This is a genomic window from Chryseobacterium indologenes (assembly GCF_001295265.1).
Classification (GTDB): Bacteria; Bacteroidota; Bacteroidia; order Flavobacteriales; family Weeksellaceae; genus Chryseobacterium; species Chryseobacterium indologenes_A.
On the sequence record NZ_LJOD01000015.1, the window covers coordinates 1 to 57164 of the forward strand.

Sequence of the window (57164 nt, forward strand, 5' to 3'; positions counted from 1 at the left end):
CGACAAGCGGGAGAGTAGGCCGCCGCCAGTTTTTATATTATTAGAAAGTCTCATACAGCAATGTGTGAGACTTTTTTTTTGATTTATACACCAATGATGAATTAAGGTATTGTTTTTAATAATAGCCTTGAAATGATCTTTGAATACAGAAAGTTTTAATGAGGATGCCCTATCTTCACTTATACCGTCAAAGGTAAGAATTGGATCAAGTCTCTGGCTGGTAAGATTGTTTTCCGCTAAAGAATGCTTTATATTTTTCCTATTTTCATTAGGAAGGCTTGAAAAAACCGTGAAATTTTTTGGTTTTCCTGAAACTGTTTCTTGAACCTTTGATAGTCAAAAGAGAACACTCTGCCAGGCAATGACGCTTCTTTTAGATCCTGAAAACTATTAATAGAACTAGAGTTAAATCATATTTCATAATAAAATGGTTGGGTTATAAGATTAATAAAAAAATAGCATTATGAATTATTTATCGTAATGCTATTGTTTTTTATTAAAAATATAAACAATTTATTCTATTAAAACGAATATTTTTATACTTGTATAACTCCTAGATTAAATTTTTCCGTAATTGGGGCGTGGTTAGCTGCTTCAATACCCATAGAAATCCATTTTCTGGTATCTGTAGGGTTGATAATAGCATCTGTCCAAAGTCTGGCTGCTGCATAGGTTGCTTCAGTCTGTTTTTGATATTTTTTTGTAATAGTCTCCAGAATTTCCTGATGCTCCTCTTCTGATATTTCTTTGCCTTGTTTTTTTAGTGTTGATTCCTGTATCTGAGCCAAAACCTTTGCAGCCTGAGCCCCTCCCATTACAGCAAGATCAGCCCATGGCCATGCAACAATAAGCCTTGGGTCATAAGCTTTGCCGCACATGGCATAATTTCCGGCTCCATAAGAGTTGCCTGTAATGATTGTGAATTTAGGTACCACTGAATTGGAAACAGCATTTACCATTTTTGCTCCGTCTTTGATAATACCCCCGTGTTCAGATTTTGAACCTACCATAAACCCTGTAACATCCTGTAAGAAGATTAGTGGTATTTTTCTCTGATTGCAGTTGGCTATAAACCGGGTTGCTTTATCTGCAGAATCAGAGTAAATAACACCTCCGAACTGCATTTCGCCTTTACCGCTTTTTACCAGTTTTCTCTGGTTGGCAACAATGCCTACAGACCAGCCATCCACTCGGGCTGTTGCACAGATAATACTTTTTCCGTAATCTGGCTTATATTCTTCATATTCCGAGTTGTCAACAAGACATTTTATAATGTCATAAGTGTCATATTGCTCTGCTCTGGATACAGGAATGATCCCAAAAATATGATCCGGATTTTCTTTTGGCGGGAAACTTTCTATTCTGTCAAAACCTGCCTTTTCAGTACTTCCAACAGATTTCATTATATTTTTAATCCTGTCTAAGGCATCTTTATCGTCTTTTGCCTTATAATCTGTTACTCCGGAAATCGAACAATGGGTAGTAGCCCCGCCAAGGGTTTCATTGTCAATACTTTCTCCGATAGCTGCTTTTACGAGGTAGCTTCCTGCAAGGAAAATAGAACCGGTTTTATCAACAATCATTGCTTCATCGCTCATAATAGGCAGATATGCACCGCCTGCAACACAGCTTCCCATTACTGCGGAGATCTGGATAATTCCCATAGAGCTCATTTTCGCATTATTTCTGAAAATACGTCCAAAGTGTTCCTTATCCGGAAAGATCTCATCCTGCATTGGCAGATAAACTCCTGCAGAGTCTACCAGATAAATAATAGGAAGTCTGTTTTCCATAGCAATTTCCTGAGCTCTCAGATTTTTTTTCCCGGTAATAGGAAACCATGCACCTGCCTTTACAGAAGCATCATTGGCTACAACAAGGCACTGTCTGCCGGAAACATATCCCATTACTACTACAACACCGCCGCTAGGACATCCTCCATGCTCTTTATACATTTCATAGCCGGCAAATGCGCCTATTTCTATGGAATCTGAACCTTTGTCAAGAAGATACTCAATTCTCTCTCTTGCTGTCATTTTTCCTTCCTCACGAAGCTTCTGGAGTCTTTTTTCTCCACCTCCTTTTTTTATTTCAGCGAGTAATTGATTGATCTCAGATAATTTTAATCTATTTTGATCTTCCCGTTTGTTAAATTCAATGTCCATAAACTTCAATTTTTTACGCCTAAAGATACATTTTTTTATAAAGAATATAAATTGAAGTAAACGTGTGTTTAATATATTGGTTCTCAGAAAATTGTGAATTTTTTAACAAAAAAACATTTTTAAATGACTTATATTTTTTCTAACTTTACATCAGAGTAAAAGGGAAGATCTTCCCTGTTAAATACTCTAAGTTCCTAGTTTATTTTTTTAATAGTTTATTATTTGAAGGCCCTGAAAGTTGAACAAATTTTCAGGGTTTTTTTGTTACATGCAATTAGGTAAAAATGAACTTATTTTTACATTCTATACTTTTTCTCTGACTTTAATTTACCTTTTTGCTAATTATTGTGAAAGCTATTTGTAAATTTGTATGTTAAAAATTTATAAGAAGTATAAAATGCATAAATTAGCACTTTTCAGATTGCATTTGATTGTTTTTTTGTGGGGGTTCACTGCAATTCTAGGAAAACTGATTCATGCCAATGCTCAGGTTCTGGTATTTTACCGGATGCTGTTTGCCGCTGTTTTTCTATTTGTCTTCATCAGGTTTTTTAAAAAGGAAAGCATCAGGGTCTCTAAAAAAATATTTTTTCAGCTGGCTGCTATTGGCTTTGCGATGGCTTTGCATTGGTATTGCTTTTTTTATTCTATTAAAATTTCCAATGTATCTATAGCTTTGAGCTGCCTCTCCTTATCAACTCTCTTTGCTTCTGTACTGGAGCCTATTATTTTTAAAAGAAAGGTTGATGTATCCGAAGTGATTATGGGAATTGTGATTGTAGCCTGTATATTGCTTATTTTTAAGACAGAGTTTCAGTATAAGGAAGGCATTTTCTATGGTATTCTTTGTGCGGTTTTTGGAACTGTCTTTTCTGTTTTTAACGGGAAAATGTTTGGAAAAACAAGTTCGGATAACATTATATTTTATGAAATATTTTGCGGATGGTTTATTTTAATGTTATTCTATTTAGCCACAGGACAGATTTTTGAAATCAATGAAATAAATTACCGCGATTTGGCGTTAATATGCTTGTTGGCCAGTGTTTTTACGGCTTTTCCGATGCTTGAATCTGTGAAGCTGATGAAGTATATATCGCCTTTTACACTAATTTTAACAGTTAATTTGGAACCTGTCTACGGAATTATACTAGCTTTTTTTATCTTTGGAGAATCAGAACAAATGAGTTCTGTGTTTTACATAGCTTCAGCAGTTATGATTCTGGCTATCATTGCCAATGGGGTTATAAAAAGCTATAAAACAAAAAAACTTTAACTAGCATCAAATTTATATGATGAAAAAATATTTTTTACTTGCATTTTCACTGCTGTTTGGGCTGTCTCAATCTCAGATTATCAGAAAATATTCCAATGAATTTTTAAATATCGGAGCTGGTGCCAGAGGACTGGCAATGGGAGGAGCTGTTATTTCCAATCAGGATGATGTGTATTCTCCTATGTGGAATCCCGCAGGTTTAATGGCTATAGAAAAAGACTGGCAGGGAGCAGCAATGCACGCAGAATATTTTGAATCTATCGCAAAATATGATTACCTGGCCTATGCAAAAGTACTTGAAGAAGGTGTTTTCGGAGTTTCTGTAGTAAGGCTTGGAGTAGATAATATCCTGAATACAACGCAGATGATTGATTCAGAAGGGAATATTGATTATGATAAAATTACAAAGTTCTCTCAGTCTGATTATGCTGCAATTCTTTCCTATGCATTTAATCCGGGAGGAAATACCAAGCTGGATGTAGGGGTGAATGCTAAAATTGTCTATAGAAATGTAGGTAAATTTGCAAATGGCTACGGGTTTGGTTTTGATATCGGAGCTATTTACAAAGCAGATAACGGCTGGAGATTCGGAGGAATGCTTCGGGATGGAACCACTACAGTGAACTTTTGGAGCATCAATCAGGAGAAACTTTCAACCGTGGTGAATGGTGAGGAATTTAACCCGGCACCAAAAGATAAGATGGAGCTTACCATGCCTAAGCTTAATGTGGGAGCAAGTAAGATGTTCAATATCAACAGCAGTGTATATGTTCTGCCGGAAGCCGGTATTAATGTAGATTTTGCTAAAACGGCAGCTCTTGTTTCTACAGATTTTGCGAGTATTACACCTTATGCCGGAGCTGAATTGGGCTATCAGAAAATGATCTTTGTCCGGTTAGGAGTTAACAGATTTCAGTCGATCACAGATATTGAAGATCTTAAAAGAAAAGTATCTTTCCAGCCAAGTGCGGGTATCGGGATCAGATACAGAGGTCTTACTCTGGATTACGCCATTACCAATTCAGGAATAGGAGGGTCTAATTTTTATTCTAATTTCTTCTCGCTGAAATTAGATATGGGAGAATTCAGAAATGATTAACTTTGAAATACAATTAAAGAATCAATGAAAAAAATATCACTACTGGTATCCGTTTTTTTGGTAACTGCTGTTTTCGGACAGAAGGTTTCCGATTATAAATATATTTCCATTCCAAGTAAATTTAAAGATTTTGAAAAAGAATCTTACGGTTTAGATGCCGCTTTAATTAACGCTCTGAAAAGTAAGAAATATGTTATCATTCAAGGTGACAAAGAGCAATGGCCATCAGAAATTAAAGGAAAGTCCTGCAATGCAGTTTTCGCCAATCTTATTAATGATAGTAATTTTCTCAGAAATAGAATAAAGCTGGAATTTAAAGATTGTAATGATAAAATTATATTCACCTCTAAAGGAAGCTCAAATATAAAAGAATTTGAAGAAGGATTTCAGGATGCTTTAAAACAGGCACTCGTGAATATTCCGGCATCAATGCCTACAGATAACAAACCTGAGCCTAAAAATAATACAGGTGAAGTGAAAGAAAACTCACAGAGTACCGAAAACAGAGTGAAAAAATATGTAAATGGCAAGATGAACCTTCAGAAGATACAGATTGATACCAATCAGTTTATTCTGGTTGATGCTGCGGGTACAGCGCCATATGCAACTTTTGGACTTACCTCTAAAAAAGATGTCTTCAGAGTAAAACTGGCTGATGGAAAGTTTACCATCGGATATTTTGAGAATGGAGATATAGTGATTGATATTCCTCAATCTGACGGATCATTTTCTAAAGAAATTTTTTCAGGAAAAGAATAAATCCTATTTACCCCAAAAAATAAGGTTTCCCATTTGAGGAAACCTTTATTTTTTGTTATTGATTCAGAAAAGAAACGAGTTTAACCAGGCTTTCTTCCTTATTGAATTTTATTCTGTTAATATCAAAAAACTTGTCGAGCTCATTAACCTTGTCAGGATATAAATCCAGAACATCTTTTTTGCTTTTAATAGCTTTATAAAGGTTTTTCTCTGTTTTGATATAATAAACAGGATCATTTTTGATAAAGCTTGACTTATCATCCTTTTCCACAAAAGATGCAGGCTTCTTGGTCGTTTGAAGAGGCTTTTGAATTTTTGATGACACCTTTTTTAACAGCTGGTTTTTTCCATCTGCTGATAAAATGAAGTATTCTGGGGTATTATTAACGGTTTCAAGAACAATGGTCTGCTTAGAATCTGAAAATTGAATTTTAGAGTAAGGCAGCCCCTTTTGTAGAATATACACCATTCCATCTTTTTTATACTCAATTTCATCAGCGTAAGTATTATAGCGCATAGGTAATGTTTCATTACAGCACGTTGCTTTGGCAAGCTTAAAATCAGCATCTAAATAAGGTGAACCGTTGATTTCAGAATATTTTAAAAATTCTTCCTTTGTTGACGTTGTTGTCATTTGATATGAAGTTTCCTGTGAATAAACACTAATTGAGGAAAGAGCACACAGCAGAATTGTTGTAAGATTTTTCATGAAAATTATTTGCATAAAAGTAATAAAAATCTCACAACTAATTTAGCCCTATTTTATAAAAAATAGAGTCTGGTAAATTATTCTTTTCTTTAAGATTTATGGTTTACGTTTTTATTAACTTTTGTTAATGAAATTGACAACTTTAACCAAGTCTTCTTCTTTGTTAAACTTAATTTTATTCGAATTAATAAATGTTGTTAATTCAGCAGATTTTTCAGGATACAGACTGAGAATATCACTTTTACCTTTGATGAGCTGATATACATCCTTTTCTGTTTTGATGAAATATCTTGGGACATTTTCTTTAAAGACACTAGTACTTGTAGGCTTTTTCTCAAAGATTACCTTTTTACCGGCAACCGTTTCTATTTTTTTTGAAACCTTTTTCAATAAAGAATTTTTGCCGTCAGCCAGCTCAATAAAATATTCCGGCTTATCATCAACGGTACCCAGAACAAGGGTAAATTTAGAGTCTAAAAATTCAATTTTTGAGTAAGGCAGCCCTTTTTCCAGAATATAAACGGTTCCGTCTTTCTGATACTCAATCTGATCAGCATATTCATCATATCTCATCGGAGTTTTTTCGCTGCAGCAGGTTGCTTTTGCAATTGAAAAGTCTTGATTGTAATATGGACTTCCCGTGATTTCCGAATAATTTAAAAATTCATCAGCACTGGCTGTTTTCGTGAACTGAAGTGAAGTTTCTTTATTTCTAGTGAAATTCAATATGGCCTGAGCCTGTACAGCACCGGTAGCTGCTAATAAAATAAGAACAGTGTATTTTTTCATAGGAACTAGTTTTTTACAAATGTAATAAAATGTTTTAATTCTTATCAGTTAGAATTAAAAAATTCCCAAATCATTTTTGCTTTGCTTTTCCCCAGAATTTCTTCCAGAGTTTCCAGGCTTGATTCTTTGATTCGTTTTACTGATTTCAGCCTTGAAAGAAGAAGTTCAATGGTTTTCTCACCCACGCCAGGAATTTCTTCCAGCTCAGATTTTATTGTGGAATTTTTTCTTCGTGTTCTATGGTGTTTTACCCCAAAACGGTGAGCTTCATCACGAACCCTCTGCAAAATTTTCAGCGTTTCAGATTTTTTATCCAGATATAAAGGTATAGGATCTTCAGGAAAGAAAATCTCTTCAAGCCTTTTAGCAATCCCAACAATGGTAATCTTCCCGTAAAGGCCTAATAGCCTCAAACTTTTCACTGCAGAAGAAAGCTGGCCTTTCCCACCGTCGATAAGAATCAGCTGTGGGAGGCTTTCCCCTTCATCCAGCATTCTTTTGTAGCGGCGGTAGATCACTTCTTCCATCGTAGCGAAATCATTGGGCCCTTCTACCGTTTTGGGATGAAAGATTCTGTAATCTGCTTTGCTTGGTCTGCCATCTTTAAAAACCACACAGGCTGAAACAGGATTTGTTCCCTGAATATTGGAGTTGTCAAATCCTTCAATATGTCTTGGTTCAACAGGCATTCTCAACAACTTCTGCATTTCAGCCATAATTCTGTTCGTATGCCTTTCCGGATCTACAATTTGTACCTGCTTCAGTTTTTCCAGGCGGTATTCTTTAGCATTCTTTTCAGAAAGCTCTACAATTCTTTTTTTATCTCCAACTTTTGGAACAATAAGCTTCACATTCGGAATCTCAACAGACAGGTGAAAGGGAAGCAATACCTCCTTAGAGTCAGAACCAAACTTCTGGCGGATCTCAATCAGGGCTTCTTCCAGAATATCTTCATCTGTTTCCTCAATAATTTTCTTGATTTCTGTTGTAAAACTCTGGATGATATTTCCGTTTCTGATCTTAAAGAAATTTACGTAGGCTGCCGTTTCATCACTGGTCATTCCGAAAACATCCACGTCATCAATATTCGGATTGACTACTGTATTTTTTGCCTGATAATCCTCAAGAATATCCAGCCTTTCCTTAATAATCTGGGCTTCCTCAAATTTTAGATCAGTTGCCAGTTTCATCATCTGGTTAACCAGATAGTCTTTCGCCTTCCGGAAATCCCCTTTGATAATATCGCGGATGGCATCAATCTTTTCATCATATTCCTCTTTACTTTCAAGATCTTCACAAGGACCTTCACAGTTTTTAATGTGATATTCCAGACATACCTTATATTTTCCCTCAGCAATTTTGGCGGGAGAAAGATTCAGGTTACAGGTTCTGAGCTTATAAATATGTTTAATGGTGTCCAGTAAAATCTTTGCAGGGCGCACCTTCGCATAAGGGCCGAAATATTCCGAACCATCTTTAATGATATTCCGGGTCAGAAAAATTCTTGGAAAATCTTCATTCTTGATACAGATCCAGGGATACGTTTTATCATCCTTCAACATGACGTTATAAAAAGGCTTATGTTCCTTGATCAGGTTGTTTTCCAGTAAAAGAGCATCATACTCGCTGTTAACGATAGTCGTCTCCAGACGGACGATCTTCCCCACCATGATTTTGATGCGGTAGCCGGACAAATTCTTGTTGAAGTAGGAGAGAACCCTCTTCTTCAGGTTTTTGGCCTTTCCTACATACAGCAGCTGATCGTTTTTGTCGTAATAACGATAAACGCCGGGTTCTGAGGGTAAAGTTTTGAGCTGTAATTCTAAAGAAGGATTCATATAACAAAATTACGGAATCATTCCGGGATTTAAAAGAACAAAAAACTGCAGGGTATTTCTGCAGTTTTCATCCTTGGTTTTGAAATTTATCCGTTGCTCAGATGGGTATATTCGCTTACCAGAAAACTGAAATGGTCCCATTCAACAGATTTTTTCGGATATTTTTTCATAAATTCAGCATTGTCCCCGAAAAGAAAGTCGTAATGGTCCTCAAAATCATCCTTATGAAGCCACATTACCTTGTCTCCTTTTTTTACATAATAGGATTTGATGACCCCGCCGCCAAGCTGTGGAGAACCCATCACTGAAAAGCCTGCCGTTTCTTTAGCTCTGGGATCATGATATACAGAAATAATATCACTGAATTCAGGATTAATCAGCTGCATCAGGAATTCCTTGTCATCTTTCTTATTCTTCAGGGAAACAGTCTGATTCACAAAATGTATTCTGTCTCCGGTTGTATTCTTAGTTAGTTTCTTAGTGCCGAAATTTCGGATATTTCCCATGTATTTAGCTACTTTAGCTATTTTTTCAGCGTTGCTGGGATAAACGTACATTTCGCTGATCTGATCTGCATTGAAATTACTGCTTTTTTTAGTAATGCTGTCTTTGATGGAAACTTCATAAATCTGTCCTTTTTTGGTCTCAATTCTGCCGCAGAACCCTTTATGGGTAGTTCCGTCTTTTAAAATGAGCGTAGATGTTTTCTTGGGAGAAGGGGCATTAAAACCTTCGTTGAAAAGGTATGTCTCCATTTTTTTGATCTCCTCTTTAGAATACTTTACTTTTTGGGCAAATGTGGCTGTACCTGTCAGGCATAAAGCCAGGAGCAGAATTTTAAATTTCATAGGTTATTATTTTTATTCGGCGGTAAAAATAGCAAATTAAATGACTTATCTTCATGAAAATCTAAGACCTTGAAATTTAGCTTTTCCAATTATTGTTAAATGCGTAATTTTAAGGAAATTTTTTAGAAATGATATACGGTGTAGATGTTTTCACTTTCCATGATGTTCTGGAAATATGTAAAAAACCTAATAAAGCTAAGCTGAATAAAGCAGCAAAAGAACAGATATTAAAATCTCAGAAAAACGTTCAGAAAATTGTAGAGTCAGATCAGTGTGTATACGGAATCAACACTGGTTTCGGACCACTTTGTGATACGAAAATTTCAGCAGATGAAACTGCTCAGCTGCAGTATAACCTGATTATCTCTCACGCAGTAGGAGTAGGAAAACCAATAGAAAAGGAATATTCCAAGATCATGATGATCGCGAAAGTTCATGCGCTGTCTAAAGGATTTTCCGGAGTTTCTCTGGAGGTCATTGAAAGAATGATTCTGATGCTCGAAAAGGATATTATTCCGGTAGTTCCTGAACAGGGATCGGTAGGAGCATCCGGAGACCTTGCCCCTCTTGCTCACCTGGTGCTGCCTTTATTAGGACTTGGACAGGTTTGGGAAGGAGATAAAGTTTCAGATACCATGGAAGTTTTAGAAAAGCACGGATTAGATCCATTGGTTTTAGGCCCAAAGGAAGGACTGGGACTGATCAATGGGACACAGTTTATCCTGGCGCATGCGATTAAAGGACTTGAAAAATTTGAGTACCTATTAAACCTTGCCGATATGACAGCTGCCATGAGTATTGAAGCGTACAGAGGTTCTGCCAGCCCGTTTAAAAAAGAACTTCACGACATAAGACCTTTCGAGGGAAGTAAAAAAGTAGCTGCAAGAATGCTTAAATTCCTGAAAGGTTCTGAAAATATGAAGGCTCATGAAGACTGCGAAAGAGTTCAGGATCCTTATTCCATGAGATGTGTGCCACAGGTTCACGGAGCCAGCAGAAATGCATTTGAACATCTTAAGAATATGGCCGAAACAGAGCTGAACTCAGTCACCGATAATCCAATTGTGTTAAGTGCCGAAGAGTCTATTTCAGGAGGGAACTTCCATGGGCAGCTGATGGCATTGCCTCTGGATTATGCAACTCTTGCTGCGGCTGAACTAGGAAATATTTCAGACAGAAGAAGCTATCTGTTATTGGAAGGGAAATACGGGCTTCCGAGACTGCTTACCGAAAGCTCAGGCTTAAACTCAGGATTTATGATTCCGCAATATACTTCCGCTGCTTTGGTTACAGAAAATAAAACCCTTTGTTTCCCCGCTTCCGCAGATTCTATTCCGACAAGTTTAGGACAGGAAGACCATGTGTCAATGGGAAGTATTTCAGGAAGAAAATTCAATCAGGTTCTTGGAAATCTGGTGAATATCCTGGCTGTAGAATTAATGTTTGCTGCACAAGGCCTGGAATTCCGGAGACCTTCCAAATGCTCAAAAATTATTGAAGAAAACTTTGCTGTTCTGCGTTCTAAAGTTAAAAAACTTGAAGATGACAGGCTGATCGGACAGGATATGCTGGCCATAGCAGAGCTCATCAATGAAAGAAAATTTATTGTTGAAGTTTAATTCTATGAAAAAAATAATAACCGTTTTAAGTCTTTTCATAGGAACATTGGTATTTTCTCAGGCTTCAGAAGCGAAGATCAGGGAATTTATAAAAATTACCGGTGCTGATAAACTTGCCATTTCCTCTATGCAGACCTATATGGATCAGTTTAAAAAAAGCGCACCCAATATTCCTGATGAATTCTGGGATGAGTTTGCCAAAGAATTTACTGCCGATAAAATGATACAGCTGTATGTTCCAATATATGCCAAATATTATACAGAATCAGACATTGACGAGATGATCAGGTTCTACAAATCTCCTGTAGGGCAGAAAACCATTTCCGTGATGCCATCCATCTTACAGGAAAGCATGGAAGCAGGCGGAAAAATGGGCAGAGAAGTTGCAGAAAGAGTTATGGAAAAACTTGACGGAGAAAAAAGCTATACAAGCCCGCCACCTCCGGCAGGCTCTAAAAAGAAATAAAATTCAGGCTTCCTCATATGGGGAAGCTTTTATATTTAATACAATAAATTTTTAACATTTTATGATGAACATTAAAAGAACAGATTCCTCTGAAACAGATTTTCAGAATTTAGTCAAATGTCTTGATGCGGATCTTGCTGTTCGTAACGGGGATGATCATGGATTTTTTGATCAGTTTAACAAAATTGATATGATCAGGAACTGTCTGGTTGCTTATATAGACGGAACCCCGGCAGCCTGCGGAGCATTCAAGCAAATTTCTGATGAAACCGTAGAGATCAAAAGAATGTATACCAGTCCGGAATTCAGAAAAAGAGGCCTGGCTACAGCTCTTGTACAGGAGCTGGAAATCTGGGCGAAAGAATCAGGTTTTAAAAAAGCGGTTCTGGAGACTTCAGCGGAACAGAATGAAGCACTTTCCGTATATGAGAAAAGCGGGTTTTACAGGATTCCTAATTATGAGCCGTATGTAGGCATTGATAAAAGTGTGTGCTATGAAAAAGTATTGTAAATAGCAGAAACGAATGAGATTAATATTCCTGTAATACTAATTTCATTTTCTATACATTTGTAATTCACTTTAAAGTGTTATATTAGGATTCAAATCAAAATATTACCCTATGAAAAAAAGTGTGTTTTACCTTTTGCCTTTATTTTTTGTTCTAAACTCGTGTAATACGGATGAACTGCCGAGTGAAGGCTCAAAAATTGAAACCGTTCAGAAAGATCCTTTAACGGCAAAACAGATCAATGAAGAAATCAAAAACTCCATTAAGAATACCGGAAGTTTTAATTGGAAAGATGCTTCTGATCATGTATTATGGAGTGCTGTTTTTCGTGGAAACAAAATGGTTTCTATCGGTTTCGGAACTTCAGAAGAAGATTTCGACAGAGGTCTTTCTGCGAATAGCAGAGAAATGGAAGATGAGATTTTAAATGTCATCAGAAAGTCAGAAGGAAAAGAAAGAGGAAATGCTTTGATTTCTTCAGACAAATATCTCAATCAGATTGATGTTCTGATTGAAAAGGAGGAAACCCTAACCGCCCTCCGCCAGATGAAAACAATACGGTATGTAGAGCCCGGCGATTATCGGTATTTTGACTATGAAACCGATACCGCAGCAAAATCCAGCGGATCATCATCAGGATGCGGATTTGAATCTACTGCCCTGAACGCTGCAGATTACACGTCTACTACACCTAACGCAAAAATCCCATGGGCATTTACTAAGCATAATATTCCGGGTGCATGGAATTATAGTACAGGTGCGGGAATTACAATAGGCCTTGTTGATACAGGAGTTTCATCACAGCAAAGCCTTTTAGGAAGCAGTTTCAACAGTGGAGCTTCATCCGGAAGAACCATTACAAAAAATGGAGTTTATGTGAACGGATCCAGTACGGACGGACCTAACGATCAGTGCGGGCACGGAACAAAAATGGCTTCAGTAATGGCTGCGCCAAAGAATAATGCTGGACTTCCTGTAGGAGTTGCTTATAATGCCAATCTTATTTCCTATCGTGCCGCTGCTAATGTTTTGCTGGACACCTCCAGTGAACAGAACGGCGTAAAAACAGCATTTACTGAACTGGCCAATAATACCAGCGTAAAAATCATTTCCATGTCAATGGGGCACATCTTTTCAGTAGGAAAAATTGAAGATGGAGTGAAATATGCTTATTCCAAAGGGAAACTTATCTTCTGTGCAGGCGGAACTTCTACCAGCTTTACCAATTTTGTGGGCGTTATTTTCCCGGCAAGCATGTCCGAAGTACAGGCTGTGACAGGAGTGAAGGAAGGGACTTCCAACCAGAAATGTGATGTCTGCCATTCCGGAAGCCAGATTGATTTTACCTTCCAGATGGAAAGGGCTTCAGGGAATACCGTTCCTGTTCTGAGCTATTACAACGCACAGGCAGATTACGTAGGAGGATCTTCCGTTGCTACAGCGGCTACAGCAGGAATTGCAGCATTGGTATGGTCTAAAAACCCTTCATGGACAAGAGAACAGGTTCTGAATAAGATGAGACAGTCTGCAACCTATTATCCTTCCGTAAATTCCAGTTACGGATATGGAAATATCAATGTTTTACAGGCTGTACAATAATTTACGGACTCATAAAACTTGAATCTGGGTTAAGGAAACTAATAAAGGCCGGAAGATGCAGGAAAGGAGACTGGAAGTTGCTTTTAGTTTTAGTTATCGCTATTGAAAGCTACTGTAAAAACAGATCAATACTTATTATTGATGCCCTTCATAAATTTCCTCTTCCGTAAAATAAGAACCGCAGAGACGTTCTGCGGTTTTTTTATTGATAATGGATCAATCTTTAACGTATTTTAATTTCCGGGTTTATAATCCAGTGGAAGCATATTTTCAATCTTATTCTTTGAAAAATCACCTTCATTGATCAGCAGATCGGGAGTGGTGATATTTCCTTCTTTTGAAACTTCAAAGGTTTCGCCTTCAGGATGAAGATAAGAGGTAAGGGTAACCGGAAATTCACTTTTGATAAACTGCTTTCCTTTCAGCTCATAAAAGTATTTCTGATAGTTTATCTGCAGCATATCTTTAAAACTGAAGAAAACCTGTCCGTTCTCTCTTTTCACATAGTCTGTATCTGGAATCAGTGTTTTTACAATAGCGAGGGCATACGGTTTCTGGCTATTCTTTCTTTGCATAATATCACTGATGTTATCAGGGATTTTTAATGTTCCGGAAGGTTTAAACATTGCCCGGAAGTCTTTCAGGGTTTTAAGCTCTTCTTCATTAGGATATTGGGGATTGGGAACTTTTACAACATGGTTAACGACAAACCTGTCTTCAGAAATTTTATTCTCATAAATACTCCTGAAAAAATGAAGCATACTGCCGTCATAAGCATTCAGCCTGTTGAGTTTGATCTTATCCGTATTCCTGGTTTCTGTGAAGAAACTCGTTCCGGTATAATTAATCATCCGGGTATTAAAATCTGCAGTGTAGGAGATCAGATTGTACCGGATCTCATAACCCAGATTTTTATTTTCAATAATCAGTGTTTTCGGTGCTTTTACCCTCAGCAGCTTGTTTTCTTTATCAAATGAAAACTTCAGGGTATTCTGATTTTTAATCTTTACATTTTCATGATCGCTTCCGATGAAAGTGTCAAGGAAATATTTGATGTATTTTTTGAACGCTTCCGCAGTATAAGGAACCAATCTGATCTCTTCAATTTCATGGGTCCTGGTGAGAACCACTTTTAGACTCTTGTTCATAAGATCGGAAACAGGAGAAGTAAAAGTTTCATATTCTTCTTTCTGAAAAACCACATTACCGAGATTTCCTGCCGGAACTGAAAGACTGAAACTTCCATCATCTCTGGAAACAGTTCCTGTTTGGGTTCCGTCAATGTAAATATTGACTCCTGGGAGAAGTTCTCCTTTGTCACTCACAACACTTCCCCGGACTGTTTGTGCAGTCAGCAGGTAAAGAGGAAGCAGCATTAAAAATAGAATTAGAGTTTTTTTCATGGTAAAACAATATTACTAAATTTTTAGTGATAAAAAAATTACCAGTGAACAATACGTACTCAGCTTACAACTTCATAGGATCTTAATAGTTCAAATAAAACTGAACCAGATACTCTATCTAACCTATTCTTACGCTGGTCATGCTCAGGGATCCGCCAATCAGCTCATCATTGAATAAAGCCAGCTCCTCAGATTTATCTTTTAAGCCCAGTGTATAAATCAACGGAAGATAATGATCCGGTGTAGGTACTGCATATTGCATAAAGATCCCTTGTCCCTGATAGTTAATAATATTTTGAAAATTACCGTCCAAAAGCCAGTTGTTTGTTTTCTCTCTGGCTTCAACAGCCCAGTCCCAGCCGGCCCCTACCGTATTGATGTTTCTCCAGTCAATCAGGCGCAGGTTATGTACAATATTGCCGCTTCCAATAATCAGGATACCCTTTTCACGAAGCGTACTCAGCTTTTGGGCAAGTTCAAAATGATATTGGGGAGATTTTGTGTAATCAATGCTCAGCTGGATCACGGGAATATCTGCCTCAGGATACATATGCTTAATAACCGACCAGGCGCCGTGGTCAAGCCCCCAGCTGTGATCTTCTCCTACCGGAACAGGAGCCAGAAGCTCAGCCGTTTCTCTTGCCAGCTCAGGATTTCCGGGTGCAGGATACTGTACATCAAACAAAGCTTGTGGAAATCCACCGAAATCATGAATGGTTCTGGGCATTTCCATAGCGGTTACAAAAGTTCCCTGGGTATACCAGTGGGCAGAAATACACAAAATAGCATTAGGTTTTGGAATTTCCGAGGCTGCCTTTCGGAACCCTTGTACAAACTGGTTTTCTTCAATCGCATTCATGGGAGAACCGTGTCCCAGAAATAAAACGGGCATTCTCTGTGTACTTTTAAAATTTTCACTGATGTGCTGTAGATTGTTGAGGTTCATTGGATATAAATGTATTGAAAAGCAAAAGGCTCAAGGCTGTAGAAAAACCCTGAACCTTTTATTGTATGTGTTAGAAATTATGCCTGTTTTACAAACTGTAGTTCTCCGGCTACTTTTACTTCATCGCTTACCATCACACCTCCTGCTTCAAGAGCCGCATTCCAGTTAAGTCCGAAATCTTTTCTGCTGATCTTTCCTTCAAAAGAAAAACCTGCTTTAGTATTTCCCCAAGGGTCTACGTTAATTCCTCCGAAATCCACATCAAGAGTTACCGGTTTGGTAATACCGTTAATCGTAAGATTTCCTGTTACCTTATCGTTTAAGGTCTGAGAATCAAAAGTGATGGTTGGGTGGACTTCGGCGTTGAAGAATTCAGCAGATTTTAAGTGGTTATCACGGTCTGTATTATTGGTGAAAACAGAATCAGTCTGGATCGTAGCCGTTGTTTTAGCATTCGCAAAAGAATCATCTTCGGCTTCAATTTCAGCGGTGAACGTTCTGAAGCTTCCTTTTACATTAGAAATCATCATGTGTTTTACTTTGAAGGTAATTTCACTATGCGTTGGGTCTAGGTTCCATTTTGTTGCCATTGTAATATATTTTTTTGTTGTTAACTATGATGCAAATGTAGGACAGGGAACAGGTACAAATCATTGATATAGGATAAGAAATGCATATTTGCTGTGATCTTAATTTGATTTTACTTCATTATGATTTTATATCAGTACATAAAAAAAACTACTATTAAGGTAAGAAATAATTTTTATCAGTCCATGAATTCTATTTTATGAATGTTTTATTTTAACATTTCTTAACGGATGATTTTTATTTCTTATTTTTGACAGATTCAATTTTATACAATGAAATTATATAAATTCTCTTTATTGATGCTGGTTTTGGGGAATGCTGCATTTGCCCAGACCCAAAAGTTTACAATGGCTGAGGCTGTAAATGGGATGAGAACCAACCTTGCTGTGAAAAATATTTCCCAGTTTTCATGGTCTGCTGACGGAAAATCTTACATTCGGGCTGTGAAAGGCGGATACCTGATCACAGATCTGAAAACCAATAAACAGGATACGCTGATATCTTTAACACAGCTGAACGGGTCATTGGCTAATGATAAGCTAAAGACTGTTCCTCCAATTAAATTTTCCGGAAGCTCGCAGGGATACTTCAATACAGATGGGAATATGTTCTGGATTGAAAAATCAGGAAATGACTGGAAAATAAAGAATAAGGCCACCGTAGATCAGGATGCGGCCAATATAAAAATGTTTGATGACGGGCAGACCTTTGCTTTTACGGCAAAGAATAACCTATTTATCAATAAAAACGGGAAGACTGTTGCAGTAACCAATGAAGCTAATGAAAACATCATCAGCGGGCAGGCTGTTCACAGAAATGAATTCGGAATTGATACCGGAATTTTCCCTGCGCCGAACTCTGAGAGTGTAGCATTCTATAAAATGGATCAGACGATGGTTGCAGATTATCCGATTATCGACTGGTCTGTAACCCCGGCTGTTAATCACAATATCAAATATCCAATGGCAGGGCAGACTTCCCACCAGGTAACTTTGGGAGTATACAATATTAAGAGTCAATCAACCATTTTCCTAAAAATAGAAGGTGAAAAAGACCAGTATTTAACAGCTGTTACCTGGAGCCCGGATTCAAAATATATCTTTGTTGGCGTGCTGAACAGAGGTCAGAATCACATGAAGATGAATCAGTATGATGCTGCTACAGGAGAACTGGTGAAAACTTTGTTTGAAGAATCAGACAGTAAATATGTAGAACCACAGCATCCGCTCACCTTCTTCCCGAACTCCAACACAGACTTTATCTGGCAGAGCCAGAGAACAGGATACAATCATCTGTTTCACTACAGTCTGGAAAAAGGACTAGTTGCTCAAATCACTAAAGGAGACTGGGTAGTAACTGATATTCTGGGCTTTAACGAAAAGAAAAAAGAAATTTATTTTGTCTCTACCAAAGAAACACCTTTAGAAAGACATTTATATAAAATAGACTGGACCAATTACAAAATGCAGAGGCTGGATACAGCAGAGGGGATGCATACAGGCGTTTTAAGCAATGACGGAAATTATTTATATGATGCTTACAGCAATTCAAATTCACCGCGAGTCGCTAATATCATCAACACCGGTAACTTGAAATCTGTTAATATCCTTACCTCTGAAAATCCATTGAAGAATTACCAGAGACCGGAAATTAAAAACGTAGAATTAAAAGCAGATGACGGAACTCCTTTATATGGAAAAATCATCCTTCCTACCAATTTTGACCCGAACAAAAAATATCCTGCAATCGTTTATCTGTATAACGGACCACATTTACAGCTTGTAACCAATACTTTCCCGGCTTCCGGAAACCTTTGGTACGAATACATGGCACAGAACGGATATATAATTTTTACGATGGATGGAAGAGGATCTGCAAACCGCGGACTGAAATTTGAGCAGGCTGTATTCAGAAACCTTGGAACCACTGAAATGAATGACCAGATGAAAGGGGTGGATTACTTAAAGTCCCTCTCTTATGTAGATTCTCAGAGATTAGGAATTCACGGGTGGAGCTTCGGAGGATTTATGACGACAAGTTTTATGCTTCGTCATCCGGAAGTATTTAAGGTAGGGGTAGCCGGAGGCCCGGTGATAGACTGGAGTATGTACGAAATCATGTACGGCGAAAGATATATGGATACTCCACAGGAAAATCCACAGGGATATAAAACCGCCAATCTGCTGGATAAAGTTCAGAACCTGAAAGGAAAACTGCTGATGATTCACGGAGCTCAGGATGATGTAGTGGTTTGGCAGCATTCTGTGAAGTTTATTAAATCTGCAGTAGACAATGGTGTTCAGCTGGATTATTTTGTCTATCCGGGACATCCGCACAACGTTATAGGAAAAGACAGGGTGCACCTCATGCAGAAGGTAACAGATTATTTTGATCAGTATTTAAAGAAATAAAAAAAACAGAAAATCCAGCAATTGCTGGATTTTTTATTTATATCTGAATTGTTGTTTCCATTAATCATAAAACTCTTTGATCACATACCGGCCGTTATTGATTTTCTTCAGTTCCTTTAACAGATAATACCTGTGCAGAAATCCTGTCAGAACGACAATTTTTTGATGAGAATGTTCTTCTGCGACTTTATAAATATTTTTTGCCATAGTCCGATTACGGAGATCCCAGAAACCGGCCATCAGTTTAAACCCGTCCCGGTAGCTGATCTTTTTGCCATCAGGTTTTGTTACCCATCTTTTAGCAAACTCCGGTCTTCCGTCACTGATTTTTATTAATCCGGAATATTGGGCATTCTGTCTTTTTTTCGATATTTTATCAGTACCTGCATTGTTGAAGTTTTCGGGAGATAACCCTGCCGTTTTCATCAATTCTTTAGTGGTATTGGTGAAATCCTCGTAGAGACCGGCTTCCTTAGTAGTCAATGCTTTTGCTTTATACAGACTGTCAATCAGCTTTACGACCAGATTATCAGCCGGAACCATTCCCAGGTCTTTCCTGTATTGGTTTCTGCCTTCAAAATCAAAAGGAAACCTTAAGGTTTTCGGATACTTTTTTACATAAAGATTGCTGGCTTTTATCTCATTGCCATTAAGATCAACACCATTTTCATACTCTTTCATTCCTTCGCTGTCCACTTCATGAAGGATAATGTCCGGTTTGATTTTTTCAAGAATATCGAACAGTATTTTAGGATGGTAGTTAGGAACACTATCATGAATATTCCCGATCACATAGATCTCTGTTTTATTTTGAGAAAAGAACATACCGGCCACAAGAAGCAGAAATATACTGATGATAGATTTCATTCTGATAAAAATTAAGAGATAATTCTCCAAATATAACCAAGTAAAGGTGAATCAGCAAAACCGTTCTTAACAAACATCAATGCTTTTCATTTTTTACGGCTGTATTTTTGTATCTATAAAATCAGAAATATGGAATTAGGAATAGGAATGTTCGGGGATCTGGCTTTCGACCAGGCCACCGGAAAATATAGAGACGCAGGAACCAAAATTCGTGAAATCCTGGATCAGGTAAAGCTGATGGATGAGGTAGGACTTGATGTTTTTGCCATGGGAGAGCATCACCGTCCGGATTATGCCGTTTCATCTCCGGAAATGGTTCTGGCCGCTGCTGCATCCATTACCAAGAATATAAAACTGGCAAGTGGTGTTACCGTATTAAGTTCTTCAGAGCCGGTAAAAGTATATGAAGATTTTGCCACTTTAGATCTTATATCAGACGGAAGAGCAGAAATATTTGTAGGAAGGGGAAGCTTTATTGAATCTTTTCCGCTGTATGGCTATTCTCTGAATGACTATGAAGAGCTTTTCAATGAAAAACTGGAACTGCTGATGAAGATCAATACCGAAGAAAATGTAACCTGGTCAGGAAAACTCAGAGCTCCGATGCAGAACCAGACCGTTTATCCGAGAGCAAAAAACGGAGGAAAGATACCCATCTGGAGAGCCGTGGGAGGAACTCCGCAGTCTGTTTTAAGCGCTGCACAAATGGGAATGCCTCTGGTGGTGGCCATCATTGGCGGAATGCCTGCCCAGTTCAGAAACCTGATTGAATTCTACAAGCAGGAATATAAAAAAGCAGGACATGATGTCTCACAAATGCAGATCGCTGTTCATTCCCACACTTTTGTAAGTAATGATCCCTCAGTAGTAGACGGATACTTCCATAATTATAAATCCCAGATGGACAGGGTAGGAGCATCAAGAGGCTGGGCACCTTATACCAAAATGCAGTATGATGGCGGAAGAAGCCGTGAAGGCGCATTGTTTATCGGAAGCCCGGCAGAAGTAGCCGATAAGATTGCTTATATGAAAGAACTCTTCGGAATTACAAGATTTATCGGGCATATGGACATCGGAGATCCTGCTCATGATATCACCCTGAAATCAATAGAATTGTTCGGTGACGAAGTAAAGCCAGCTGTTCAGGACCTTTAAAAATAAAGCTCCGCTGATTTTCAGCGGAGTTTTTTTATGGTGTAAATATCATCAGCTTTCTAAAAACTTTGTGGGGTTAAAATTTAAAATAGGCTGTTTACACAATTTCAATCAGGCTTCCCCGCTCTTCATCCCGGGTTATATTCAGGGCGGCAGGTATTTTTTCTTTCAGCTCTTCCACGTGGGAAATGATCCCAACAATTCGGTTTTCTTTCTGAAGGCTCATCAGCGTCTCAAAAACAATATTCACCGATTCGGTATCCTGTGTACCGAAACCTTCATCAATAAAGAAGAAATTCTTATCAGCCGCAGCATTGGACTGGACGCTTTCTGCCAGTGCCAGAGCCAGGCTTAAAGAAACCTGGAACGCCTGGCCTCCCGAAAGCGTTTTTACACTTCTGCTTCTGCCTTCATTCAGGTAATCGATGATCTCAAAATCATTGTTTTCATTAAGCTGTAAACTCAGCTGGTTTCTTGTCATTCTATGGAAACGTACATTAGCATGATCACACAGCTGTCTCAGATAAATGGAGGAAACATACTGTACAAAACCTGCTCCTTTGAAAAGATTCATCATCAGTTTCAGGTTTTCAGAACGTTTTTGAAGTCGGGACAGGTCTTTTAAAAGGTCTTCTTTCTTTTTGTACTCATTTTCCAGCCTTTCAATTTCTGCGGTGATTTTTACAACAGATTCACCAATCTGTTTCACTTCTCCCTGAACGGTATTGAACTCTTCTTCAGCTTTGGCGAACTGAGTTTCATCAAAAGAAAAATCCTTCAGCTTGATTTCCAGTTCATCAATTCCATTTTTCAGGGTTTCAAATTCAATACGGAAAGCCTGAACGGTTGTTCTTATATGCAGAACATTAATCTCCTGTTTCAGAATAGGACGGATTTCATCAAGTGAAGCGAAATTCTGTTCCTGAAGTGTTTCTTTCACTCGTTCCTGATGGGTAGAAATTTCCATCTTGAGCTCCGAGATTCGTTTTTCCAACTGTTCAACCACTGTTTTTTGTGAAGCCAGCTGAGGGGAAAGTTCTTTTTCCTGTTGGATCAGTTTCTGGTAATTCTGCTCGGTCTCTGCATTGGAACGGGAGAGTTTTTGATAGATATCTTCAACTTCAACTTTTGTTTTTTCATGGTAATCATTCCAGTTCAGGATTTTTAATGCTGAGCGGCTGGTATTGATCTGCTCTTCTTTTTTGGCCTCTTCCAATCTGAAAGTTTCCAGTGCATTTCTGTATTTTTCTGCATTTTTACTTTCTTTTTCCAGGGTTTCACGTTCTTTCAGAATACTCTGATCTGCCAGTTCAATTTCCTTTTCAATGGCAAAAGAAGCCGCTCGCTTTTCTTCAAAATCCCTTTCATTATTGGGATCAAACTGAGACCAGGTAAAACTTTTCAGATGCTCTTCCATATCTTTTTGAAGCTGTTCCGCTTTTTTCACCTCCGAAATAAGCTGATCTTCATAAATGGCTTTTCTCTCCAGAATTTTCTCTGCCGTGGTTTCTTTCTTTTGAAGTGCAGCAACTTGCTGATCTATAGCCTCCATCTTTTCCTGTATCTCCTGAATTCCTGAATGTATATCATGAAATTCCACAATAGCCGGATGATCCAAAGAACCGCAGAGAGGACAGGCCTCTCCTGAATGAAGCTCATCAGCAAACCGGGAAAGTTCTTTCTGAACCTTCAAATGATCCAGTTTTTGGGACCAGCCCCTTTTCTGTTTTTCAAAATCAGCATATAAAGCTTTAAAATCTTCCTTAAATCGTTCAGTATTAATTTGAAGAGGTTTTAATTCTTCTTCAGTCAGTTTGATTTCCTTCTGTCCTTTTTCAACTTTTACAGCCTGTTCATCCATAAGTTTCTTCAGGCTTTTTTGATGGATAAACCAGTTTCCGGCATTCAGAAGAAGTGTTGAATCAAGCTTTTTAGCCTTTAACGCTTCAGTATCTTTTGCCAGTTTCTCAATATTTTTCCGGAGATTTTCCATGACCGCTTCCACTTCTCCTACCATTGCCTTTCCTTTGGCGGTTCTGTCTTTAAGAGCGGTAATATCGGTAGAGTAGCCAAGCATCTGCAGGATTAGTAACAGTTCATTTTCCTGTATTCTGGATTGATCCAACTGTTCAAATTGAGGCTGCAAAGCAGTAAGCTGCTGTTTTACCCAGTTGAAATCTGCTTCTGTCTGCTGAAAAAGTTTTGTCTGTTTCTCTTTTTCCGCTTTTTGTTCTGAAATTTCCTTAGTCAGTTTCTGGTCTTCAGTGATCAGAGGACTGAATATTCTGGACACTTTATCATATTGTTCAGCCTGTACTTCCAGCGCATCCATTTGCTGTTTCTGTGCAGATAATCCGCTGAACTTTTCTTTTTTCTGCTTTAAATTCTCAAAATCAGCCTTTAAATTTTTAAGCTGTTGAAAACCTTCAGCGATTTTCTGAAACCGGGCATCTGCCTCACTGAATTTTTTCTTTTCTTCAGCCAAATTTTCTTTGTGAAGCTGTATTTTCTCTTCATTAATTTCTTCAAAGCCTTTAAGCTGGCCCTCCAGCTGATTCAGTTCCGCATTGTTATCGGTATTCAGCGTTGAAGCATTATTGTAAAGGTCATAACGGTGAAGGCTGAAAATCTCCTTCATCATATTGGTCCGTTCTGTGGCTTTCAATTCCAGGAATTCCTTAAACTGGCCTTGCGGAATGATAATCGTGCGCTTAAAATTGGCATAATTTAAACCTACAATTGCTTCAATATCTGCGTTTTCCATGGAAACCCATTTCCCGCCGATATGATGATAAATGTCCGCTGAATGTGGATTTACATCATCAAACCTTTTGGAATTTCTTCTGAAATCTCTGGTAACGCGGAACAATTTATTCTCATAATTCAAAAAATCAAACTCAATATAAAACCGGTTCGATTTTAAATTCATCATATTATAAGCCCGTTTATCATTGGTATTCAGACGTTCTGTTTTTCCGTAAAGGGCAAATGAAATGGCTTCCAGAATGGATGATTTTCCGGAACCCACAGAACCGAATATTCCGAATAATCCTGCATCGGTAAGATTTTTAAAATCGATGATCTGGCGTTCCTGGTAAGAATAAAGCCCTTCGATGGTCAGTTGAACAGGGATCATAGTTTATAGTTTTTAATTTCATTAAACAGGTTCATCAGTTCTTCATTGGCTTCCTGGCCGCCGTTTTTAGATTTAAAATAATCTTTGAAAAGGGGTTCTATATTCTGGTTTAAGTTCATTTCGTGAGAATGGTTCTCTGCAGGATTAAGGTTCTTTATTTTCGGGATCAGGTGAACAATACCGGTATGCGACTGGTAAAGCAGTTTCCTTTCATCGGCTGTGATAAAAGTTTCGCTTTCCAGGGTAAGCTCAATAAAAGTATTTGGGTTTTCCTTCAGCCACTGAACGGTATCTTCAACATTGCTGAATATTTTCCGTACTAAAGCTTTTCCGCTTTTCAGAGGCTTTTTTTCAACAGAAACATTTTTTCCGGGGAAAGCTTCAACCATAGAAACATATTTGGTTTGCCCGGCCTCACTGAAGCTGTAGCAGAGCGGTGAAGAAGAATAAATTACCGGCTTTTCTGCTGTTCCTATATTCCTGAAACCATGAAGATGTCCCAGTGCCGTATATTGAATCTGCTCCGGAATACAGTCTGAATAGATCATATCCGCATTTCCGATCCTGATTGGTTTTTCCCCTTCCGGTTCTTCTAAAACAGGACCGTCTTTTTTATTCATATACAGATGGGCGGTCAGAAGATTAACGCCTGTATCATCGCAAAATTCTTCTGCCAGCGCCTTCCAGGTATCAGAGAGGACTTTATTGATCTCTTCCTCTTTATTTTCTCCGAAATATTCCTTCAAACGGGCTTCATTCGCATAAGGAGTGTGAAGAATTCTCACCGGAAAATCCAGATTTTCGATTTTCAGCTCTATAAATCCTTCTTTTGACCGGGTAATTTCAAAATATTCTGTTTTAAAAGGAGCGATATGGGCTCTTGGATGGCCAATCAGAATAATTCCGCATTCCCGGGCCAGTGGATCCGGAGCATCAATCAGACTGGGAGAGTCATGGTTTCCTGAAATAGCAATGACCGGACGGCAGCCATTTCTGGAAAGATGTTTCAGGGTTTTATAAAAGAGCTCAACAGCTTCTACCCCCGGATTGAAATTATCAAAAAGATCACCGGCTACCAGGATCATATCGGCATTCTGTTCATCAGCAATAGCCGCAATTTCTTGCATAACCATAACCTGTTCTTCCATACGCGGGAAGCGGTCCAGACGTTTTCCTAAATGCCAGTCGGCAGTGTGCAGAATTTTCATACCTCAAAGGTAAGGACAAAATTGGGATACGGGATTCCGGATTTCCGTATCAATTTATAATAATTTAATTTTGTGAAAAAATAAACAATGCAGCAGTCCTCCAAAGATCCCTTACACGGAAAAAGACTAGATGCCATTCTGGAAGAACTGGTAGAATATTACGAAGGCTTTGAGAAGCTGGGGGAACAGATCAATATCAAATGCTTTACCGATAATCCAAGTATCAGTTCATCTTTAAAATTCCTAAGGAAAACTCCCTGGGCAAGAACAAAAGTTGAAAGCCTTTACCTGTTTGTTCTGAGGCAGAAGAAAAGAGACGAAAAAGAAAAGTAAAGTGCTGCCTGAAGATTTTGCCTTGAATTCTTTTCTCTGAACAATCATTTCAAAAACAGTATATTTGTATCATTAATCGTGAAAGAACTCACGACAAAAAAGAAAAATATGACAATTGAAAAAAATCACGTTGTAGCTGTAAAATACATCCTTCACACCATTGAAGAAGATGGAAGTAAAGTTCTTGCAGAAGAAACAACAACAGAAAATCCACTTACATTTTTGTACGGTGTGGGAATGATGATTCCAAAATTTGAAGAAAATATCTTAGGATTGAAAGCAGGTGATAAAGCAGCTTTTGTTATTCAGCCGGAAGAAGCTTACGGTGACAGACAGCCTGATGCTATCGTTCAATTGCCAATGGAGATGTTTAAAGAATCAGGAACTCCGCCTATCGGGGCTATTTTACCTTTATCTGATAACCAGGGAAATAATTTCCAGGCATTTGTGGTAGAAATCACTCCGGAAGCTGTAGTGGCAGACCTTAACCATCCTATGGCAGGTAAAGTTTTAGATTTCGAAGTAGAAGTTTTAAACACGCGTCCTGCTACAGAAGAAGAGCTGTCTCATGGTCATGCTCATGGAATTGACGGAACAGAAGGTCACTAAAAATATAATATCCGGTTTTGCCGGATATTTTTAATTAAAAAAGAATCAACCGCGGTATTTTTACTGCGGTTGATCTGTTTACAAGCTTTTATCGGTAAGTTCAATTTTCAGATATTCTGTTTTATGAGCCGGGTCTGAAGTGTTGGTGTTCAGATGAGTCGCCTTAAAATAAAGAGTATTGTAGGTTACCCATACCAATGACCGGGAATCAATAGCCTTGAAATTGGTAAAGTTGATATACAGCAGGTTTTCAAAACTGTCCGTTTTCGGATTGTACCGGGTCAGCGTAAAATCCGAGCCCACATCATTGTTTGATTTCATACAGGCAATAAGCTTCAGTGTTGTATTGATTGCCGGATAACCCAGAAAAGTTATTCCTTCATCCTGTCTGGAGGAGCGGTAGGCCGTATAGTATTTATCTGTATTATAACTATTCTCGCTCATAAAGAATTCTCTTTGGGTAACCGGAGAAAATCCTATATACCGGTTGATATATTCTGCTTCCTCGTCCACTTCCTTTTTATCGATTTTTAAGAAATTCAGGCTCCAGGTTTTGCCGTCAAAATGCACCTCCGGATTTGGAGAAATTCTCTCATTGAGGCTTTTGCTTTGTGCCTGAATATAGGCTGCCTCATCAATTATGGTTACGACGGCATAGTTTTTCGACGTTCTGGTCTTAAAATCATCCAGATCTTTTACCGTAGAGCTCCGGATTTCATTCAGATCAATACCCTGAACCGAAAGCTGGGAGTCTTTGGTAAATTCTTTCTTAGAAACGTAAGCGGTAATGGTTCTGTTCGGCTGATATGCTATGGTGTAATGAATTTCAAAAAAATCATTCAGATCCTTAAAGCCATAATAATTATTCAGCTTATCATTTTTGATCTTTAAAACTTTGGCATCAGCTTTTGGTTCCGTATACAAGGATACAGAGTCCATTTTGGAATAAACTTCAAAAGGAACTTCATTAATATTGTCAACCTGCTGTGCTTCTTTAAAATCATTGATCTCTGCCTTCGGGTTTGGGATCTTCTGCTGAATGGAGTCTTTTTTTGTTTCCGCAGATGATGATGCAGATTCTTTTTTGCAGCTTACAATAAGTGAAATCAGGCTGATGCCCGCTAATATCTTTTTCATAGAATAGTTGGAGTAGTGTTTATCTATTCAGCATCATATTCTGTGACATCAATAAAGGTAAGATACCACTGAGCATTTATTTTGGTAAGAATACATCTGAATCCGTTGATGGGAGCATTTTCTTTACTGTTTTCGGCAAGTGTTACAAAAACGGTATTCTTCGGGTCGGTATTGATTTTGAAAATATCCTGTTCCTTCACTGAATACTGTTCCAGAAAACGGTCGGCATATTGATTCACAATATTAGAATTGATTTCCAAAGATAAACCTTCCTTTTTCCATTTCTTGTTTTTGCTGTCGTATTCCGGAGCCGGCCCGAATTGTATGGGGAACTGATTGCGGATATTCCATGATTTCTGAATATATCCTAAAGACATACTGAAATCAACCTCTTCATTAAGAACAAAGCCCAGATCTCCGGCACTTTTAAACAGAATTCCCACCCCATAATCTTTGTTCACATACCTGTTCAGAAGATCGGCGTTTTTAGTCTGAAATCCTTTCAGAATATCAGTAACAGCTGCTGAAATCTGTTTTTTGTCATCACTGCTCTGTGCATTGAAAAAACTGAAGCTGCAAATCAGCATCAGTGTCATGTAAATCATCTTCTTCATATCTTGTTAACTTAAAAATTCACCTGAAACATAATACCACCGGTCATGCATTTTCTGGAACACGGAAAACTCGTGGTGGAGCTGCTGATTTCCGTCCTGATCTGTATAATAGGCTTTAAATTCCACATGATTTAATGCCGGAGTCCGGATAATTTCCAGTTTTGTCCATTCATTGATTTCTCCCCATTCCTGAAGGTCTTTTTTGTTATGATACTTTCGTTTTCCGGGAAGGGTGGTTTCCATAAGATATTCCCCGTTAGGAATCGCAAATGCAGAAAACCTTGAACGCATTAATGCTTCGGCTGTAGGAGCATGCTGTTCTCCTTTGTGGTAAGGGCTGCAGCATTCTTCATACGATTTTCCGGAACAGCAGGGACAGTCCATAATGTTGTATTTTATTTGTTGAAAGGCAAAAATAATGAATATTGGGAGATAATTCCTTTATAATAGGCCTTGGTTCTGTATTTCGGTAGATGAAGATTCTGAAAAAATCTGTTGCAAAGAAAAAGTACGGGCTGCAAACTAAATAACCTGCTTTGATTCTGTGCTTTATTTGATCGCCACTGTATGAATTTTTATGAGTGAGTTAGTGGCTAAAAACAAGAATTGTTGCCTTCCAGCATAAAAAAAGAAGCACTCCGAAGAATGCTTCCTTTTGTTTATTTAATGAAACCTCTGTTTCTTAATAAAGGTTTGATATCCGGATCGTGTCCTGTGAAATCTCTGAACGCCTGGTTAAGATCTACAGAGTTTCCTACAGAAAGAATATATTTTCTGAAGCGGTCGCCGTTTTCTCTGGTCAGCCCTCCGTTATTTTTAATCCATTCCCATGCATCATTGTCAAGAGTTTCAGACCACAGGTAGGCGTAATATCCTGCAGAATACCCTCCGCCCCAGATGTGAGCGAAATAAGGGGTGTGGTATCGTGGAGGAACGGTTGCCAAGGTGAATCCGTGGTCTTTCAATGATTGTTTTTCAAAATCTAAAACCGGGATCAGCTGGCTTTGATTGGTTACGGTATGCCAGTCCATGTCCAGAGCAGCAGCAGAAACAAGTTCTGTGGTCATATAGCCCTGATTAAAGGTTGCTGCTTTCTTGATCTTATCAACCAAAGCCTGAGGAATAGGCTGCCTGGTCTCATAATGAATCGCATAATTTTTAAGAACTACCGGATCTAAAGCCCAGTGTTCGTTGATTTGGGAAGGGAATTCCACAAAATCTCTCGGTACATTGGTTCCTGAAAGAGAAGGGTATTTCTGGCTTGCAAACATACCATGAATGGAATGTCCGAACTCATGGAACATGGTAGATACATCGTCATAGCTGATCAGGGAAGGTTTACCCGGAGCAGGCTTCTGATAGTTGTAACAGTTGACAATGACAGGCTTTGTTCCTAAAAGGTAAGACTGTTCTACAAAATTACTCATCCATGCACCCCCATTTTTAGAATCTCTCGTATAGAAATCAAGATAGTAGATAGCAATAGACTTTCCGTCATGATCAAAAACCTCATACGTTACTACATCCGGGTGATATACCGGAAGATCAGTTCTCTTTTTGAAAGTAAGACCGTAGAATTTTTCTGCGGCATAGAAAACTCCTTTTTCCAGAACTGTTGTTACTTCAAAATAAGGCTTGATCTGGTTTTCATCAAGATCATATTTCGCTTTTCTCACCTGCTCCGCATAGAAATTCCAGTCCCAGGGCTCTACCTTGAATCCTCCTTTCTGCTGATCAATCAGGTCCTGAATATCTTTAGCTTCACGTTTTGCCGTTTCTACAGCGGGAGATGCAATTTGGTTCATCAGTTTTTTAGCTGCTTCCGGAGTTTTAGCCATCTGATCCTGAAGCTTCCAGTCTGCAAAGCTTTTTTTGCCTAAAGTCTGAGCTTTTTTCAGTCTTAAAGCAGCTAGTTTTTCAATGGTTTCTCTGGTATCACTTCCATCACCTTTTTCAGCCCGCTGCCAAGATGCTTTGAACAGCTTTTCTCTTGAAGCTCTGTTCTTCATATTCTGAAGGAGAGGCTGCTGGGTGGTATTCTGAAGTGCCAGAAGGTATTTTCCGGGCTGGCCCGCTGTTTTGGCATCGGCTGCTGCCGCTGCAATTTCATCGGCTGAAAGTCCGTCTAATTCTTTAACATCAGAGAAAAATACACCTCCCTGTTTTCTCGCTTCCAGTAATTTATTTGAATATTGGGTAGAAAGGGAAGCCAGTTCCTGATTAATCTGCTTTAGTTTTTCTTTGTCTGCTGCAGAAAGGTTTGCACCGGCAATTTCAAAATTCTGTTTATAATATTGTACCAGCCTTTTTCCCTCAGCATCCAGACCATCTTCTTTTATTGATTTGATTCTTTTGTACAGGTTTTCGTTCAGGTACATTTTATCAGAATGTGCGGCAAAAATAGGAGCATATTCCTCGTCTAAAGCCTGAAGGGTAGGGTTGGTATTAGCACTTGTAAGGTTGGAGAATACAATAACCGCTCTTTTTAGTACTTCACCGCTTTTTTCAAGGGCAACAATTGTATTTTCAAAAGTAGGAGCTTCCGGATTATTGGCAATTTTCAGAATTTCAGCATCCTGTTGCTTTAATCCGAAGTCAAATGCCGGTTTAAAGTGTTCGTTTTTAATTTTATTGAATTCCGGAGCTTCATATTGAAGCTTGCTTTTCTTCATAAAAGGATTGGAAGATAAGGACGGATCGGTAACAGGAACTTCCTGTTGAGTATCGGTTTTCTTCATTGTAGTACAAGATTGGTTAAGTGCCAGAGCAGAAATTAACAATACCGATGAAATATTTTTCATAAATTAGTTGTTATTAAAGTATAAAGATATTAAAAACTTAATTTATAAAAGTAGTAAACATGAAATCAAGGAATCTTTTTATTCTGTCAGCCTTTGTGCTGTTAGCATCATGCAACGAAAGGCATGAGAAAAAAAACAGGGAAAATAAAGGCTGGGTAGATAAAGTGATCAGTAAAGAAAGCGGTCCGGTTAAACAGAAAGAATTCAGTGGTGATTTTGATGAGATTGAGGTTTCGCAGGCAATTGATGCTGAAATCATTAAATCTGAAACAGAACGGGTAGTTATTTCTGCGCCTGAAAATATCATCAATGAGATCCTTGTGGATAATAGCGGCGGGAAACTGCATATCCATTACAAACCGGGAATAAGAGTGATGAATATTAATAAAGTGACGGCAAAAATCTATACCAAAGATTTTACCAAACTTATTGCTAATTCTGCAGCGAAGATTACAGTAAAAGACAAATTTATCCAGGATAAAACTGATATTGAGGTATCCAGTGCTGCCAATATTTCCGGAGATCTTGAAGCTAATGATTTTGATATTTCCATAGACAGCAGCAGTAACTTCAGCGGGAAAATCTGGGCGGTAGATCTTGATATTGATGCATCTTCGGGAGCCAGTGTGGATATTTCGGGGAAAGCCAAAAATGCAGATGTAAGCTCATCTTCAGGCAGCAGTGTTTCTGCGGAGTCAGTTGTTGCCGATCATGTAAAAGCAGAAGCATCCAGTGGGGCAAGTGTACACATCAGTGCCGTTTCCAGTGTAAAAGCTGAGGCATCTTCCGGCGGAAGTGTGGATATTTCCAAAAAAGGCCCGCTTCAAAACGTAACCAAAGAAGAAAGCAGTGGCGGAAGCGTAAATATTCAATAAATTAATCAGGATTCTCCTCATCTTCATCTTCTGCGGATGAGGAGCCTTCCCAGCCTCTTTGGTCAAAATTCAGATTGTCATAAGCCAGCAGCTCTTCTTCACGCTGAAGAATTTCCTTTGTAGTAAACAGGGCAATATCGTTATCCTCTTTTAGTTTGGCCAGCTTTCGTATAGAAGCTTTATCAATAGCCATAAACCTTTGTCCGAGACGTCTTGCTGCATATTTCCTCATTCCTGTTTCGTGTAGCACATCTACAGCCATATCTACAGCTGTTCCCAACGTTTCACGATAAATATTGTTGATTCCGTTGTTGAGGTAGTCATAGGCGTCAATCCTGTTTTTAGCACGCACAAAGATTTTTACTTTCGGGTAATGTTCGCGGACCAGATCAGCAATGAACTTATTATCATCAGGATCATCAAGACATAAAACCAGAATTTCAGCATCTTCAATACCGGCTGCCCTTAAAATGGGGATTCTTGTTGCATCGCCGTAATAGACTTTAAAACCATAACTTCTCAACAGTTTCACACGATCTGAATCTCTGTCCAGAACCGTTGCTGAAATTTTATTGGCTTTCAGAAGACGTCCCACTGTACTGCCAAAGTGTCCGAATCCTACAATAATAATCTTCTTCTGACTTACATCACTGTCCAGAATATTGTAATCATGTTCTCCTTCCGGAATTTCTTTAATAAATTTCGGAGTAATGAACTTATCATTGATGATCAGAAGGATAGGGGTAATACACATGGTAATTGCTGTAACAGCCATCATCTGCGCGTTCAGTTCAGGTCCTAAAAGATAAAGATCTGTGGCATAATTAATCAGTACAAAGGCAAATTCCCCAACCTGCGAAAGAGCAAAGGCATAAAACAGACTTTGTGGTGTATCAATCCTGAAGAATTTTCCGATAGCGTAGAGGACCATGAATTTTACAAACAGTACCGCTAATACCGTACTGAAAATAAATAAAGGATCCTGCTGAATAATATTGAAATTGATTGTTGATCCCACACTTACAAAGAAAACTGCCAATAGCAGACCTTTAAAAGGGTTGATTTGTGCTTCCAGCTCATGCCTGAATTCACTGTTGGCCAGCATTACGCCTGCAAGGAAAGCTCCCAGAGCGGGGGAGAGACCAATAGCCACCATCAGTTCGGAAACACCGATCACCAGAAATAGGGAAGAGGCGGTCAGAAGTTCTGTCATCCCGGATTTGGAAACATAGCGTAAAAACGGAACAAATACATATCTGCCCAAAAGGATCAGGACGGCAACTCCAAAGATTACCGTTCCGGCCTGAAGCCATTCCGGAAGTTTCTGGATCAGGATCTGGATTTCGTTATCATGATGGCTTGCTTTATAATTGGCAATAAGCGGGAGAATGGCAAGAATAGGAATTACGGCAATATCCTGAAACAGGAGCGTAGAGAAGGAAGCTTCTCCTGCAGTGGTTTTAAAGTTATTCTTTTCCTGAAGGGTCTGCAGAACAATGGCTGTGGAAGATAATGCAAAACACATGGCAACGGCAACGGCTTTATCTATTCTCCAGCCTGCGCTAATGAATACAAGAAATAACAGTGAAATTGTGAGGATCATCTGAGTAAGTCCAAGCCCCATGATTTTTTTCCGCATTTCCCAGAACTTTCTGGGTTCCAGCTCCAGCCCTACCAGAAAAAGGAGCATGATAACCCCGAATTCACTGGCGTGCATTATATCATTAACATCTTTTCCCGTAAGCCTGAGAACATAAGGTCCTATGATGATGCCGCCTAGAATATAGCCGATCACAGAGCTAAGCCCGAATTTCCTGGCAAGCGGAACCATAATGATGGCTACTCCCAGGAAAATTAATGTATTCATTGCTAAGCTGGATTCCATAAGCTATTGATTCAAAAGTTCTGTAAATTCTTTTTTGTGTAAAATAATTTCTTTTTTGCTGAGTTTATTGGCTTCGTAGACAATCTTAAGGTGTCTGATATCTGCTTTGAAGACTTTTAATGATACAATCAGCCCGCTGATCAGTTCATCAACGGTATACTGATAGGTTCCGTCTTTACTGAAAGATCTTTCTTTTCCTCCGGTGGTAACAAGAATGTAGACTTCTTTTCCTTCTAATGGATTATGCTCTCCTTCCTTCAGCCAGTCCCTGTCAAAAACTTCATCAATCCACAGCCTTAGAAGTGGCGGCATTCCAAACCAGATGAGAGGAAACTGGAATATAAAACGGTCATAGTTTTTTAAACGTTTTCTTTCTCTGAAGGCAGCAATATGAAAATCAGGATATTCTTCATAAAGATCTCTTAACGTATAATGCTGGTGCCGGACATAGAAATTAATGAGCTCCACATTTGAATTGGAGTGCTCCAGATAAGGATGGGCAAAAACTACCAGCGTCTTCTTCATAAACCTGTTTTTAGTAAATATAATGAAAAAATATTGAATTAAAACCAATTTTTATATTGGTTTGTTAACTTTTTAATATGATAAATTGAATTTAATATTAAAAAGAATAAAGAAAGGTTTATTTTTTAGTGTTTTAAATAAAAAATCGGACTGTTTAGTCCGATTATGTTGAATTTTAAATATTGTTGAGCTACCATCCGCCGGATGCACCTCCTCCGCCAAAGCTTCCGCCTCCTCCGAAGCCGCCAAAGCCACCTCCACCGCCTGAGCTTCCGCCACCGAAACCGCCTCCTCCGAAGCCTCCGGGGAAAGGGAAGAATCCGCCCGGATAATTTCTGCGTCCGCGTCTGGTGATAATGACGTCGTCATCGTCATAGTTTCCTCCGCCGCCACGGCCTCCTCCTTTATTTCCAAAGAGAATGGCAATGATGATGAAAATAACAAATGCAATAATGAGCACTTTGAAAGCGCTTCCATTACCGGAAGGGGATGAGGTTTCCGTTGGTTTAAATTTCCCCTCAACTGCTTCCATAATTGCTGAGGTCCCGCGGTTGATTCCTTCATACCAGTTTCCCTGTCTGAAATGAGGGGTCACGATGTAATCAAGAATCTGTCCCGTTACCGAAGCTGTAAGATACTGCTCTACAGCTCTTCCCTGCTGGATAGACATCGTCCGGTCTTCCGATGCAATCAGAAAGACAACACCGTTATCCACACCTTTTTTCCCGATTCCCCATTTTTCACCAAACATGGTAGCCAGAAAATTAATGTCTTCTCCTTTGGTAGAACGAATGATGACTACTTCAATTTCCGTTGAGGTAGAATCTGCAAATTTAATCAGCTTATTGTTCAGCTCATTTTTTTCCTGTTGGGTAAGCAATCCTGCCTCATCAAAAACAGGATGGAGGACTGCAGGTTTTGGGGGAATGGTATACTGTGCTGATACAAAAGTGTAAAAGCAAAGCAGCATTAATGAAAATACTATTTTAAGAGAACGTAATTTCATTTGGTAGTTGGTTGGGGTTTTCTCCCTGTACGGGAAAATATTTTTTTAACTCAATACCGGTTTCCAGAATAGCACTTTTCAATGCTTTATAATAATTTCCTTTGGCAAATTCAGCGGTGATATAATCATGAAGATGATCCCAATAGGATTGGTGTACTTTGTTATGAATTCCAACATCTCCAATAATGGCCAGATATTTTTTTTCAAAATTCACATGAAAAAGCACAGCATTCCTGTCCGCAGTTTTATTCATACAAAGTTTTCTGAAAACTTCAAATGCCGTTGTTGCATTCTGGTCTTCGGTGTTAGAGTCTATATGCACTCTGATTTCACCTGTAGAATGTTCTTCTGCCGACTGTATGGCTTCCACGAGGGAGCTGATCTGCTGATGGGTCAGGAATTTATTCATCTTTGAATACTTCTGGAGCTTTATTGGCTCCGGCTTCGGCCTTGAAATAAGGTTTTTCTTTAAAGTTGGTGAAATTTGCCAGAATGTTATTCGGGAATGTTTTTATGGATGTATTGTACTGTTTAGCGGCATCATTATAATACACCGTTTCGGTTCTGATGCTGTTTTCAATTGCAGTATATTCTCTCTGGAAGTTAATGTACTGCTGGTCTGCTTTTAAGTTCGGGTAAGACTCTACTACCGCCATCAATCTGCTCAATGCTCCGGATAATTCTCCCTGTGCTGCCTGGAATTTTGCCATATCAGCTTCGGTCATATTCGTAGGGTCAATGTTGATAGAAGTGGCTTTAGATCTTGCTTCCACTACTTTTGTTAAAGTTTCCTGCTCAAATTTGGAATAGGATTTAATAGTTCTTTCCAGATTAGGAATAAGATTGGCTCTTTTCTGGTAAACAGTCTCTATATTAGACCATTTAGCATCTACGTTCTGTTCTTTGTTAACGAAATTGTTGTAGCCGCTTTTTCCCCAGAAGAAAATAACTGCAACAATGATAAGCAGCGCAATACCGATAGTTCCTGCGCTCAGACAGCCTTTATTTTTCATAGTTTATTTTTTTTAATTTTTTGTGCTAATCAAATATACAAATTATGTGCTAATTTTGCAGAAAATTATTAGAATGATAACAATAGTGGTGGCGATAGGAGAAAACCGCGGTATTGGTTCCAACAACCAGATGCTATGGCACCTTCCTAAAGATTTAAAACATTTTAAAAATATTACTACGGGACATCCTGTAGTAATGGGCAGAAAAACGTATGAAAGTATAGGAAAGCCTCTCCCTGGACGTACTAATATTGTCATTTCAAGAAAGAATGACTGGTTTGAAGAAGGTATTCTGATTGTTGGGAGCATCAAGGAAGCTCTGAAGTTTGCGAAAAAAATTGATGAAGAAGTATTTATAATCGGAGGAGGAAACATTTACAAGCAGACTATTGATTTAGCTGATAAGATTGAACTTACTACGGTTAAAGCAACTATTGATGCGGATACTTTTTTCCCGGAAATAGATGATAAAATTTGGAGAAAAACAAATGAAATCTGTCATGAAAAGGACGAGAAAAATCCTTACGATTTCTGTTTCCAGACGTTTGAAAAAATCAGGACTGATGAGCTTTGAAAATTCTAAGTTCCAAGTTCTGGGTTCTAACCTCTAAATTCTTTATCTTTGCACTTCTAAAGTTGAATAATGAATAAATACATAAAAATTGTAATTGCGGCAGTTCTTATCCTTTTAGGACTTTACATGATGATCTTTACGAGAAGTTTAGGCTGGGGAATTGTTGTGTTCCTTCTTGCTTCACTGCCGATCTTACTTTTCTTTAAAAATGAATATATTCTCCTTGCTTTCTGGCAACTGAGAAAACAGAATATGGAAAAAGCCGCCGAATGGTTGGCTCAGATCACTAATTATCAGACACAGCTTCATAAATCCCAATACGGATATTTCCACTATTTATTAGGTCTTACGCAGGCGCAGGCACATCCTGCGAAAGTAGAGCCCTTAATGAAAAAAGCGCTGGAATATGGTTTAAATATGAAGCATGACCGCGCCATGGCTACCTTAAATCTTGCAGCGGCTGCTATATCAAAAGGAAGAAAGCAGGAAGGACAGAGACTACTGGATGAGGCAAAAAGGCTAGACAGTGCAGGGATGATGACAGATCAGATTAAAATGATGAAGGACCAGCTGAAAATGCCTACAATGCAGAAGCATATGCATAATCCTAACATGAGACAAAGAGGAAAATTCTTCTAACAGATATAACAAAAGCACCTGAATTAAGGTGCTTTTTTATTTTGAAAAACGTTGAATTACATTTCGGAATTCTGATCATAGCCATAAAATTTGGGCATCTGCCATTGGTATTTCACAGCAAGTGTTCTGATCGCAACAATCAGTATAATTGTAAATATCTGTATAAATGTATAGGATAATGATGTAAATTTAGTCATCAGAAGAAACGCGGATCCCCCTACAATACAGGCAGTGGCATAAATCTCTTTTCTGAAGATCAGAGGAATCCTGTTCAGAAGAATATCCCGTATAATCCCTCCGAAACAGCCGGTAATGGTACCCAGAGCAATACATATTAAGGGATGGATACCTGCATTTAATCCTTTCTGAACCCCGATAATGGTGAAAAGCCCAAGTCCGAAGCTGTCAAAAATGAAAAGGGTTACCTTAAAGTTTTTTTCAATGGATTTAAATACCATGGCAAATATTGCGGTAATCAGGATCAGTGCACACATCAACAGGTCATGCATCCAGAAAACAGGAATATCCAACAGAAGATCCCTTACTGTTCCTCCACCTACAGAGGTAACGAATGCAATAATGAGAACCCCAAACGGATCAAGGCGTTTCTGCATTGCTGCAAAACTTCCCGACATCGCAAAGGAAATAGTTCCAAGAACTTCTATGGCAAAATTAAACTGTTCGTGCATATAATGATGGGTAATGAGCAATGGGTAATAAAAATTATGCCATTTCATTCGGAGGGTATTCAAATGAAATATTTTATAATCTTTTACATTCTGTTTTTAAATGTAAGGTTTTTTCCGGATTAAATAATGATAATCCAATACCGTCAAAAAATTACTTATTGCTCATTACGGATTACTCATTTTTCCACCCTCACGGAGTCCGGTACCAAAAGCTCATATTCTCCGCCGTGGTTGATGATCTCACGGACGATGCTGCTGCTGATAAATGATTTGCCGGATGAGGTTAAGAGAAATACGGTTTCCAGTTTTTTGTGAGCCAGAGTCCTGTTTGTATGAGCAATGGCTTTTTCGAACTCGAAATCGGCAGGGTTTCGTAGTCCTCTGATAATGAACTGGGCATTTTTTTCGAAACAGTAATCTACGGTTAATCCTTCAAAATAATCTACTTCCACATTGGGAAATTCAGCGACTGAGTTTTGAATGAATTCCATTCTTTTTTCAAGAGGGAACATATATTTTTTTTGGGAATTCTGCCCGATTGCAATAATTAATTTGTCAAAAAGCGGAGCCGCTCTTTCTATAATATCATAATGTCCCAGAGTAATAGGATCGAAGGATCCGGGGAAAACAGCAATTTTCATGTGATATGAATTATGAATTTTGAGCTGCAAATCATGAATAAAACATTTTTATTGTAAATTCATCATGTACAGCTTCTACTTTCTATTTTTTAAGTAAAGCTTTTTCTACCTCGTTTCCGCAAAGATCCATGATAGAGATTCCGTAATGTCTGGCCTGTTGAGGCAGGATACTGGCAGGAGAGAAACCCGGATTGGTATTCATTTCAAGCATGTAAGGAATTCCGTCCATCAGAATAAATTCGCTTCTTGAAAATCCGCTCATTCCTAATGAATTGTATGCTCTTTTGGCAATTTCTTCTACTCTCAGCCTGGTTGCATCATCAATTCTGGCAGGGGTAATTTCCTCGGAAGCCCCTTCATATTTGGCTTCATAGTCAAAGAATTCATTAGTAGGAACAATTTCAGTGATTCCTAAAACGATGGTTTCTCCTTTGAAATCAATAACTCCCACAGAAACTTCCATTCCGTCCAGAAAACTTTCAATCAGTATTTCATTATCTTCTTTGAATGCAACTTCTGTAGCAGCGATCAGTTCAGATTTTTCCTTTACTTTAGAAATTCCCAGAGAAGATCCGGACTGGTTGGGTTTTACAAAAAGAGGAAGGCCAAGGCTTTCTGTAATCTCATCAATATTGATGCTTTCTCCTTTTCTTAAATAAATGCTTTTGGCAGCCGGGATTCCGTATTTAGACAATACAGCCAGGGTGTCTTTTTTATTGAATGTTAAAGCACTCTGATAGAAGCCGCAGCCTGTGTATTTTTGCCCTATGGCATCCCAGTAGGCCTGAAGAATTCCGTTTTCACCCGGTGTGCCGTGGATAATATTAAAGCAGACATCAAATTTCAGGGTTTTATGCGAATCTAATGTTACAGAGAAATCGCCCCTGTTGATGTCATATTTTTTATCATTTTCGTCTAAGAAATACCATTCATCTTTAAGGATTACTACCTTATATACATCGTATAGATTTCTGTCCAGAGAATCATAGATCAACTGACCGCTTTTTAAAGAAACGACATATTCGTCTGAATAGCCCCCCATGACAACGGCAACACATTTTTTGCTCATAACCATATAGTATCAATTAAGGCAAATTTAAACATTTTATATATTGTAATAAGGGAAATCGGGAAATTTTAGAGACGAAAATGAAATGTGTTAAATAAAAAGCACATTCTAAAATTATTAGCTATATTTGCCGTTATAATTAAAGTATTTTTAAGTATGCTTAAATCACTTTTCAATTGGAAAGTTTTGCTGAACTTAGTAGTAGCCATCGGTGTTTTTGTGGGGTTGGTATGGCTTACGTTCCGCTGGCTGGAGTACCACACCAATCATGGTCAGGAGATTCCGGTTCCCAATGTTATCAATAAATCGGTATATGATGCTGTTAAAATATTAGAGGATACAGGCCTCGAATATGAAGTTGACAGTGCAGAATATAATCCTAAATTTAAGCCTTTTCAGGTTTTAAAGATGCATCCCTTATCCAGTTCAAGGGTAAAACCTGGATCATTGGTAAGAATTGTAGTCAACCCAAGAACATGGGCACCCATTACTGTTCCGGATGTAATTAATAAATATTCAGGACTTGCTTTCCAGAGATTGGATCAGGTAGGACTTAAGATCGGAGATACAATTTATGAACCAAGTATTCAGAAGGATGCCCTTCTAAGGATATTATATAAAGGAAATGCAGTAAGTCCTGGAGCGCGTCTTCCAAGATTCTCCATGATTGATGTTGTTGTAGGATCCGGCCCTATGAGGAATATTTCAATTCCTAGTGTGGTAGGATTATCGGTAAAGGAAGCAAGAGTGGTGATTGCCAAAAGCATGTTTGAAGTAGGGCTTGTAGAGCATGAAGATGGAGGAAAAGATGAGTCAGATATTATCTACTATCAGGATCCTGCATCAGGGGATGTAAGAGACCAGGGAATGCAGATTGATCTTTGGGCAAGTAAGAAAACTCCTGCTGAACTGAGTGCTAAAATAAATCAGCTGAATTCTATCTATCGTATGAAAGTAGATACTTCGCTCCCTCCGGTGCGTTACGAAGAAATTCCTGCTCATCCTACCCCTAGCTATGATCCACCTGCGGATGTTCCGGCTCCAAGGAGAGAAGCTCCAAGACCTGAACCGGTGAAAACTGAGACGCCTAAAACGACCACTCCTGCCAAACCAGCGGGATCCGCAACAGAGAAGCCTAAGACGTCTTCAGCTAATCCACCAGCCGGAAATACAAATAATAAACCGACAGCTTCTACAACAGGGCAGCAACCCACTCAAAAGCCAAAAGCTAAGAAGATGGTCATAGAATAGTAATAACTTATTATAAAAAAATAGGGCTTCAACTGCAAAATGTTGAGGCCTTTTGCGTAAAAAAATAAAACAATGGCAGAAGATAACGAAGATTTTTTTGACGAAGAATTACTGGATTCCGGGAATATAGAAAGTATAGAGAATATTGATATTGATGAAGAAAACAAAGGCCTGTATGAGCACCTGAATATAACGGTAGACAGTAAACAGGAACCTCTGCGTATAGACAAATTCCTGCTAATATACAGACAGAACTCTTCAAGAAACAAGATTTCCCAGACCTGCCGTGCGGGGAATGTGGTGGTGAACGGTACTCCGGTTAAGCAAAATTACCGTGTAAAGCCGGGAGACCAGATTTCAGTACTGCTTGCACACCCGCCAAGGGAGAATGTGATTATCCCGCAGGATATTCCTGTTAATATTATATACGAAGATGATGATCTTGTCGTTGTAGATAAAGAAGCCGGAATGGTAGTACATCCCGGTTTCGGAAACTGGGACGGTACACTGGTGAATGCGCTGGCGTTTCATTTTGAGAAAAACGGAGAGAAATCTGATCTGGACAGGGTAGGGCTTGTTCACCGCATTGATAAAGATACTTCCGGACTTCTGGTGATTGCCAAGAATGAATATGCTCTGAGTTTTCTGGCCAAACAGTTCTTCAACAGAACCACAAAAAGACTTTATTGGGCTTTTGTCTGGGGGAATCTTCTGGAAGATGAAGGCACAATCAGGGGCCACATCGGAAGACATCCGAAAAACAGAATGCAGATGTCTGTATACGAAGACGGCAGCCAGGGTAAACATGCCGTTACCCATTATAAGGTTTTGGAACGTTTCAGGTATATGACCTGGGTAGAATGTAAGCTTGAAACGGGAAGAACTCACCAGATCAGGGCACATTTCAGACACATCGGGCATACTCTGTTCAATGATGAGCGATATGAAGGCCATACACCTTTGCGGGGAGTGAACCTGCCTAAGTATAAGCAGTTTATAAAAAATGTTTTTGATATTCTGCCAAGACATGCACTGCATGCCCATACTTTAGGTTTTATACATCCTACAACAAAGAAGGAATTGTATTTTGAGAGCCCAATGCCAAAAGATATGGCGGATGCTGTAAAAAAATGGAGAAATTATTTGGAAAACTAAAAATATATTGAGAATTTTTTTATATTTGTTGAATTGAAATCAAGATTTGTTATGAGAAAACTATATGCTATCGTATGTTTAGCTCTTTTGTCGAATGCATACAAAGCACAAGAATCACTACCATACTATCAGCAATATCTTTTGGATGGTGAGTTCCTGTTCAACCCAGCTCAATACGGAAAGACAGATTACGTACAGCTCAACGCCAATTATCACAAACAATTTGACAAGTTCAGCGACTCTCCAAATACGCAATCTATCGGGATTAATGGGAACATTTTCGATAGAGTGGGAGCGGGACTTTCTATTTTCAGAGACAGCAACGGGCCTATCTCTGCAGGTGGTATTACTGCTGGTGCTTCTTATTTTATTCCACTAAGCAGTGAGGGAGAAAGAAAAGATCAGTTCTCTTTCGGTACCAGTGTAAGTTTCTATAACATGAATTTTGACTACACTTCAGTGAACGTTGAAGACGGTTATGATCCGCTATTGATAGGAAAAGAAGGAAATATCTTTATGGCTTATGCCAACTTTGGGGCAGCTGCTACCTATAGAAATATTTTCGCTGGAGTTTCTGTGAACGATATCGCATTAAGTAATGATAAGGCAATCGTAAACGGAATTGAACCTTCTCCAATTAAATTCTTCCTTAACTTAGGATACAACTGGCATTTAGCAGATAACATTTATCTTACACCGTCAGCTTTAATCAACTTAAATACGAACTCAACAAGAATGATCGATTATAACTTAATGGGTACATTCTTTAATGATATCAACTCTTTCTCTTTCGGGGTTAGCTACAGGACTGTACAGAACAGATTTGACAGCCAGGAGCTTCAGGTTGCTCCTGTGGTGAAAGTAAGATTTAATAAATTCATGGTTGGGGCAACTTATAACATCGGGATGTCTGATATTCAGACGTATGGAGGAAACAGCTTCATGATCAGTCTTGGTTATAACTTCGATAACTTTATTAATCATAGAGGATTTAGATATTAATCTGATTTAATTTAAATAAATTTGAGCTCTGAATTTTTTCAGAGCTTTTTTTATGATATATATTCACGTTCCTTTCTGCAGACAGAAGTGCAGCTACTGCAATTTTCACTTTTCCACATCCCTGAACTTTAAGGATGAAATGATCCGCGCCATGAAAACGGAAATCATGCTCAGGAAAGATGAACTTCAGGATAAAAATTTAAAATCCCTATATTTTGGAGGGGGAACTCCTTCCATTCTTTCTGCAGATGAAATTGGTGCCTTAATTGATGAAGTACTCCGGTATTTCAGCTTCGACAAAGATATTGAGATTACCCTGGAGGCAAATCCGGATGATCTGGACAAAAACTTTCTGAAACAGCTTTCAAAACTTCCGGTTAACCGTCTTTCCATTGGAACGCAGAGTTTCTTTGATGAAGATTTAAAGCTGATGAACCGTGCTCATAATGCTTCAGAAGCAGAGGGTTCTATCAAAAGAGCCCAGGATTTTGGCTTTGAAAACCTAAGTATTGATCTCATCTATGGTTCACCAACGTCCAATCTGGAAATCTGGAAAGAAAATTTAAGCAAGACCATTGCTCTGGAGGTTCCCCATATTTCATCCTATGCCTTGACCGTAGAACCAAAGACCGCTTTGGAAAACTGGATCTCAAAAGGAAAAGTAGCCAGTCCGAAAGAAGAAGAACAGAACAGGGAATTTTATTATTTATCAGATTTCCTTAAAGATAACGGATTTGAACATTATGAAGTTTCCAATTTTGCAAAACCCGGTTTTTATTCCAGGCATAATTCCTCATATTGGAAATATAAAGAGTATCTGGGAATAGGACCTTCCGCTCATTCCTACAACGGATATGATGTCAGAAGCTGGAATGTAGCCAGCAATCAGCAGTATATTAAAAAACTAAGCATTAAAAATCTTGCTAAAGAAGAGGAATTGCTTTCACAGGAAGATCAGTTCAACGAAATGATTATGATAGGTCTGAGAACCATCTGGGGAGTAGATCTTGAACATCTCAACAATAAGTTTGAAGATAAAATACTTGAACATTTTCAGAATGAAATAAAGACTAAACTGGGAGAGGGAATCTTAATTACGAAAAATAATCACCTGAAAATTCCTGAAAAGCATTGGTTCATGGCAGACGGAATTGCTTCAGATTTGTTTATTGTATAATCCTTGCATATATGCAACTGTGCCATAAAATTCACTATTTTTGTATAAAATTTCAGTTCATTTGAAAACTAAAAAACAAGATTACTCGCATCTTTCACCCAGCCAGCCGATCGGTATTTTCGACAGTGGGGTGGGAGGCCTCACCGTAGCCAAAGAAATCAAGAGGCTTCTTCCGAATGAAGATCTGATCTATTTCGGGGATACAAAACACCTTCCTTATGGTGAAAAATCGAAAGAAGCAATTATAGAATATTCAACCAAGATCACTAATTTTCTGCTTGAGCAGAACTGTAAAGCTATTGTGGTTGCCTGCAATACAGCTACAGCCAATGCTCTCAATGAAGTGTTGCAGTCTGTTGCAGGAAGAGTTCCCGTTATTGACGTCATCAATCCTGTTGCTGAAAAAGTATCTTATGAAATCCACAATAATGTTGGAGTTATCGCTACCAAAGCTACCGTAAATTCGGGACTGTACAAGAAAAGCATCCGGAAGCATAATAAATGGATCAAAGTAGATGAGCTGGCAACACCACTTCTGGTTCCTGCCATTGAAGAAGGTTTTAAAAACCATCCGATTACACATGCCATTATTTATAATTATTTAAGCAACAGTAAGCTGAAGAATATAGAAACCCTGATTCTTGGCTGCACACACTATCCACTGTTAATTGATGAGATTAAGCAGTATTATGGAAACCGCGTTCGTGTGATTGACTCCCCAAATATTGTGGCCAATCATCTGAAAATCATTCTGGATAAATATAACCTTCTGAATGAGAATAATCCAAAGCCCAACTATCATTTCTATCTCTCTGATCTCACTAAAAATTTTGAAAAGATTTCCAAGAAATTTTTCGGAAAAACGATTGATCTTGAGTTGAAAGTATTATAAATAAAAGGCTGTTTCCACTATGAAACAGCTTTTTTAATTCAGGATTGATGCTGATGATGAAATCTCATGACCGGCTTTTTCTCCGGAATTTATCAAAAAAATAATCAGGAATTAAATTTCCTGATTATCTTCTTTATTAGGTTCAAAAAAACTGAAACTTACGTTTCCGTATTTTCGGGTTTCTTTTAAATTCGGGTGTTCAAGTTTCATGCGGCTTTGGTGCTCTACAATCAGAACTCCGTTTTCTTTAAGGAATTTGTTATTGAGAACCATGGAAATCAGTTCATAATATTTCTTTTCCTCCATTTCGAAGGGAGCATCAGAAAATACAATTTCAAAACTCTTTTTATTTCTGAATTTCTTAAGCCAGTCAAATACATCTCCTCTCTGAACATTGATCTGTAAAGACATTCCCAGGTCGGAAGCTGTAGAATTGATAAATCCGGTGTGCTTCGGGTTCATCTCTACAGAAGTAACGTCCTGACATCCTCTGGACGCAAACTCTAATGAAATAGAGCCAATTCCTGCAAAAAGATCCAGTACGGAAATAGACTGCATATCATATGTATTTTCCAGGATACTGAATAAAGCTTCCTTAGCAAAATCGGTAGTTGGCCTTACATCAAAATTTTTCGGAGCTGCTATTTTCTTGGCTTTCCATTTACCGGATATTATTCTGAACATAATTTTTTAGTTGTTAGGTAACAGATCACAGAACCAGGTCACTGAATTTGGGCACTAACCCCTGTGACCGGCTGCCTGCAGTCTAATTGAGTATAAAATTCTTATTAGGAACATTATCAAAAACGATTTTCAGGTTTTTGACGAATTTCTGAAGTTCGGAGATAAAGGTTTCATTCTCCGTGGTTTCACCATAAGCATAGAAATGTGTCTCGTTGATACCGAAACCTATTTTACTTAAGGTAAACATAATGAAATAAAGAAAATCTACTTCTGAATTAACATCCAGATTGTTATATAGAATGATCTTTTTATTATTGATAGCGAAAAATTCACATTGGTTATGGTACAGATTGATGTGAATCTCTTTGCCGGCTTTAATATTGATAGAATTTAAAAACTTCTCTCCCGAAAAATTAAAATGAACCGGAACAGCAATTTCTTTTATCTTTTTATAAAAATTTTTCTGAAAGGTATAATAAAACTGTACCCCGAATTTTTTATTCACAGATAGCATCAGCTCCTCATTATTCTTATCCGTAGGAGCATTGAACGCAATAAGTTCAAAACCTGCCTCATGTTCAGAATAGCCTTCAGGCATCAGGGTGAAATGATTCAGGGCCGAAACCACCTGGATCTCATCAAATCTTTGCTTAATAAGCATTTCATCAAGTTTATCCTCGATTAGATTTTCCGGTGTTTCTTCCGTAACGAAATAAGACTTTTCCTCCAGAACACTTTTGTTTTTGGCGATCTGGCAGATTAATCCGTCTTTGGTAAAAAGTAAATTAAGTACGTTCATATTTCTATTGATGCAAATTTAGTGAAATTCTATCATAACGGCACCCGATTGATGGTGAAGTATTTCTTTATTATAAAAATCAATATCTGTCTGGCTTTCCAGAACATTCCAAACCATTTTCTGAAGCGTGCCGTCGCCAATACCGTGAACAATTTCAAGTCTTTTCAGATGATGCTTTCTGCAGAATTCCAGAACTTCCATCAGTTTTTCCTTTTGGATGAAAAGCCTTTCAAAACTGTCATAATCATTAGGATTCTTTACCAGATTATGGAAATGAAGGTCCAGAACCATATGATTTTTCTGATGTTTTTTAGAGATAACCTTTTTAGCTTCGGCTTTCTTTTCAACCCTTATATTCTCGTAAAGATCAACATCTTTGGGAACCAGCTTTTCTTTTGGATACTGATGGGTGAACCCGTATTCATCTTTAAAAACCACAATATTCCCATTCACGGAAGTAACAATTCCGCTCAAATCTTCATCTACTACAGAGACTTTGTTGCCAATCTTCATAATTTGTATCGCCTGTTTACCTTTATCCTCTGCTTCCCAGTTCAATAACCTCAAGATCCTTTATTTCTTCACCATCTACCACAAATCTCATCATGGTTCTTACCTTATGCCAGCCCTGTTGTCCGCATGCACCGGGATTAAGGTGCAAAAGGCTGTTCTTTTCATCATACATTGCCTTTAAAATATGAGAATGTCCTGAAATAAATAATTTAGGAGCTTTCTCAGCAATCTCTTTTTGGGTTAATGGACTATACTTTCCCGGATATCCGCCGATATGGATCATCAGAACCTCAAGATCCTCACAGAAAAACCGGCTTACTTCAGGAAATTCGGCACGGATCTTCGCGTTATCAATATTTCCGTAAACGCCTTTCAGCGGCTTTATTTTTTCCAGCTGCTCAATAACGTCCATACTTCCGAAATCACCACAATGCCACACTTCGTCAGCCTGCTGTGCGTATTCTAAGATCCTGTCGTCTATATAAGAATGCGAATCGGAAAGGAGAAGGATTTTGGTCATAAAACGTTGAAATTTCTGCAAATTTATGAAAGATTAATTTTTCAATATTTAAAACAGCAAACTTTTATCATCCGCAAAATAGCATCTCTTAATATTTAAAACTTATTTAAATTTTTTAGAAGGACATTAAAATTATAAATAAGTCTGTTAAACTCATTTTAAGCTTAACCACAAAAGCTATTTACACAGATGTTAGATATGATAAAAATTCTCGGAAGAATAAAAATCAAAAATTTTTAAAGGCTCTTATGTGAACTTCTATGCACAAAGTATTTAAACTTAAAAATCACTTCTAATGTGTTTAAAATAAAACTTTTGTGACTTTTATGGTTTAATAAAAAAGTTTAAATAGCTTTTTAGTAATTTTGGGAGAAATATATAAAAAATGAAGCAGAAAATTTCTTTTTTCTTTTTTCTTTTGGCGGTAGGGTTTTCCAATGCCCAGGTAGAAGAAAAAAAACTGGATGAACTGATCCAGAGTACTCTGAAAACCTTCGATGTTCCGGGAATGTCTGTAGGCATTGTAAAAGACGGAAAAGTAATCTATTCCAAAGGTTTCGGACAACGTTCTTTAGCCACAAAACAGCCGATGGATGACAATACGCTGGTAGGTATTGCTTCCAATTCCAAAGGATTCACCTGTACGGCCCTGGCCATCTTAGCAGATGAAGGAAAACTGAACTGGGACGATAAAGTTTCAAAATATATTCCTGAGTTTCAAATGTATGATCCGTATGTTTCCCAAAACGTAACGGTAAAAGATCTTGTAACCCACAGGGCAGGATTAGGGCTGGGCCAGGGAGATCTGATGTTTTTTCCGGAAGGTGGAACTCTCACTGTGAATGATATTGTTCATAACGTACGTTATCTTAAGCCTGAAAATCCTTTCAGAACTACATTAGATTATAACAACATAATGTTTATCGTTGCTGGTGAAGTCATTCACAGAATTTCCGGTTTAAGCTGGGCAGAATTTATTGAACAGAAAATCATGAAGCCGGTAGGAATGACTTCCAGCTTCGGCAGCTACAACAGGGCAAAAGCAGTATCCAATAAAATTGATGCCCATGCTCCCGTAGATGGTAAAGCAGTAGCAGTTCCGCATGATTGGAATGAAACAGCTAATGCAGCTGGGGGAATTATGAGTAATATTAAAGATATGACCACCTGGGCAGAATGTCTTCTTAATAATTTTACCACCAAAGACGGCAGGAAACTGGTTTCAGATAAGAATGTACAGCAGTTGTGGAGCCTTCAGATTCCGGATAGAGTAGCAATGAAAAATCCATATGATACAAGCTTTTACGGATACGGATTAGGATGGTTTTTAAGTGATGTGAAAGGACATAAGCAGGTACAGCATACCGGCGGGCTGATAGGGACTGTTACCCAGTTTACGCTGATTCCTGATCTGAAACTGGGAATTGTAGTATTAACCAACCAACAGTCAGGAGCGGCTTTTAATACGATTACCAATACTGTAAAAGATTCTTATCTGGGAATTGCAGACAGAAACTGGCTGAAGACTTACGGTGAAAGAATGGCAAAAATGAATGCCGAATATGAGAAGCAGAAAAAAGAAGCTTTTGCAAAATCTGAAGCTTTCAAAAAAGATAAAAACCTGCAGCCTAAAGCGGAACAGTTTGTCGGAAAGTATAGCGACTCATGGTTTGGTGAGGTAGAAATTTCGCAACAGGGAAGTGCTTACAGGATTATCTGTAAAAATTCGCCAAGGCTGAAAGGAGAGCTGCTGCCTTATTCCAATAATACATTTATCATCAGATGGGACGACAGAAGCTACGATGCCGATGCTTATATTATTTTCGCCTATGATGAGAACGGAAAGGCTGAATCTGCAAAGCTAAAGGCTATTTCAGATATTACGGATTTCAGCTTTGATTTTGATGACCTGGATCTGAAAAGAAAATAACAGAGATTACTGAATTATTAAATAAAACGGGCTTTGGTCCGTTTTTTTATTTTAACAGATTCCAATCAGCTTCAGCACGGGTTAGCTCAGCATTCAAATCTTGGTTTTCAAAGAATTTTTTCAGTTCAGTGAGGCGCTTTTCAGGATCATAACGAATGCTTGAGTTCATTTTTTGCTGGCACAGTGAGCAGGCTCTTGCAAAATGGAAATCCGTTTCTGAAAGAGAATTGGTTCCGCTCATCACACAATTGGCATTGAGGCAGTGGCTGATGCCGAACATATGACCGATTTCATGAGAACTTATTTTCATAAGCCTGAGAAGGCTTTCGTTAAAATTAGATTCTGTTAAGTTACCATTGGCAAACCTGTACAGGGAAGTTACACCAGCACCATCTTCATAAGAGGCAAATCCGAAAACATAATTCCATTCCGGTCTGGGATAGAGATCCCTTTCTGTAATCCCCATAAGTACCACACCGTCTTTGGGCTTTCTTTTTATAAGAATATTGTTCAGGACATAGCTTGCCAGGACCTGCTCATGTCCTTCCTTGGAGATTCTTTTAGCTGTTTGGGCGATAATTGAATTGGGTAAAGCCGGAAGAATTTTTGTTTCCAGCTGGTAATAAGCATTTAAATATTCCCGGGTAAGCTGTAGCTCCTTTTGCTGAAGTTGATTAAAACTTCCGATTGGCTGCAGGTAAATGATATTTTTTCCGGGTTCAGGTATTATTTTTTTTGAGTTTTGAAAGTCTTCAAGCTTCTGAAATTTTTCATCGTGATTATACCGCCAGCTTCCTGGTCGGGGATCAGTAAGTTTAACATCATTGATGGCTATTGTTTCCGGATAAGATTTATCCTTCTTCTGACAGGAAAAAAGGAAAATAAGAAGGATAGCGTACAGAGTCAGTCTATATCTTGCCTGGCTCATAAAAAAACAGCAGCTTCTTTTTGGCTCCGTCAAATTCGGACCATGAATTGCAGTCAATCTCAAAGCCTGCTACTCCACAGGTCGGAAAGTGGAAAATATCTTCCGAGATGGAATTGGCAAAATTTGAAATACCGTTGTTATGAGAAAACAGGGCTACAGAGTTGAGATGGTCATCCAGGTCGTAGATCACAGATTCAAAATTTCTTTCCGAAGGATTATACAGTTTATCTGCGGTTGACATATTCAGCTGATAGGTCTGGTTAAAGATCCTGCAGGTATTCAGTGCACGGACTGCCGGACTGGAAACAAAATAATCAATGGAAATATTTTTATTTTTCATGAATCTGGACATGTTCATAGCGTCCTGCAATCCCTTATCTGCCAGGGGTCTGTCAAAATCTTCCGTTTCTTCCGGCCAGTCGCTTTTCGCATGTCTTACGAGGATGAGTTTCTTCATACTTTCGTTTTTTGGAAGATTAAAATTATAAAAAAAATAATGGAATAAAACATGATTTTTATAAAAAAACTGCGTTATGAATAAAATCAGTAAATTTTACTAAATTTGCAGACTTATGGGACAGATCCTTGCAATAGACTATGGAAAAGTGCGCTGCGGTATTGCCGCAACAGATGATATGCAGATCATTGCGAGCGGTCTGGATACCATTCAGACACCGCTTTTAATAGAGTTTCTGAAGAAATATTCCAGTGAGAACAAAGTGGATGAAGCTGTGGTAGGACTGCCCACAGATCTGAAGGGTAATATTTCCGAAGTGGAGGCGGATATTCTGAAATTTATTGAAAAATTTCAACAGGAATTTCCGGATATCAAGGTTCACCGTTTCGATGAAAGATTTACTTCAAAGATGGCTTCTTTTTTTATTTCCCAGAGCGGTAAAAATAAAAAAAAGAAGCAGGAAAAAGGATTAATAGATAAAGTAAGTGCAACCATCATATTGCAGAATTTTTTAGAACAAAGAATAAGATGATTTTACCGATAAGAGCTTTTGGGGATCCCGTTTTGAGAAAAGTGGGAAAAGATATAGATCAGGATTATCCCGGATTACAGGAACTGATAGACAATATGTTTGAGACAATGTACAGCGCAAACGGTATAGGACTGGCTGCACCCCAGATTGGTCTGGATATCCGTATGTTCGTGATTGATGTAACTCCGCTGGCGGAAGACGAAGATTATGAGGATATTAAAGATGAACTGGCTGAATTCAAAAAGGTTTTCATCAACGCAAGAATTCTTGAAGAATCAGGCGAAGAATGGAAGTTCAATGAAGGATGTCTTTCTATTCCGGATGTAAGAGAAGATGTAAAAAGAAAAGGAACCATCGTTATTGAATATTATGACGAAAATTTTGTGAAACATACAGAAACTTTTTCCGATATTAGAGCCCGCGTAATTCAGCATGAATATGACCACATCGAAGGAATCCTGTTTACAGATCATTTGAGTGCGTTAAAGAAAAAGCTGGTAAAAGGTAAACTGACGAAGATTTCTCAGGGTGATGTAAGCATCAATTACAAAATGAGATTTCCAAAATAAATAAAACAAGGATAAAAAGAAAAAATAATACAGAGCAAAAAGCCCCGAGCTGATTGCAGAATTTACAAACAATATAATTATGCTGTTAGAAAAAATAATTTCAATTTCAGGAAAGCCAGGACTTTACAAATTAGTTTCTCAATTAAGAAACGGGTTTATTATTGAAGACGTTACGACTAAGAAAAAAGTAAGCATCGGAAACTCAAGCCAGGTAAGCTTATTGGATAATATCGCAATGTTTACAGTGGATAAAGAAGTTCCTTTGTTCGAAGTTTTTGAAAATATTGCTAAAAATCAGGACTACAAAGAAACAATCTCTCACAAATCTTCAGATGCAGATCTTAAAGAATTTATGACGGCTTCTCTTCCTAATTACGATACAGAAAGAGTATATGCTTCTGATATTAAGAAACTGGCTCAGTGGTATAATATCCTTCAAAAGGCAGGATATATTACTCCGGAAAGCTTTGTAAAAGCAGAGCCTGAAACTTTAGAGCCTGCACAGGAAGAAGTAAGCATTGAAAAGGATGCTCCTAAAAAAGCCGCTCCAAAAGCTGAAAAGCCTGCCACTCCGAAAGTAAAAGCTACTTCAGCAGCAAAGGCCGCTCCAAAAAGTACTCACAGAAAACAAGGATAAGCATCCTTAATGTAAGATACAAAGCCCCGTCAATCCTGATGGGGCTTTTTGTTGAAATAAAATGCAGTATGATAATTAAAAATAAGAGAAATCAATTATACTTTGCAATGAGAAAAAACTCAATTTTCTTTCCCTCTGAACTTTCATGTTGCATATTTATTCAGCTTTAATTTTAAATATAAGGTTTGCCGGTAAGTGTAAATAACCCTTACCTTTGCATCATATTGAACTTTCAACAAGTTATGAATACCAGACAGGAAAAACTAGAAGCTTTCGGAAGATTGCTGGACATTATGGATGATCTCCGGGAAAAATGCCCATGGGACCAAAAACAGACCCTGCAGTCTTTACGCCATCTGACTTTGGAGGAAACCTATGAACTCTCAGATGCTATTCTTCAGGAGGATTTGCAGGAGATAAAAAAAGAATTGGGTGATGTACTTCTTCATCTTGTTTTTTATGCTAAAATAGGATCGGAAAAAGAGAGTTTTGATATAGCAGATGTGATCAATTCCCTGAATGAGAAGCTCATTTTCCGTCATCCCCATATTTATGGTGATACAGAAGTGAAGGATGAGGAAGAAGTGAAGCAGAACTGGGAAAAGCTGAAGCTGAAAGAAGGAAATAAATCGATATTGGGTGGTGTTCCGAAAAGCCTTCCGAGCATGGTAAAGGCATACAGGATACAGGATAAGGTCAAAGGCATTGGATTTGAATTCCATGATGCGGAAGATGCCTGGAAAAAAGTGGATGAGGAAATACAGGAATTTCATGCAGAAACGGATCCTGATAAAAAAGAACAGGAACTAGGGGATGTATTTTTCTCACTGATTAACTATGCAAGGATTTCAGGGATTAATCCTGATTCAGCGTTGGAAAGAACCAATCTGAAATTTATTTCGAGATTCCAGAAAATGGAAGAACTTGCTGAGGAAGCCGGATTAAAACTTGCTGAGCTTTCCTTGGAAGAAATGGATATTCTGTGGGAAAAGGCCAAGCGGCTGCCTTAGGGCGAAAAATTTGGCTCACTATCAATAGATAATTAATAACTTAGAGTAAAAATATAGAATCAGGCTTAAAAATTAACACAGGGTTATTTTTATCCTGGTTCATCTTTTCCGGTCAAAAAAATAAAAATATATATGTTACGGATTCTTATACTTTCAGCCTGCATTTTGTGGAGCTGCAATCCAAAGGCTCAGGATACCCCTAAAAGCGATGAATTAAAAGTAGAGTTCTCTCTGCCCAAAAAGCTTAAGGAAGTTTCCGGGATAGCGCTATCCAAAGATAAACAGACCATCTGGGCTATTGAAGACCAGGGAAATAAGAATATGGTGTATGGCCTGGATATGAAGGGACTGCAAATTGCAGATGTTCTGGTAGAAAATGCGGAAAACAGAGACTGGGAAGACATAACGGCCGATACACAGGGAAATCTCTACATTGGGGATTTCGGAAATAATGATAATAACAGGCAGGATCTTGCGATTCTGAAACTTGATCTTCAGAATACAGGACAAAAAACGGCCAAAGCAGTTCAGACCACCAAATTTCATTACGAAGGACAAACCGAATTTCCGCCTAAAAAATCAAACTGGCTCTACGACTGTGAAGCTTTTGTTGAAATGAACGGAAATTTCTACCTGTTTACAAAAAACAGAAGCAAAGGTTTTGACGGAACGTTCCTGGTATTCCAGGTTCCTAACAGGGAAGGAGATTTTGAAGCTAAATTAATAGGAAAACTGAAACTAGACGGAAAATACAGCGATGCCGCGATCACCTCTGCTGCCATTAGCAGCACCAGAGATAAAATTGTTCTGCTGACCCATAAAAATATTCATGTTCTTACCGGATTTAAAGCGGATGATTTCAGTATGTCAAAAATTCAGAAAATACCTTTAAACCATAATTCCCAGAAAGAAGCTGTTGTGTTCCTTGATGACAAAACCCTGCTGATTGCTGACGAAAAAGATAAACAGACTGGTGGGGAAGTGTATAAGCTTTCTCTTTAGTCTGCCAGGCTGAAGTGCTTACGGAGTGAGATAAGAGATATGGATATTACCGGATGACAATCTGAAGTTTTGGGTATAAACACATTGTACTCTGAAGGTTTCTCCGCTATTAAAATAACTAATGGAAGACAGATTATGGTTTACGGCAAGAGTACGTTCACCATGACCTGTAGAGCTTGATGCCAGTGCTTCTGAGGCCGGATTTATTTTTTGAATCGAAGATTTTGCCGTTCCTGCTGTATAGCCGTTTCCGTTTAAGCTGAGATCATAAGTAACATACGGAACAATATTATAAAATCCTGGTTTAACAACCGTGAATAATCCGCTGGTGGTATTGTAGGTAAGATAGGCATTGTCAATTTTATTGCTGACGTTATATACATACGTCTTCGTATAATTTCCATGGGTGCTTACCGGGCTGCTTCCTGTACCGGTATAGCTTCCTGAAGCCGGACTGATGTCTGTTTTATTGCCTACAAAAACAACTTTCAGAAAGTTTTCAGATTCAATATTCCGCCATACAGGAGGGCTTCCTGCTCCATTTGACATTAAAAATTCGCCCCTGTTTCCTGAGTTTCCTTTCGTTTTGGCATCACCTCCTACGTTGATGTCCTTTACAACCTGCAGGCTGCCATTAACGTGAAGCGTATTCTGGGGAGTGGGAGTATGAATACCAATCTGAGCATTTAAACTTAAGGACATAACAAATAATGCCATGTATAATAGCTTTTTTTTCATCGAACTGTTTTTTTTTGTTAAATAATTTTAAAGCAAATATAAATTCTTTTGAAAAAAACAATTTTTTTGAAGATTGATAATCATATTAGTCTATGACTGTCTGTGGCCTATATTGCTGAAAATATGGTTCTTATTTTAAAATCGTATTTGTTTTATCGGTAATAATCTTCCAATGAAAGGCGGGTAATGTTAAATTTCCTTTATTTACATTTTTTTAGAAAAAAACGTTTTTGTAGTCTGAAATTAACTTAAGTCCGGGTTAAGGAAACTTAGATAAAAGGCTGGGTGATGAAAGAAAAGAGCCTGGAAGTTACTGTATATCAAATACCTTAAAAGATAAAGGCATAAACGAAAAAAGACCGCACTTAGAATGCAGTCTCTTTTATTTTATTTCAGGGAAGGTCTTAAAAAGTCATTCCGATTCCGGCTGAAATTCTTCCTCCGTCTGAACCGTAGAAGTAATTAAGTCTTGCCGAAAGCATTTCTACCACACTCATCCAGAAACCTGCCCCAACAGACTGATGCCATTTGGTGGAGTTTTCATTATCATTCCATACACGTCCGATATCATATCCGATTAATACACCCATATTGGCCGGAACAATGTTGTTTCTTACTCTTCCGAAATCCCATCGTACTTCAGAATTGTTGGTAAAGTATGACCTTCCTGAAAACCTGTCGTTTCTGAAGGCTCTCATTCCGTTATTTCCTCCGATGCTTGCTGCCTGATAGAACTCAAAATTAGTATTGTTGATCCACATCACATTGCTGGAATTGGCAAAAACAAAATTTCCTTTTTTATCAATTCTGTGGTCAATCGTCAGCGTTCCGTTCAGAGTAACGAAATTCTTTTCAAAGTTGGAAGTATTGGCTTTCCAGTCTGCATTCACTAAAAATTCCAGCCCTAAGGTAGGGAAAGCATTGTTATCCATGTTTTTGTAGCTGAATGTATAATTGGCTCCTGCAAACTGCTGGCTTTTGAATACATCCGGGCGTACATCCGGCGACTGGTCTACAAAACGGTTCCCTTTCCGCTGCACTTTATTATCTTCGAAAGTAAGCTGGAACTGATGCTGAAGATTCATCCAGCTTTTTTTGGAAATGGAAGGGGCAAAATTGAATCTGGATATTCTGGCCCGGTTATATTCTCTTTCCGTATTTTCTTTGTCATAGGGGCTTTCATTAGACAGGCCAAAAAAGTTTCTGGAAAATTTTGGGGTAGTGTAACCGGCATCAATATTGAAGTCCCATCCGGAAATCGCTTTTTTAAAGATCCCTTTATATACAAGGTTGAATCCTGCAGTAGCCGTGTAGAAATTAGCTTTCAGGCTGTGTTTTTGTGTATACGGGTCGCGGATGAAATTATTAACGGTATAATTGGCCAGAAATCCGATAATCACACCATCATCAGGATTATAGTCCGCATTGGGATATCCTGCAAAATAATTGAATTTGGGATGCTTGTAATTATACGTATTGATGTCATAATCATCCGAAATATTTTTTGTGGCTGATCCCGTGTTATAGGTGTTTTTCTGGGATTTGAAATCATAGATTTTCACTTTGCTTCC

At 38.3% G+C, this 57164-nt stretch carries 56 protein-coding genes (1 of these 56 running past the window's edge); 25 read left to right on the forward strand and 31 right to left on the reverse strand.

The genetic code is table 11. From position 1 onward, the window contains the following. Nucleotides 1-536: 536 nt before the first annotated feature. Nucleotides 537-2165: an acyl-CoA carboxylase subunit beta gene (locus AOB46_RS18125; protein WP_062702011.1), complete on the reverse strand. Its 1629-nt coding sequence runs from the start codon at nucleotides 2163-2165 to the stop codon at nucleotides 537-539. 397 nt (nucleotides 2166-2562) lie between these two features. Between AOB46_RS18125 and AOB46_RS18130 the strand changes: the two genes are divergently transcribed. Genes AOB46_RS18130 through AOB46_RS18140 form a run of 3 tightly spaced genes read left to right on the forward strand, consistent with a single transcriptional unit; the run spans nucleotide 2563 to nucleotide 5296 of the window. After that, nucleotides 2563-3438, forward strand: coding sequence for a DMT family transporter (locus tag AOB46_RS18130; RefSeq protein ID WP_062702238.1), 876 nt, complete (start codon nucleotides 2563-2565; stop codon nucleotides 3436-3438). Nucleotides 3439-3454: 16 nt separating this feature from the next. Then, entirely contained in the window at nucleotides 3455-4537 is a 1083-nt protein-coding gene (locus tag AOB46_RS18135; RefSeq protein ID WP_062702013.1) for a PorV/PorQ family protein, read from the forward strand. A gap of 24 nt (nucleotides 4538-4561) precedes the next feature. Continuing rightward, on the forward strand, nucleotides 4562-5296 hold the full coding sequence (locus AOB46_RS18140; RefSeq protein WP_062702014.1) for a hypothetical protein: 735 nt from the start codon (nucleotides 4562-4564) through the stop codon (nucleotides 5294-5296). A 55-nt stretch (nucleotides 5297-5351) separates the two neighbouring features. Here AOB46_RS18140 and AOB46_RS18145 read toward each other — a convergent pair whose 3' ends face one another. The 4 genes from AOB46_RS18145 to AOB46_RS18160 form a co-directional block, all read right to left on the reverse strand. Further along, complete coding sequence (locus AOB46_RS18145; RefSeq protein ID WP_062702016.1) at nucleotides 5352-6005, reverse strand: hypothetical protein; 654 nt, start codon at nucleotides 6003-6005, stop codon at nucleotides 5352-5354. Nucleotides 6006-6119: 114 nt separating this feature from the next. Then, the gene (locus AOB46_RS18150; protein ID WP_062702018.1) at nucleotides 6120-6794 is read right to left on the reverse strand and encodes a hypothetical protein; all 675 of its coding nucleotides are present in this window, start codon (nucleotides 6792-6794) and stop codon (nucleotides 6120-6122) included. Nucleotides 6795-6838: 44 nt separating this feature from the next. Further along, on the reverse strand, nucleotides 6839-8632 hold the full coding sequence (gene uvrC / locus AOB46_RS18155) for an excinuclease ABC subunit UvrC (protein ID WP_062702020.1): 1794 nt from the start codon (nucleotides 8630-8632) through the stop codon (nucleotides 6839-6841). A gap of 86 nt (nucleotides 8633-8718) precedes the next feature. Continuing rightward, nucleotides 8719-9480 (reverse strand): hypothetical protein, encoded by a 762-nt coding sequence (locus AOB46_RS18160; protein ID WP_062702022.1) that lies wholly within the window; start codon nucleotides 9478-9480, stop codon nucleotides 8719-8721. Between the two features lie 128 nt (nucleotides 9481-9608). On the opposite strand from AOB46_RS18160, the gene hutH reads away from it, so the two are divergent. From hutH to AOB46_RS18180, 4 genes are all read left to right on the forward strand, one after another. After that, nucleotides 9609-11099 (forward strand): histidine ammonia-lyase, encoded by a 1491-nt coding sequence (hutH, locus tag AOB46_RS18165; RefSeq protein ID WP_062702024.1) that lies wholly within the window; start codon nucleotides 9609-9611, stop codon nucleotides 11097-11099. Nucleotides 11100-11103: 4 nt separating this feature from the next. Beyond that, complete coding sequence (locus tag AOB46_RS18170; protein WP_157845082.1) at nucleotides 11104-11565, forward strand: DUF2059 domain-containing protein; 462 nt, start codon at nucleotides 11104-11106, stop codon at nucleotides 11563-11565. A gap of 61 nt (nucleotides 11566-11626) precedes the next feature. Beyond that, a complete protein-coding gene (locus AOB46_RS18175) occupies nucleotides 11627-12076 on the forward strand; it encodes a GNAT family N-acetyltransferase (protein ID WP_316934407.1) in 450 nt (149 codons plus the stop codon). A 109-nt stretch (nucleotides 12077-12185) separates the two neighbouring features. Beyond that, nucleotides 12186-13673, forward strand: coding sequence for a S8 family peptidase (locus AOB46_RS18180; protein WP_062702029.1), 1488 nt, complete (start codon nucleotides 12186-12188; stop codon nucleotides 13671-13673). A gap of 233 nt (nucleotides 13674-13906) precedes the next feature. Here AOB46_RS18180 and AOB46_RS18185 read toward each other — a convergent pair whose 3' ends face one another. The 3 genes from AOB46_RS18185 to AOB46_RS18195 all read right to left on the reverse strand — a co-directional run bounded on the left by AOB46_RS18185 (nucleotide 13907) and on the right by AOB46_RS18195 (nucleotide 16612). Continuing rightward, nucleotides 13907-15076, reverse strand: a complete 1170-nt coding sequence (locus tag AOB46_RS18185) for a carboxypeptidase-like regulatory domain-containing protein (protein WP_082377236.1) — start codon at nucleotides 15074-15076, stop codon at nucleotides 13907-13909. 118 nt (nucleotides 15077-15194) lie between these two features. Next, complete coding sequence (gene ygiD / locus AOB46_RS18190) at nucleotides 15195-16022, reverse strand: 4,5-DOPA dioxygenase extradiol (RefSeq protein WP_062702033.1); 828 nt, start codon at nucleotides 16020-16022, stop codon at nucleotides 15195-15197. Nucleotides 16023-16099: 77 nt separating this feature from the next. After that, complete coding sequence (locus AOB46_RS18195) at nucleotides 16100-16612, reverse strand: YceI family protein (RefSeq protein WP_062702035.1); 513 nt, start codon at nucleotides 16610-16612, stop codon at nucleotides 16100-16102. 270 nt (nucleotides 16613-16882) lie between these two features. Here AOB46_RS18195 and AOB46_RS18200 point away from each other — a divergent pair, with 270 nt between their 5' ends. Next, nucleotides 16883-19021 (forward strand): S9 family peptidase, encoded by a 2139-nt coding sequence (locus AOB46_RS18200; protein WP_062702037.1) that lies wholly within the window; start codon nucleotides 16883-16885, stop codon nucleotides 19019-19021. 60 nt (nucleotides 19022-19081) lie between these two features. On the opposite strand, the gene AOB46_RS18205 is transcribed toward AOB46_RS18200, so the two are convergent. Then, nucleotides 19082-19888, reverse strand: coding sequence for a hypothetical protein (locus AOB46_RS18205; RefSeq protein ID WP_062702039.1), 807 nt, complete (start codon nucleotides 19886-19888; stop codon nucleotides 19082-19084). Nucleotides 19889-20017: 129 nt separating this feature from the next. Between AOB46_RS18205 and AOB46_RS18210 the strand changes: the two genes are divergently transcribed. Further along, complete coding sequence (locus AOB46_RS18210; RefSeq protein WP_062702041.1) at nucleotides 20018-21043, forward strand: LLM class flavin-dependent oxidoreductase; 1026 nt, start codon at nucleotides 20018-20020, stop codon at nucleotides 21041-21043. Nucleotides 21044-21140: 97 nt separating this feature from the next. Here AOB46_RS18210 and AOB46_RS18215 read toward each other — a convergent pair whose 3' ends face one another. Further along, a complete protein-coding gene (locus AOB46_RS18215; RefSeq protein WP_062702043.1) occupies nucleotides 21141-24179 on the reverse strand; it encodes an AAA family ATPase in 3039 nt (1012 codons plus the stop codon). Continuing rightward, entirely contained in the window at nucleotides 24176-25387 is a 1212-nt protein-coding gene (locus AOB46_RS18220; protein ID WP_062702046.1) for an exonuclease SbcCD subunit D, read from the reverse strand. Before AOB46_RS18220 ends, AOB46_RS18215 begins: the two co-directional genes overlap by 4 nt. Nucleotides 25388-25474: 87 nt before the next feature. Here AOB46_RS18220 and AOB46_RS18225 point away from each other — a divergent pair, with 87 nt between their 5' ends. Then, nucleotides 25475-25720 (forward strand): VF530 family DNA-binding protein, encoded by a 246-nt coding sequence (locus AOB46_RS18225; protein ID WP_062702048.1) that lies wholly within the window; start codon nucleotides 25475-25477, stop codon nucleotides 25718-25720. A 108-nt stretch (nucleotides 25721-25828) separates the two neighbouring features. Next, nucleotides 25829-26329 carry a peptidylprolyl isomerase gene (locus tag AOB46_RS18230; protein WP_062702242.1) on the forward strand — a complete coding sequence of 167 codons (501 nt, stop codon included), beginning with the start codon at nucleotides 25829-25831 and terminating at the stop codon, nucleotides 26327-26329. Between the two features lie 78 nt (nucleotides 26330-26407). Here AOB46_RS18230 and AOB46_RS18235 read toward each other — a convergent pair whose 3' ends face one another. From AOB46_RS18235 to AOB46_RS18250, 4 genes are all read right to left on the reverse strand, one after another. Next, on the reverse strand, nucleotides 26408-27466 hold the full coding sequence (locus AOB46_RS18235; protein WP_062702050.1) for a hypothetical protein: 1059 nt from the start codon (nucleotides 27464-27466) through the stop codon (nucleotides 26408-26410). A gap of 23 nt (nucleotides 27467-27489) precedes the next feature. Then, nucleotides 27490-28080, reverse strand: coding sequence for a hypothetical protein (locus AOB46_RS18240; RefSeq protein WP_062702052.1), 591 nt, complete (start codon nucleotides 28078-28080; stop codon nucleotides 27490-27492). A gap of 6 nt (nucleotides 28081-28086) precedes the next feature. Further along, nucleotides 28087-28464, reverse strand: a complete 378-nt coding sequence (locus AOB46_RS18245; RefSeq protein ID WP_062702054.1) for a YchJ family protein — start codon at nucleotides 28462-28464, stop codon at nucleotides 28087-28089. Nucleotides 28465-28739: 275 nt separating this feature from the next. Beyond that, nucleotides 28740-30881 carry a M3 family metallopeptidase gene (locus tag AOB46_RS18250; RefSeq protein WP_062702057.1) on the reverse strand — a complete coding sequence of 714 codons (2142 nt, stop codon included), beginning with the start codon at nucleotides 30879-30881 and terminating at the stop codon, nucleotides 28740-28742. A 59-nt stretch (nucleotides 30882-30940) separates the two neighbouring features. On the opposite strand from AOB46_RS18250, the gene AOB46_RS18255 reads away from it, so the two are divergent. After that, a complete protein-coding gene (locus tag AOB46_RS18255) occupies nucleotides 30941-31756 on the forward strand; it encodes a head GIN domain-containing protein (RefSeq protein WP_062702059.1) in 816 nt (271 codons plus the stop codon). Nucleotide 31757: 1 nt separating this feature from the next. Here AOB46_RS18255 and AOB46_RS18260 read toward each other — a convergent pair whose 3' ends face one another. The 5 genes from AOB46_RS18260 to AOB46_RS18280 all read right to left on the reverse strand — a co-directional run bounded on the left by AOB46_RS18260 (nucleotide 31758) and on the right by AOB46_RS18280 (nucleotide 36185). After that, a complete protein-coding gene (locus AOB46_RS18260) occupies nucleotides 31758-33641 on the reverse strand; it encodes a monovalent cation:proton antiporter-2 (CPA2) family protein (protein ID WP_062702061.1) in 1884 nt (627 codons plus the stop codon). 3 nt (nucleotides 33642-33644) lie between these two features. Continuing rightward, nucleotides 33645-34166 (reverse strand): NAD(P)H-dependent oxidoreductase, encoded by a 522-nt coding sequence (locus AOB46_RS18265; protein ID WP_062702063.1) that lies wholly within the window; start codon nucleotides 34164-34166, stop codon nucleotides 33645-33647. Nucleotides 34167-34356: 190 nt separating this feature from the next. Beyond that, nucleotides 34357-35172, reverse strand: a complete 816-nt coding sequence (locus AOB46_RS18270) for a TPM domain-containing protein (RefSeq protein WP_062702065.1) — start codon at nucleotides 35170-35172, stop codon at nucleotides 34357-34359. Continuing rightward, nucleotides 35153-35581 (reverse strand): TPM domain-containing protein, encoded by a 429-nt coding sequence (locus AOB46_RS18275; RefSeq protein WP_062702068.1) that lies wholly within the window; start codon nucleotides 35579-35581, stop codon nucleotides 35153-35155. The genes AOB46_RS18270 and AOB46_RS18275 overlap by 20 nt, the downstream gene beginning before the upstream one ends. Beyond that, a complete protein-coding gene (locus AOB46_RS18280) occupies nucleotides 35574-36185 on the reverse strand; it encodes a LemA family protein (RefSeq protein ID WP_062702070.1) in 612 nt (203 codons plus the stop codon). The genes AOB46_RS18275 and AOB46_RS18280 overlap by 8 nt, the downstream gene beginning before the upstream one ends. Before the next feature lie 73 nt (nucleotides 36186-36258). On the opposite strand from AOB46_RS18280, the gene AOB46_RS18285 reads away from it, so the two are divergent. Further along, entirely contained in the window at nucleotides 36259-36759 is a 501-nt protein-coding gene (locus AOB46_RS18285; protein ID WP_062702072.1) for a dihydrofolate reductase, read from the forward strand. A gap of 69 nt (nucleotides 36760-36828) precedes the next feature. Beyond that, nucleotides 36829-37398: a hypothetical protein gene (locus tag AOB46_RS18290; RefSeq protein ID WP_062702074.1), complete on the forward strand. Its 570-nt coding sequence runs from the start codon at nucleotides 36829-36831 to the stop codon at nucleotides 37396-37398. Between the two features lie 56 nt (nucleotides 37399-37454). On the opposite strand, the gene AOB46_RS18295 is transcribed toward AOB46_RS18290, so the two are convergent. The 3 genes from AOB46_RS18295 to AOB46_RS18305 all read right to left on the reverse strand — a co-directional run bounded on the left by AOB46_RS18295 (nucleotide 37455) and on the right by AOB46_RS18305 (nucleotide 39797). Beyond that, on the reverse strand, nucleotides 37455-38087 hold the full coding sequence (locus AOB46_RS18295; RefSeq protein ID WP_062702076.1) for a trimeric intracellular cation channel family protein: 633 nt from the start codon (nucleotides 38085-38087) through the stop codon (nucleotides 37455-37457). 176 nt (nucleotides 38088-38263) lie between these two features. Further along, nucleotides 38264-38728, reverse strand: coding sequence for a pantetheine-phosphate adenylyltransferase (gene coaD / locus AOB46_RS18300; RefSeq protein WP_007844215.1), 465 nt, complete (start codon nucleotides 38726-38728; stop codon nucleotides 38264-38266). Nucleotides 38729-38810: 82 nt separating this feature from the next. After that, complete coding sequence (locus tag AOB46_RS18305) at nucleotides 38811-39797, reverse strand: D-alanine--D-alanine ligase (RefSeq protein ID WP_062702077.1); 987 nt, start codon at nucleotides 39795-39797, stop codon at nucleotides 38811-38813. 156 nt (nucleotides 39798-39953) lie between these two features. Here AOB46_RS18305 and AOB46_RS18310 point away from each other — a divergent pair, with 156 nt between their 5' ends. From AOB46_RS18310 to murI, 5 genes are all read left to right on the forward strand, one after another. Beyond that, nucleotides 39954-41048 (forward strand): PASTA domain-containing protein, encoded by a 1095-nt coding sequence (locus AOB46_RS18310; protein WP_062702079.1) that lies wholly within the window; start codon nucleotides 39954-39956, stop codon nucleotides 41046-41048. A gap of 72 nt (nucleotides 41049-41120) precedes the next feature. After that, a complete protein-coding gene (locus AOB46_RS18315) occupies nucleotides 41121-42203 on the forward strand; it encodes an RluA family pseudouridine synthase (protein WP_062702081.1) in 1083 nt (360 codons plus the stop codon). Between the two features lie 51 nt (nucleotides 42204-42254). Beyond that, nucleotides 42255-43205 carry a PorP/SprF family type IX secretion system membrane protein gene (locus AOB46_RS18320; protein ID WP_062702084.1) on the forward strand — a complete coding sequence of 317 codons (951 nt, stop codon included), beginning with the start codon at nucleotides 42255-42257 and terminating at the stop codon, nucleotides 43203-43205. A gap of 52 nt (nucleotides 43206-43257) precedes the next feature. Continuing rightward, complete coding sequence (hemW, locus tag AOB46_RS18325) at nucleotides 43258-44382, forward strand: radical SAM family heme chaperone HemW (RefSeq protein ID WP_082377239.1); 1125 nt, start codon at nucleotides 43258-43260, stop codon at nucleotides 44380-44382. Nucleotides 44383-44443: 61 nt separating this feature from the next. Then, nucleotides 44444-45274, forward strand: a complete 831-nt coding sequence (murI, locus tag AOB46_RS18330) for a glutamate racemase (RefSeq protein WP_062702087.1) — start codon at nucleotides 44444-44446, stop codon at nucleotides 45272-45274. A gap of 111 nt (nucleotides 45275-45385) precedes the next feature. Here murI and AOB46_RS18335 read toward each other — a convergent pair whose 3' ends face one another. The 4 genes from AOB46_RS18335 to AOB46_RS18350 form a co-directional block, all read right to left on the reverse strand. Then, complete coding sequence (locus tag AOB46_RS18335; RefSeq protein WP_062702089.1) at nucleotides 45386-45958, reverse strand: RsmD family RNA methyltransferase; 573 nt, start codon at nucleotides 45956-45958, stop codon at nucleotides 45386-45388. Nucleotides 45959-46040: 82 nt separating this feature from the next. Beyond that, nucleotides 46041-46757: a DUF3822 family protein gene (locus AOB46_RS18340; protein ID WP_062702090.1), complete on the reverse strand. Its 717-nt coding sequence runs from the start codon at nucleotides 46755-46757 to the stop codon at nucleotides 46041-46043. Between the two features lie 18 nt (nucleotides 46758-46775). Further along, a complete protein-coding gene (locus AOB46_RS23130; RefSeq protein WP_062702243.1) occupies nucleotides 46776-47270 on the reverse strand; it encodes a Smr/MutS family protein in 495 nt (164 codons plus the stop codon). 22 nt (nucleotides 47271-47292) lie between these two features. Beyond that, nucleotides 47293-47790: a metallophosphoesterase family protein gene (locus AOB46_RS18350; protein WP_062702092.1), complete on the reverse strand. Its 498-nt coding sequence runs from the start codon at nucleotides 47788-47790 to the stop codon at nucleotides 47293-47295. A 385-nt stretch (nucleotides 47791-48175) separates the two neighbouring features. On the opposite strand from AOB46_RS18350, the gene AOB46_RS18355 reads away from it, so the two are divergent. Then, the gene (locus AOB46_RS18355) at nucleotides 48176-49720 is read left to right on the forward strand and encodes a serine hydrolase (protein WP_062702094.1); all 1545 of its coding nucleotides are present in this window, start codon (nucleotides 48176-48178) and stop codon (nucleotides 49718-49720) included. A gap of 46 nt (nucleotides 49721-49766) precedes the next feature. Here the strand turns inward: AOB46_RS18355 and AOB46_RS18360 are convergent, their stop codons facing one another. After that, entirely contained in the window at nucleotides 49767-50648 is an 882-nt protein-coding gene (locus tag AOB46_RS18360; protein ID WP_062702096.1) for an archaemetzincin, read from the reverse strand. After that, nucleotides 50629-51105 carry a SixA phosphatase family protein gene (locus tag AOB46_RS18365; protein WP_062702098.1) on the reverse strand — a complete coding sequence of 159 codons (477 nt, stop codon included), beginning with the start codon at nucleotides 51103-51105 and terminating at the stop codon, nucleotides 50629-50631. Before AOB46_RS18365 ends, AOB46_RS18360 begins: the two co-directional genes overlap by 20 nt. Nucleotides 51106-51220: 115 nt before the next feature. Between AOB46_RS18365 and ruvX the strand changes: the two genes are divergently transcribed. From ruvX to AOB46_RS18390, 5 genes are all read left to right on the forward strand, one after another. Further along, nucleotides 51221-51637: a Holliday junction resolvase RuvX gene (ruvX, locus tag AOB46_RS18370; RefSeq protein WP_062702100.1), complete on the forward strand. Its 417-nt coding sequence runs from the start codon at nucleotides 51221-51223 to the stop codon at nucleotides 51635-51637. Continuing rightward, the gene (gene def / locus AOB46_RS18375) at nucleotides 51634-52206 is read left to right on the forward strand and encodes a peptide deformylase (RefSeq protein ID WP_062702102.1); all 573 of its coding nucleotides are present in this window, start codon (nucleotides 51634-51636) and stop codon (nucleotides 52204-52206) included. Before ruvX ends, def begins: the two co-directional genes overlap by 4 nt. 79 nt (nucleotides 52207-52285) lie before the next feature. Continuing rightward, on the forward strand, nucleotides 52286-52843 hold the full coding sequence (locus AOB46_RS18380; protein ID WP_062702104.1) for a DUF5606 domain-containing protein: 558 nt from the start codon (nucleotides 52286-52288) through the stop codon (nucleotides 52841-52843). A gap of 242 nt (nucleotides 52844-53085) precedes the next feature. Then, nucleotides 53086-53853, forward strand: a complete 768-nt coding sequence (mazG, locus tag AOB46_RS18385) for a nucleoside triphosphate pyrophosphohydrolase (RefSeq protein ID WP_062702107.1) — start codon at nucleotides 53086-53088, stop codon at nucleotides 53851-53853. 132 nt (nucleotides 53854-53985) lie between these two features. Further along, nucleotides 53986-54855: a hypothetical protein gene (locus tag AOB46_RS18390; protein WP_082377242.1), complete on the forward strand. Its 870-nt coding sequence runs from the start codon at nucleotides 53986-53988 to the stop codon at nucleotides 54853-54855. 18 nt (nucleotides 54856-54873) lie between these two features. Here the strand turns inward: AOB46_RS18390 and AOB46_RS18395 are convergent, their stop codons facing one another. Beyond that, nucleotides 54874-55593 carry a hypothetical protein gene (locus AOB46_RS18395; RefSeq protein WP_062702111.1) on the reverse strand — a complete coding sequence of 240 codons (720 nt, stop codon included), beginning with the start codon at nucleotides 55591-55593 and terminating at the stop codon, nucleotides 54874-54876. A 404-nt stretch (nucleotides 55594-55997) separates the two neighbouring features. Beyond that, nucleotides 55998-57164, reverse strand: partial view of a metallophosphoesterase gene (locus tag AOB46_RS18400; RefSeq protein ID WP_062702112.1) — the final stretch only. 2550 nt of this gene lie beyond the right edge of the window; only the last 1167 of its 3717 coding nucleotides appear in the window; its start codon lies off the right edge, out of view — the gene reads right to left on this strand; it ends in the stop codon at nucleotides 55998-56000.

What these genes read in the sequence shown, in the direction of transcription:
- AOB46_RS18320 (WP_062702084.1), top strand. Translation starts at nt 42,255, where the DNA reads ATGAGAAAACTATATGCTATCGTATGTTTAGCTCTTTTGTCGAATGCA.
- AOB46_RS18130 (WP_062702238.1), top strand. Translation starts at nt 2,563, where the DNA reads ATGCATAAATTAGCACTTTTCAGATTGCATTTGATTGTTTTTTTGTGG.
- coaD (WP_007844215.1), bottom strand. Translation starts at nt 38,728, where the DNA reads ATGAAAATTGCTGTTTTCCCCGGATCCTTCGATCCTATTACTCTGGGA.
- ygiD (WP_062702033.1), bottom strand. Translation starts at nt 16,022, where the DNA reads ATGAACCTCAACAATCTACAGCACATCAGTGAAAATTTTAAAAGTACA.
- AOB46_RS18215 (WP_062702043.1), bottom strand. Translation starts at nt 24,179, where the DNA reads ATGATCCCTGTTCAACTGACCATCGAAGGGCTTTATTCTTACCAGGAA.
- AOB46_RS18295 (WP_062702076.1), bottom strand. Translation starts at nt 38,087, where the DNA reads ATGCACGAACAGTTTAATTTTGCCATAGAAGTTCTTGGAACTATTTCC.
- AOB46_RS18170 (WP_157845082.1), top strand. Translation starts at nt 11,104, where the DNA reads ATGAAAAAAATAATAACCGTTTTAAGTCTTTTCATAGGAACATTGGTA.
- AOB46_RS18275 (WP_062702068.1), bottom strand. Translation starts at nt 35,581, where the DNA reads ATGAATAAATTCCTGACCCATCAGCAGATCAGCTCCCTCGTGGAAGCC.
- AOB46_RS18260 (WP_062702061.1), bottom strand. Translation starts at nt 33,641, where the DNA reads ATGGAATCCAGCTTAGCAATGAATACATTAATTTTCCTGGGAGTAGCC.
- AOB46_RS18335 (WP_062702089.1), bottom strand. Translation starts at nt 45,958, where the DNA reads ATGTTCAGAATAATATCCGGTAAATGGAAAGCCAAGAAAATAGCAGCT.
- AOB46_RS18225 (WP_062702048.1), top strand. Translation starts at nt 25,475, where the DNA reads ATGCAGCAGTCCTCCAAAGATCCCTTACACGGAAAAAGACTAGATGCC.
- AOB46_RS18235 (WP_062702050.1), bottom strand. Translation starts at nt 27,466, where the DNA reads ATGAAAAAGATATTAGCGGGCATCAGCCTGATTTCACTTATTGTAAGC.
- AOB46_RS18285 (WP_062702072.1), top strand. Translation starts at nt 36,259, where the DNA reads ATGATAACAATAGTGGTGGCGATAGGAGAAAACCGCGGTATTGGTTCC.
- AOB46_RS18125 (WP_062702011.1), bottom strand. Translation starts at nt 2,165, where the DNA reads ATGGACATTGAATTTAACAAACGGGAAGATCAAAATAGATTAAAATTA.
- AOB46_RS18250 (WP_062702057.1), bottom strand. Translation starts at nt 30,881, where the DNA reads ATGAAAAATATTTCATCGGTATTGTTAATTTCTGCTCTGGCACTTAAC.
- AOB46_RS18265 (WP_062702063.1), bottom strand. Translation starts at nt 34,166, where the DNA reads ATGAAGAAGACGCTGGTAGTTTTTGCCCATCCTTATCTGGAGCACTCC.
- AOB46_RS18340 (WP_062702090.1), bottom strand. Translation starts at nt 46,757, where the DNA reads ATGAACGTACTTAATTTACTTTTTACCAAAGACGGATTAATCTGCCAG.
- AOB46_RS18160 (WP_062702022.1), bottom strand. Translation starts at nt 9,480, where the DNA reads ATGAAATTTAAAATTCTGCTCCTGGCTTTATGCCTGACAGGTACAGCC.
- AOB46_RS18175 (WP_316934407.1), top strand. Translation starts at nt 11,627, where the DNA reads ATGATGAACATTAAAAGAACAGATTCCTCTGAAACAGATTTTCAGAAT.
- ruvX (WP_062702100.1), top strand. Translation starts at nt 51,221, where the DNA reads ATGGGACAGATCCTTGCAATAGACTATGGAAAAGTGCGCTGCGGTATT.
- AOB46_RS18195 (WP_062702035.1), bottom strand. Translation starts at nt 16,612, where the DNA reads ATGGCAACAAAATGGAACCTAGACCCAACGCATAGTGAAATTACCTTC.
- AOB46_RS18360 (WP_062702096.1), bottom strand. Translation starts at nt 50,648, where the DNA reads ATGAGCCAGGCAAGATATAGACTGACTCTGTACGCTATCCTTCTTATT.
- AOB46_RS18270 (WP_062702065.1), bottom strand. Translation starts at nt 35,172, where the DNA reads ATGAAATTACGTTCTCTTAAAATAGTATTTTCATTAATGCTGCTTTGC.
- AOB46_RS18245 (WP_062702054.1), bottom strand. Translation starts at nt 28,464, where the DNA reads ATGGACTGTCCCTGCTGTTCCGGAAAATCGTATGAAGAATGCTGCAGC.
- hutH (WP_062702024.1), top strand. Translation starts at nt 9,609, where the DNA reads ATGATATACGGTGTAGATGTTTTCACTTTCCATGATGTTCTGGAAATA.
- AOB46_RS18310 (WP_062702079.1), top strand. Translation starts at nt 39,954, where the DNA reads ATGCTTAAATCACTTTTCAATTGGAAAGTTTTGCTGAACTTAGTAGTA.
- AOB46_RS23130 (WP_062702243.1), bottom strand. Translation starts at nt 47,270, where the DNA reads ATGAAGATTGGCAACAAAGTCTCTGTAGTAGATGAAGATTTGAGCGGA.
- AOB46_RS18240 (WP_062702052.1), bottom strand. Translation starts at nt 28,080, where the DNA reads ATGAAGAAGATGATTTACATGACACTGATGCTGATTTGCAGCTTCAGT.
- AOB46_RS18305 (WP_062702077.1), bottom strand. Translation starts at nt 39,797, where the DNA reads ATGAGCAAAAAATGTGTTGCCGTTGTCATGGGGGGCTATTCAGACGAA.
- AOB46_RS18350 (WP_062702092.1), bottom strand. Translation starts at nt 47,790, where the DNA reads ATGACCAAAATCCTTCTCCTTTCCGATTCGCATTCTTATATAGACGAC.
- AOB46_RS18230 (WP_062702242.1), top strand. Translation starts at nt 25,829, where the DNA reads ATGACAATTGAAAAAAATCACGTTGTAGCTGTAAAATACATCCTTCAC.
- AOB46_RS18395 (WP_062702111.1), bottom strand. Translation starts at nt 55,593, where the DNA reads ATGAAAAAAAAGCTATTATACATGGCATTATTTGTTATGTCCTTAAGT.
- AOB46_RS18200 (WP_062702037.1), top strand. Translation starts at nt 16,883, where the DNA reads ATGAAATTATATAAATTCTCTTTATTGATGCTGGTTTTGGGGAATGCT.
- AOB46_RS18315 (WP_062702081.1), top strand. Translation starts at nt 41,121, where the DNA reads ATGGCAGAAGATAACGAAGATTTTTTTGACGAAGAATTACTGGATTCC.
- uvrC (WP_062702020.1), bottom strand. Translation starts at nt 8,632, where the DNA reads ATGAATCCTTCTTTAGAATTACAGCTCAAAACTTTACCCTCAGAACCC.
- AOB46_RS18365 (WP_062702098.1), bottom strand. Translation starts at nt 51,105, where the DNA reads ATGAAGAAACTCATCCTCGTAAGACATGCGAAAAGCGACTGGCCGGAA.
- AOB46_RS18210 (WP_062702041.1), top strand. Translation starts at nt 20,018, where the DNA reads ATGGAATTAGGAATAGGAATGTTCGGGGATCTGGCTTTCGACCAGGCC.
- mazG (WP_062702107.1), top strand. Translation starts at nt 53,086, where the DNA reads ATGAATACCAGACAGGAAAAACTAGAAGCTTTCGGAAGATTGCTGGAC.
- def (WP_062702102.1), top strand. Translation starts at nt 51,634, where the DNA reads ATGATTTTACCGATAAGAGCTTTTGGGGATCCCGTTTTGAGAAAAGTG.
- AOB46_RS18220 (WP_062702046.1), bottom strand. Translation starts at nt 25,387, where the DNA reads ATGAAAATTCTGCACACTGCCGACTGGCATTTAGGAAAACGTCTGGAC.
- AOB46_RS18290 (WP_062702074.1), top strand. Translation starts at nt 36,829, where the DNA reads ATGAATAAATACATAAAAATTGTAATTGCGGCAGTTCTTATCCTTTTA.
- AOB46_RS18205 (WP_062702039.1), bottom strand. Translation starts at nt 19,888, where the DNA reads ATGAAATCTATCATCAGTATATTTCTGCTTCTTGTGGCCGGTATGTTC.
- hemW (WP_082377239.1), top strand. Translation starts at nt 43,258, where the DNA reads ATGATATATATTCACGTTCCTTTCTGCAGACAGAAGTGCAGCTACTGC.
- AOB46_RS18180 (WP_062702029.1), top strand. Translation starts at nt 12,186, where the DNA reads ATGAAAAAAAGTGTGTTTTACCTTTTGCCTTTATTTTTTGTTCTAAAC.
- AOB46_RS18280 (WP_062702070.1), bottom strand. Translation starts at nt 36,185, where the DNA reads ATGAAAAATAAAGGCTGTCTGAGCGCAGGAACTATCGGTATTGCGCTG.
- AOB46_RS18355 (WP_062702094.1), top strand. Translation starts at nt 48,176, where the DNA reads ATGAAGCAGAAAATTTCTTTTTTCTTTTTTCTTTTGGCGGTAGGGTTT.
- AOB46_RS18140 (WP_062702014.1), top strand. Translation starts at nt 4,562, where the DNA reads ATGAAAAAAATATCACTACTGGTATCCGTTTTTTTGGTAACTGCTGTT.
- AOB46_RS18390 (WP_082377242.1), top strand. Translation starts at nt 53,986, where the DNA reads ATGTTACGGATTCTTATACTTTCAGCCTGCATTTTGTGGAGCTGCAAT.
- AOB46_RS18150 (WP_062702018.1), bottom strand. Translation starts at nt 6,794, where the DNA reads ATGAAAAAATACACTGTTCTTATTTTATTAGCAGCTACCGGTGCTGTA.
- AOB46_RS18135 (WP_062702013.1), top strand. Translation starts at nt 3,455, where the DNA reads ATGATGAAAAAATATTTTTTACTTGCATTTTCACTGCTGTTTGGGCTG.
- AOB46_RS18145 (WP_062702016.1), bottom strand. Translation starts at nt 6,005, where the DNA reads ATGAAAAATCTTACAACAATTCTGCTGTGTGCTCTTTCCTCAATTAGT.
- AOB46_RS18255 (WP_062702059.1), top strand. Translation starts at nt 30,941, where the DNA reads ATGAAATCAAGGAATCTTTTTATTCTGTCAGCCTTTGTGCTGTTAGCA.
- AOB46_RS18185 (WP_082377236.1), bottom strand. Translation starts at nt 15,076, where the DNA reads ATGAAAAAAACTCTAATTCTATTTTTAATGCTGCTTCCTCTTTACCTG.
- AOB46_RS18380 (WP_062702104.1), top strand. Translation starts at nt 52,286, where the DNA reads ATGCTGTTAGAAAAAATAATTTCAATTTCAGGAAAGCCAGGACTTTAC.